Source organism: Enterobacter sp. PP-008-ECC_S150 (assembly GCF_045257065.1).
Taxonomy (GTDB): Bacteria; Pseudomonadota; Gammaproteobacteria; order Enterobacterales; family Enterobacteriaceae; genus Enterobacter; species Enterobacter chengduensis.
Window position 1 is genome coordinate 1 of sequence record NZ_JBJHHG010000012.1, and the last position, 57,671, is coordinate 57,671.

At 51.2% G+C, this 57,671-nt stretch carries 51 protein-coding genes (1 of these 51 running past the window's edge); 32 read left to right on the plus strand and 19 right to left on the minus strand.

The annotated features are described in order from the left end of the window. Positions 1 to 297: 297 nt before the first annotated feature. The 4 genes from ACJBF3_RS14120 to ACJBF3_RS14135 form a co-directional block, all read right to left on the minus strand. Positions 298 to 1,947 (minus strand): alpha,alpha-trehalase, encoded by a 1,650-nt coding sequence (locus ACJBF3_RS14120; protein WP_045327211.1) that lies wholly within the window; start codon positions 1,945 to 1,947, stop codon positions 298 to 300. 199 nt (positions 1,948 to 2,146) lie between these two features. Further along, positions 2,147 to 3,328 (minus strand): glycoside hydrolase family 5 protein, encoded by a 1,182-nt coding sequence (locus ACJBF3_RS14125; RefSeq protein ID WP_045327209.1) that lies wholly within the window; start codon positions 3,326 to 3,328, stop codon positions 2,147 to 2,149. A gap of 135 nt (positions 3,329 to 3,463) precedes the next feature. Then, on the minus strand, positions 3,464 to 4,816 hold the full coding sequence (gene gorA / locus ACJBF3_RS14130) for a glutathione-disulfide reductase (protein ID WP_045327207.1): 1,353 nt from the start codon (positions 4,814 to 4,816) through the stop codon (positions 3,464 to 3,466). Positions 4,817 to 4,887: 71 nt separating this feature from the next. Beyond that, on the minus strand, positions 4,888 to 5,730 hold the full coding sequence (locus ACJBF3_RS14135; RefSeq protein ID WP_045327204.1) for a 23S rRNA (adenine(2030)-N(6))-methyltransferase RlmJ: 843 nt from the start codon (positions 5,728 to 5,730) through the stop codon (positions 4,888 to 4,890). Between the two features lie 207 nt (positions 5,731 to 5,937). Here ACJBF3_RS14135 and prlC point away from each other — a divergent pair, with 207 nt between their 5' ends. Beyond that, positions 5,938 to 7,980, plus strand: coding sequence for an oligopeptidase A (gene prlC / locus ACJBF3_RS14140; protein WP_045327202.1), 2,043 nt, complete (start codon positions 5,938 to 5,940; stop codon positions 7,978 to 7,980). Positions 7,981 to 7,987: 7 nt separating this feature from the next. Beyond that, a complete protein-coding gene (rsmJ, locus tag ACJBF3_RS14145; protein WP_045327199.1) occupies positions 7,988 to 8,740 on the plus strand; it encodes a 16S rRNA (guanine(1516)-N(2))-methyltransferase RsmJ in 753 nt (250 codons plus the stop codon). Positions 8,741 to 8,832: 92 nt separating this feature from the next. Here rsmJ and uspA read toward each other — a convergent pair whose 3' ends face one another. Continuing rightward, positions 8,833 to 9,270 (minus strand): universal stress protein UspA, encoded by a 438-nt coding sequence (gene uspA, locus ACJBF3_RS14150; RefSeq protein ID WP_003861223.1) that lies wholly within the window; start codon positions 9,268 to 9,270, stop codon positions 8,833 to 8,835. Between the two features lie 283 nt (positions 9,271 to 9,553). On the opposite strand from uspA, the gene uspB reads away from it, so the two are divergent. Further along, complete coding sequence (uspB, locus tag ACJBF3_RS14155; protein ID WP_003861224.1) at positions 9,554 to 9,889, plus strand: universal stress protein UspB; 336 nt, start codon at positions 9,554 to 9,556, stop codon at positions 9,887 to 9,889. Positions 9,890 to 9,932: 43 nt separating this feature from the next. Here the strand turns inward: uspB and ACJBF3_RS14160 are convergent, their stop codons facing one another. Both ACJBF3_RS14160 and pitA read right to left on the minus strand, forming a co-directional pair. Then, entirely contained in the window at positions 9,933 to 10,340 is a 408-nt protein-coding gene (locus tag ACJBF3_RS14160) for a hypothetical protein (protein ID WP_045327198.1), read from the minus strand. Between the two features lie 184 nt (positions 10,341 to 10,524). Next, positions 10,525 to 12,024, minus strand: a complete 1,500-nt coding sequence (pitA, locus tag ACJBF3_RS14165; protein WP_045327197.1) for an inorganic phosphate transporter PitA — start codon at positions 12,022 to 12,024, stop codon at positions 10,525 to 10,527. A 228-nt stretch (positions 12,025 to 12,252) separates the two neighbouring features. On the opposite strand from pitA, the gene ACJBF3_RS14170 reads away from it, so the two are divergent. The 8 genes from ACJBF3_RS14170 to ACJBF3_RS14205 all read left to right on the plus strand — a co-directional run bounded on the left by ACJBF3_RS14170 (position 12,253) and on the right by ACJBF3_RS14205 (position 23,575). Further along, complete coding sequence (locus ACJBF3_RS14170) at positions 12,253 to 13,455, plus strand: NAD(P)/FAD-dependent oxidoreductase (RefSeq protein WP_045327438.1); 1,203 nt, start codon at positions 12,253 to 12,255, stop codon at positions 13,453 to 13,455. A 142-nt stretch (positions 13,456 to 13,597) separates the two neighbouring features. Further along, positions 13,598 to 14,440, plus strand: coding sequence for a TnsA endonuclease N-terminal domain-containing protein (locus tag ACJBF3_RS14175; protein ID WP_000090707.1), 843 nt, complete (start codon positions 13,598 to 13,600; stop codon positions 14,438 to 14,440). After that, positions 14,427 to 16,550 carry a transposase gene (locus tag ACJBF3_RS14180; protein ID WP_000351437.1) on the plus strand — a complete coding sequence of 708 codons (2,124 nt, stop codon included), beginning with the start codon at positions 14,427 to 14,429 and terminating at the stop codon, positions 16,548 to 16,550. The genes ACJBF3_RS14175 and ACJBF3_RS14180 overlap by 14 nt, the downstream gene beginning before the upstream one ends. Continuing rightward, a complete protein-coding gene (locus ACJBF3_RS14185; RefSeq protein WP_001049180.1) occupies positions 16,550 to 17,998 on the plus strand; it encodes an ATP-binding protein in 1,449 nt (482 codons plus the stop codon). The genes ACJBF3_RS14180 and ACJBF3_RS14185 overlap by 1 nt, the downstream gene beginning before the upstream one ends. A 40-nt stretch (positions 17,999 to 18,038) precedes the next feature. Further along, positions 18,039 to 19,595: a TnsD family Tn7-like transposition protein gene (locus tag ACJBF3_RS14190; protein ID WP_045327196.1), complete on the plus strand. Its 1,557-nt coding sequence runs from the start codon at positions 18,039 to 18,041 to the stop codon at positions 19,593 to 19,595. A gap of 11 nt (positions 19,596 to 19,606) precedes the next feature. Then, positions 19,607 to 20,533: a hypothetical protein gene (locus ACJBF3_RS14195; protein ID WP_000262423.1), complete on the plus strand. Its 927-nt coding sequence runs from the start codon at positions 19,607 to 19,609 to the stop codon at positions 20,531 to 20,533. Positions 20,534 to 20,885: 352 nt separating this feature from the next. Then, positions 20,886 to 21,185 carry a helix-turn-helix transcriptional regulator gene (locus ACJBF3_RS14200; protein WP_001097216.1) on the plus strand — a complete coding sequence of 100 codons (300 nt, stop codon included), beginning with the start codon at positions 20,886 to 20,888 and terminating at the stop codon, positions 21,183 to 21,185. 563 nt (positions 21,186 to 21,748) lie between these two features. After that, complete coding sequence (locus ACJBF3_RS14205) at positions 21,749 to 23,575, plus strand: AAA family ATPase (RefSeq protein ID WP_001710867.1); 1,827 nt, start codon at positions 21,749 to 21,751, stop codon at positions 23,573 to 23,575. 168 nt (positions 23,576 to 23,743) lie between these two features. On the opposite strand, the gene ACJBF3_RS14210 is transcribed toward ACJBF3_RS14205, so the two are convergent. The 4 genes from ACJBF3_RS14210 to silR form a co-directional block, all read right to left on the minus strand. Then, positions 23,744 to 24,094, minus strand: a complete 351-nt coding sequence (locus ACJBF3_RS14210; RefSeq protein ID WP_000647571.1) for a DUF305 domain-containing protein — start codon at positions 24,092 to 24,094, stop codon at positions 23,744 to 23,746. A gap of 147 nt (positions 24,095 to 24,241) precedes the next feature. Beyond that, positions 24,242 to 24,673 (minus strand): silver-binding protein SilE, encoded by a 432-nt coding sequence (gene silE / locus ACJBF3_RS14215; protein WP_000790485.1) that lies wholly within the window; start codon positions 24,671 to 24,673, stop codon positions 24,242 to 24,244. A gap of 244 nt (positions 24,674 to 24,917) precedes the next feature. After that, positions 24,918 to 26,399, minus strand: a complete 1,482-nt coding sequence (silS, locus tag ACJBF3_RS14220; RefSeq protein ID WP_032980331.1) for a copper/silver sensor histidine kinase SilS — start codon at positions 26,397 to 26,399, stop codon at positions 24,918 to 24,920. Beyond that, complete coding sequence (gene silR / locus ACJBF3_RS14225; RefSeq protein WP_000697968.1) at positions 26,392 to 27,072, minus strand: copper/silver response regulator transcription factor SilR; 681 nt, start codon at positions 27,070 to 27,072, stop codon at positions 26,392 to 26,394. Before silR ends, silS begins: the two co-directional genes overlap by 8 nt. 189 nt (positions 27,073 to 27,261) lie before the next feature. Between silR and silC the strand changes: the two genes are divergently transcribed. The 7 genes from silC to ACJBF3_RS14260 all read left to right on the plus strand — a co-directional run bounded on the left by silC (position 27,262) and on the right by ACJBF3_RS14260 (position 36,929). After that, a complete protein-coding gene (silC, locus tag ACJBF3_RS14230; protein WP_000475506.1) occupies positions 27,262 to 28,647 on the plus strand; it encodes a Cu(+)/Ag(+) efflux RND transporter outer membrane channel SilC in 1,386 nt (461 codons plus the stop codon). Positions 28,648 to 28,674: 27 nt separating this feature from the next. Continuing rightward, positions 28,675 to 29,028: a cation efflux system protein CusF gene (gene cusF / locus ACJBF3_RS14235; RefSeq protein WP_001246155.1), complete on the plus strand. Its 354-nt coding sequence runs from the start codon at positions 28,675 to 28,677 to the stop codon at positions 29,026 to 29,028. A gap of 113 nt (positions 29,029 to 29,141) precedes the next feature. Continuing rightward, on the plus strand, positions 29,142 to 30,434 hold the full coding sequence (gene silB, locus ACJBF3_RS14240) for a Cu(+)/Ag(+) efflux RND transporter periplasmic adaptor subunit SilB (protein WP_000157620.1): 1,293 nt from the start codon (positions 29,142 to 29,144) through the stop codon (positions 30,432 to 30,434). Between the two features lie 10 nt (positions 30,435 to 30,444). Next, positions 30,445 to 33,591, plus strand: coding sequence for a Cu(+)/Ag(+) efflux RND transporter permease subunit SilA (silA, locus tag ACJBF3_RS14245; RefSeq protein WP_000574029.1), 3,147 nt, complete (start codon positions 30,445 to 30,447; stop codon positions 33,589 to 33,591). Between the two features lie 85 nt (positions 33,592 to 33,676). Further along, positions 33,677 to 34,117, plus strand: coding sequence for a DUF411 domain-containing protein (locus ACJBF3_RS14250; RefSeq protein ID WP_000758228.1), 441 nt, complete (start codon positions 33,677 to 33,679; stop codon positions 34,115 to 34,117). A 126-nt stretch (positions 34,118 to 34,243) separates the two neighbouring features. Then, entirely contained in the window at positions 34,244 to 36,691 is a 2,448-nt protein-coding gene (gene silP / locus ACJBF3_RS14255; RefSeq protein WP_001353604.1) for an Ag(+)-translocating P-type ATPase SilP, read from the plus strand. 40 nt (positions 36,692 to 36,731) lie between these two features. After that, on the plus strand, positions 36,732 to 36,929 hold the full coding sequence (locus ACJBF3_RS14260; RefSeq protein ID WP_000843494.1) for a DUF2933 domain-containing protein: 198 nt from the start codon (positions 36,732 to 36,734) through the stop codon (positions 36,927 to 36,929). Between the two features lie 33 nt (positions 36,930 to 36,962). On the opposite strand, the gene ACJBF3_RS14265 is transcribed toward ACJBF3_RS14260, so the two are convergent. Together ACJBF3_RS14265 and ACJBF3_RS14270 are read right to left on the minus strand one after the other, a co-directional pair. Next, positions 36,963 to 37,700 carry a peptidoglycan DD-metalloendopeptidase family protein gene (locus ACJBF3_RS14265; RefSeq protein ID WP_000287501.1) on the minus strand — a complete coding sequence of 246 codons (738 nt, stop codon included), beginning with the start codon at positions 37,698 to 37,700 and terminating at the stop codon, positions 36,963 to 36,965. A gap of 288 nt (positions 37,701 to 37,988) precedes the next feature. Continuing rightward, a complete protein-coding gene (locus tag ACJBF3_RS14270) occupies positions 37,989 to 38,438 on the minus strand; it encodes a copper resistance protein (protein ID WP_001023257.1) in 450 nt (149 codons plus the stop codon). Positions 38,439 to 38,672: 234 nt separating this feature from the next. On the opposite strand from ACJBF3_RS14270, the gene pcoA reads away from it, so the two are divergent. From pcoA to pcoE, 7 genes are all read left to right on the plus strand, one after another. Further along, complete coding sequence (gene pcoA, locus ACJBF3_RS14275) at positions 38,673 to 40,490, plus strand: multicopper oxidase PcoA (protein ID WP_032980332.1); 1,818 nt, start codon at positions 38,673 to 38,675, stop codon at positions 40,488 to 40,490. Positions 40,491 to 40,495: 5 nt separating this feature from the next. Next, a complete protein-coding gene (gene pcoB, locus ACJBF3_RS14280; protein WP_001378118.1) occupies positions 40,496 to 41,386 on the plus strand; it encodes a copper resistance outer membrane transporter PcoB in 891 nt (296 codons plus the stop codon). Positions 41,387 to 41,425: 39 nt separating this feature from the next. Next, positions 41,426 to 41,806: a copper resistance system metallochaperone PcoC gene (gene pcoC / locus ACJBF3_RS14285; protein WP_000025662.1), complete on the plus strand. Its 381-nt coding sequence runs from the start codon at positions 41,426 to 41,428 to the stop codon at positions 41,804 to 41,806. 55 nt (positions 41,807 to 41,861) lie between these two features. Beyond that, positions 41,862 to 42,740 carry a copper resistance inner membrane protein PcoD gene (gene pcoD, locus ACJBF3_RS14290; RefSeq protein ID WP_229692861.1) on the plus strand — a complete coding sequence of 293 codons (879 nt, stop codon included), beginning with the start codon at positions 41,862 to 41,864 and terminating at the stop codon, positions 42,738 to 42,740. Between the two features lie 54 nt (positions 42,741 to 42,794). After that, the gene (gene pcoR, locus ACJBF3_RS14295) at positions 42,795 to 43,475 is read left to right on the plus strand and encodes a copper response regulator transcription factor PcoR (protein WP_045327195.1); all 681 of its coding nucleotides are present in this window, start codon (positions 42,795 to 42,797) and stop codon (positions 43,473 to 43,475) included. Then, a complete protein-coding gene (pcoS, locus tag ACJBF3_RS14300) occupies positions 43,472 to 44,872 on the plus strand; it encodes a copper resistance membrane spanning protein PcoS (protein ID WP_001211180.1) in 1,401 nt (466 codons plus the stop codon). The genes pcoR and pcoS overlap by 4 nt, the downstream gene beginning before the upstream one ends. Positions 44,873 to 45,089: 217 nt before the next feature. Beyond that, on the plus strand, positions 45,090 to 45,524 hold the full coding sequence (gene pcoE, locus ACJBF3_RS14305; RefSeq protein WP_000723069.1) for a copper resistance system metallochaperone PcoE: 435 nt from the start codon (positions 45,090 to 45,092) through the stop codon (positions 45,522 to 45,524). 370 nt (positions 45,525 to 45,894) lie between these two features. On the opposite strand, the gene ACJBF3_RS14310 is transcribed toward pcoE, so the two are convergent. Next, positions 45,895 to 46,833: an NAD(P)-dependent oxidoreductase gene (locus ACJBF3_RS14310; protein ID WP_045327193.1), complete on the minus strand. Its 939-nt coding sequence runs from the start codon at positions 46,831 to 46,833 to the stop codon at positions 45,895 to 45,897. After that, the gene (locus tag ACJBF3_RS14315; RefSeq protein ID WP_045327192.1) at positions 46,833 to 47,525 is read right to left on the minus strand and encodes an RraA family protein; all 693 of its coding nucleotides are present in this window, start codon (positions 47,523 to 47,525) and stop codon (positions 46,833 to 46,835) included. Before ACJBF3_RS14315 ends, ACJBF3_RS14310 begins: the two co-directional genes overlap by 1 nt. Positions 47,526 to 47,694: 169 nt before the next feature. On the opposite strand from ACJBF3_RS14315, the gene ACJBF3_RS14320 reads away from it, so the two are divergent. Further along, a complete protein-coding gene (locus ACJBF3_RS14320) occupies positions 47,695 to 48,432 on the plus strand; it encodes an IclR family transcriptional regulator (protein ID WP_045327191.1) in 738 nt (245 codons plus the stop codon). A gap of 37 nt (positions 48,433 to 48,469) precedes the next feature. On the opposite strand, the gene ACJBF3_RS14325 is transcribed toward ACJBF3_RS14320, so the two are convergent. Continuing rightward, complete coding sequence (locus ACJBF3_RS14325) at positions 48,470 to 49,804, minus strand: MFS transporter (RefSeq protein WP_045327189.1); 1,335 nt, start codon at positions 49,802 to 49,804, stop codon at positions 48,470 to 48,472. A gap of 327 nt (positions 49,805 to 50,131) precedes the next feature. On the opposite strand from ACJBF3_RS14325, the gene ACJBF3_RS14330 reads away from it, so the two are divergent. Beyond that, a complete protein-coding gene (locus tag ACJBF3_RS14330) occupies positions 50,132 to 51,157 on the plus strand; it encodes a TerC/Alx family metal homeostasis membrane protein (protein WP_045327187.1) in 1,026 nt (341 codons plus the stop codon). A gap of 83 nt (positions 51,158 to 51,240) precedes the next feature. On the opposite strand, the gene ACJBF3_RS14335 is transcribed toward ACJBF3_RS14330, so the two are convergent. Beyond that, positions 51,241 to 51,900, minus strand: coding sequence for an HAD family hydrolase (locus ACJBF3_RS14335; protein WP_072265755.1), 660 nt, complete (start codon positions 51,898 to 51,900; stop codon positions 51,241 to 51,243). Between the two features lie 238 nt (positions 51,901 to 52,138). Here ACJBF3_RS14335 and ACJBF3_RS14340 point away from each other — a divergent pair, with 238 nt between their 5' ends. Further along, entirely contained in the window at positions 52,139 to 52,666 is a 528-nt protein-coding gene (locus ACJBF3_RS14340) for an NlpC/P60 family protein (protein WP_045327185.1), read from the plus strand. A 5-nt stretch (positions 52,667 to 52,671) separates the two neighbouring features. Here the strand turns inward: ACJBF3_RS14340 and ACJBF3_RS14345 are convergent, their stop codons facing one another. Then, on the minus strand, positions 52,672 to 53,466 hold the full coding sequence (locus ACJBF3_RS14345; protein WP_045327183.1) for an SDR family NAD(P)-dependent oxidoreductase: 795 nt from the start codon (positions 53,464 to 53,466) through the stop codon (positions 52,672 to 52,674). Between the two features lie 32 nt (positions 53,467 to 53,498). Beyond that, positions 53,499 to 54,380, minus strand: coding sequence for a LysR family transcriptional regulator (locus tag ACJBF3_RS14350; RefSeq protein ID WP_045327180.1), 882 nt, complete (start codon positions 54,378 to 54,380; stop codon positions 53,499 to 53,501). A 99-nt stretch (positions 54,381 to 54,479) separates the two neighbouring features. Here ACJBF3_RS14350 and ACJBF3_RS14355 point away from each other — a divergent pair, with 99 nt between their 5' ends. The 4 genes from ACJBF3_RS14355 to arnA all read left to right on the plus strand — a co-directional run. After that, on the plus strand, positions 54,480 to 54,986 hold the full coding sequence (locus ACJBF3_RS14355) for a phenolic acid decarboxylase (protein ID WP_045327178.1): 507 nt from the start codon (positions 54,480 to 54,482) through the stop codon (positions 54,984 to 54,986). Positions 54,987 to 55,438: 452 nt separating this feature from the next. Continuing rightward, positions 55,439 to 56,578 carry a UDP-4-amino-4-deoxy-L-arabinose aminotransferase gene (arnB, locus tag ACJBF3_RS14360; protein ID WP_045327177.1) on the plus strand — a complete coding sequence of 380 codons (1,140 nt, stop codon included), beginning with the start codon at positions 55,439 to 55,441 and terminating at the stop codon, positions 56,576 to 56,578. 1 nt (position 56,579) lies between these two features. Next, positions 56,580 to 57,563: an undecaprenyl-phosphate 4-deoxy-4-formamido-L-arabinose transferase gene (gene arnC / locus ACJBF3_RS14365; RefSeq protein WP_045327174.1), complete on the plus strand. Its 984-nt coding sequence runs from the start codon at positions 56,580 to 56,582 to the stop codon at positions 57,561 to 57,563. Next, on the plus strand, positions 57,560 to 57,671 hold the 5' end (the start) of the coding sequence (gene arnA / locus ACJBF3_RS14370) for a bifunctional UDP-4-amino-4-deoxy-L-arabinose formyltransferase/UDP-glucuronic acid oxidase ArnA (RefSeq protein WP_045327172.1). It continues 1,871 nt past the right edge of the window; 112 of the gene's 1,983 nt are visible here — the first part of the coding sequence; it begins with the start codon at positions 57,560 to 57,562; its stop codon lies beyond the right edge, outside the window. Before arnC ends, arnA begins: the two co-directional genes overlap by 4 nt.

The following is a 57,671-nucleotide window of genomic DNA, read 5'->3' on the forward strand; positions in this document are numbered from 1 at the left end:
GACCCGATAGCCTGAAGGAATAAGCTGAGGGCACCGCGAAGCGGCGATTTACCGCCGGGAGCCCGGGTTGCCAGGGTGGTGGCGATTGAGCCACCCTGGCACGTTCACCGGTCATTTTGTCACAAAGTAGCAACGAACATGAAGTGAACGGAATGACCACTACAGCCGTATGTTCCCCCCCCTCACCCCAACCCTCTCCCTCAATGGAGAGGGGGCCGACTGTGCTGGCATTATTTTGTGGGGATCCCTCAGCCCTGTGGGAGAGGGCCGGGGTGAGGGCACCAGACCGCACCACACTTAAGGTTCCCCATACAGCCCAATCAGCCGCCGCACCACGCCGTTGGTCCAGCCGAAGCCGTCCTGCAGCGGATATTCCCCCCCGCCCCCTTCGCGCGGCGTACTGCTGGCGATGTGGTACTTCTCAATCAGCTTGTGATGCTTCTGATAAAAATGGTTCACCGTATGCAGCCAGCTCCAGGCGATTTCATCTCCCAGCGAGTCGTTGCCGTACTGCTTGAACCCCTGGATCGCCATCCACTGCAGCGGCGCCCAGCCGTTGGGTTTATCCCACTGCTCGCCGGATTCATACTCGGTCGCCAGAATGCCGCCCGGGGTCAGCAGTCGCGCCTTGACCGCATCAGACAGGCGCTCGGCCTGCTCGTGGGTCGCCATACCCACATACAGCGGCACAATGCTGGCGGCCGAAAACAGCGCCAGCTCTTCGCGTCGCCAGTCGTAATCGCGGTAACAGCCGCTCTCCTCGTCCCACAGGTAGCGGTTCACCGCCGCGCGGCGATCGTTGGCCTTCTGGCGGAACGCCTCTGCCGTTTCTTTATCCCCTTTCGACGCCGAAATGTTGGCGATCGCGCTTTCCAGCTTGAACAGGAAGGCGTTCAGGTCAATAGGGATAAACTGGGTTGTACGGATGCTGGCGAGCCGCGACGGATCGCGCAGCCAGCGGGACGAGTAATCCCAGCCTGACGCCGCACCCGCACGGAGGTCGCGATACACCTCATTCGGCGGACGACCCGAGTGGCGGGCGGTTTCCACATCCTCAATCCACGATTCGTCGCGCGGGGTATCGCGGTCATCCCAGTAGCGGTTGAGCAGTGAACCGTCCGGCATGCGCACGGCGCTGCGGTAGGCCTGGTTAAGCAGCAGCGACTCCGCGCCGTCCATCCAGAAGGCGTACTCCATTTTGAGGTGATCCAGATAGCGTTTCGCCCCGCGCACGCCGTCCTCCTCGAACAGCTCCACCATCAGCGCAAAGACCGGCGGCTGAGAGCGGCTGAGATAGTAGGTACGGTTGCCGTTGGGAATATGCCCGTAGCGTTCAATCAGCCAGGCGAAGTTATCCGCCATACACTTCAGCAGATCGTTACGTCCGCTCTCCGCCAGCCCCAGCATGGAGAAATAGGAATCCCAGTAGTAGGTCTCGCTGAATCGTCCGCCGGGCACGATGTAGGCCTGCGGCAGTGCCAGCAGGGAAGACCAGGGAATATGATCCTGCGGTTCGCGCGTCAGCACCGGCCACAGATTATCAATGTGCTCCTTTAGGGAGAGGCCCGGGTCGGAGACATATTCTGTGCCATACGTTTCCGGCATCCAGAAGTGGTTGTCCACAAACTGGCGCAGGTCGAAATCCCGGTGGCGTCTGACCTTACGATAGCGGATCAGGATATCCAGCGGATCCATCTTCGGCGCGCAGTCGGGGAAGGTTTTACTGTCCGCAAACAGCCGTGACGACTGCACGTGTTCGAACAGTTCAAGGTAGCGGTCTGCGGGCGTCAACGCATCGGAGGCGGGTAGCCCCTCGATCATTTCGGGTTCCGGCTCCGCCTCAATCATTTCATCCAGTTTCAACTCGCAGGGATCGGTCTCGTAGCGCAGCTCTTCTGCAATCTCGAACTCGATGTTCTCGGTAGCCTGTAGTTTCTGGTTGAACATGGTGATAGGGACCTCCGGTTGTGTGTTCAAAAGACAGGTTTATCCGGGCGTCTTATAAGCGTAGACATTCGCTTCGGTAGATGTGGAGGGATATGTGCGGTAGATCACTCTTTTCGGAGCATTCGTTTTGCAACGATTTATGTATGTTAACAGTAGCCTCTTCAAAAAAGGCTACTGAACAAGAGGCCAGCTCCGCGTATCACAGGCCGTGTTTTAGCCGCTTAGCAATCGGTTCAAATTCCTCGGTGGAATGGCGCTTGAGCGTATCCGGTGCGTTATCCTCGATGGCTTTCCAGTAGGCCCACGGCACCGGTTTTTTCCCCAGCTCATAGTCCATGGCGTCCCAGGCATCTTCACGAAAAGCATAGAATGCCCAGTGCGCATGATGCTTGTCGAGGACGGTCAGGACATCATTAAGCCACTGCCTGCAGCCCGGCAGCGTTCTAACACAGCCAAACTCTCCCGCGACAACCCGGCTGGCAGGTATACCGTTCTGCTTCGCCCAGTCAAAGGGCGCGCTCATCCATTTCTCTATGGCCGCAGCGTCCCATTTCACCTTTTTACCGCCGAACGTGACCATGCCGGGATAGTCGAACGGCACCTTGCGGCGCGCATTTGGCGCGCTGGTGAAATCATAGGGCTCGTACATGTGGAAGCTGTACAGCACCCGCTTATCCGCAAGCGCGGATGGCCAGCCGGAAAAACCGCGCGCGGAGGCGTACCAGCCGCCATCGACCATAATCGGCGTGGTGGCATCGACCTCGCGGATGGCGGCAATAATCTGATTGTAGAGTGCGGGGAGGTTACGCGCCGTGTCTTGCTGCTGCTGATACCAGGCTTTTAACGCCTCAGGCGACGCCTGCTCGCTTATGTTGCCTCGTTTTTCAGGTGCGGGTTCATTGATGAGATTCCAGGCGGCGATGCCCGGTTCGTCCTTCAGGGCCTGGGCCAAATCACGCCAGAACCGAGCCGCTTCCTGCCAGTATTTTTTGTCCTGCCAGATGCGGTCATCAAACTGGTTATTGTTATTTTGCGCCCAGCGCATGCCCGGTAGAGAAAGGGGGGCAATGACGACCTTTAGCCCGGCCGCGTGTGCTTTTCTGATGGCGTCTTTGAGCGTCGCGAGGTCTGTGGCCTCGAGCCCGCGGTAGCCGTCGGCGTTACCGAGAAGAAAATCTCTCCCGGCAGGTTTCCATTTGTCATAAGACAGGCGAACCCACGTCGCGCCATAGCCGCGTAGCGCGTCGTAGTATTCCTGCGTAGGCGGCAGGCGGTTAAAGCTGTTTCCGCCGTGCTGAGGGGTATCCCAGAAGGCCATTTGGTCAGACGAGGAGGCGGAAAAGCAAAAAAGAAGCAGGGCCAACCCAATAAGCGCTTTCATCTTAATTCCTTTTTAGCGTGCTGATGGTTTTGTATTCACTGGGATGATGATGCTTTGCCTTTTAATTATCGAGCCATAAAAAAAACTGGCCCGCGAAGGCCAGTTTTTTATGAGGTGCTTTCCTGCGAGAATCCCTTAACGCATGGTCACGAACTCTTCCGCCGCCGTTGGGTGGATGGCCACCGTGTTGTCGAAGTCTTTCTTCGTTGCGCCCATCTTCAGCGCCACGGCGAAGCCCTGCAGGATCTCGTCCATGCCGAAGCCGATGCCGTGGATACCGACAATTTTCTCTTCCGGGCCCACGCAGACCAGCTTCATGCGGCACGGCTGACGGTGAGAGGTGACGGCGGTGTACATCGCGGTGAAGGCCGATTTATACACTTTCACCTGGTCGTCGCCATACTGCTCGCGCGCCTGCGGCTCGGTTAAGCCGACGGTGCCGATGGGCGGGTGGCTGAAGACCACGGTCGGGATGTTGCTGTAGTCCAGATGCTCGTCAGGCTTGTTGTTAAACAGGCGTTCAGAGAGACGACGACCCGCCGCAACCGCCACCGGAGTCAGCTCAACCGCGCCGGTGTTATCGCCGACGGCATAAATGCCCGGTACGCTGGTATTCTGGAATTTATCGACGACGATGTAGCCTTTTTCGTCGGTTTTCACGCCGGTGACGGCCAGGTTGAAGTTGTCGTTCGCCGGCTCACGGCCAATCGCCCAGATCAGGCAATCGACGGTCTGGCTGCGGCCATCCTCCAGCTCGAGCGTGAGGCTGCCGTCCGCATTTTTCACCACCGCTTTTGGCACGGCGTGGGTGTGCAGGGTAGGGCCTTCGGCGTTCATCACTTCAACCAGGGTGTCGACAATCAGCGGGTCAAAGCTGCGCAGCGGCGCGTGTTTACGCACGAACAGGTGCGCTTCTGCGCCCAGGCCGTTAATCACGCCCGCCAGCTCAACCGCGATGTAGCCCGCGCCAACAACGGCAACGCGCTTAGGCAGAGCAGGCAGCTCGAAGAAGCCGTCGGAGTCGATGCCGTATTCCGCGCCCGGGATGTTCGGGTGGCTCGGACGGCCGCCGGTGGCGATCAGGATATGATCGGCGGTGATCGTCTCGCCGTTCACTTCGATCGTTTTCGCATCAACGAAGCGGGCGAAACCGTGGATAACGTCGACGTTGTTCTTGCCCAGCACGTTGTCGTAGGAGGTATGAATGCGGTCGATGTAGGCGGTACGGCTGGCGATCAGCTTGTCCCAGTCAAAGTGATTAAGGGTGGTGTCAAAGCCGTAGTCCGGGCCATACATATGGATCGCTTCGCGGATTTGCGCCGCATGCCACATCACTTTCTTCGGTACACAACCCACGTTCACGCAGGTGCCGCCCAGCGCTTTGGCTTCAATCAGCGCGCACTTCTGGCCGTACATGGCCGCGCGGTTGATGGAGGCGATGCCGCCGCTGCCGCCGCCGATTGCGATGTAGTCATAATGCTTAGTCATAGCTTTTATCCTTAATCGTGAATTGCCGCGATTGTATACCTGAAATCAATAGTTTCCACCGATGGCTGTGATTACTCCGGCACGATCCAACTGACGGTAGCGTGGCCCGTACCGGCCGGCACCAGCGTTTTGTGCAGCCACGGCAGCACGTTGTTCATCTGCGCTTCGAGCTTCCACGGTGGGTTAATGACGATCATGCCCGAGGCGGTCATGCCGCGCTGGTCGCTGTCCGGACGTACCGCCAGTTCGATCTGCAGAATTTTGCGGATGCCGGTGGCTTCCAGGTCTTTGATCATGCGCTTGATTTGCGCGCGCAGCACCACCGGATACCACAGGGCGTACGTTCCGGTGGCGAAGCGTTTGTAGCCTTCGTGAATACCGGTCACCACCGCCTGATAGTCGGTTTTAATTTCGTAAGGCGGGTCGATCAGCACCAGGCCGCGTCGTGAAACCGGCGGTAGCTTAGCCTTCAGCTGCTGATAGCCGTCGGCTTTTTCCACGCGGGCGCGGCTGTCTTTCTGGAATTCAGAACGCAGCAGCGGGAAGTCGCTCGGGTGCAGCTCGGTCAGCTGGATGCTGTCCTGCTCGCGCAGCAGCTGGCGGGCAATCAGCGGCGAGCCCGGGTAATAACGCAGCTGGCCGTTGCGGTTGAAGTGGTTCACCACGCCGATGTACGGCTCCAGCTCGGCAGGCAGATCGTCCTGCTGCCAGATGCAGGCAATCCCTTCCAGATATTCACCGGTACGCTCGGCATGCTCGCCGCTCAGCTGATAACGGCCCGCGCCCGCGTGCGTGTCCAGATAGAGAAACGGCTTCTCTTTCTCTTTGAGCGATTCGATGATCAGGCTCTGAACGGTGTGTTTGAGGACGTCGGCGTGGTTGCCTGCGTGGAAGCTGTGGCGATAACTGAGCATGGGTAATGATATTCCGCTGAATTGACGATTTGCCACAGTTTACAGCAGAACGGCGCAGATTACCCGTAGGCCCGGCAAGCGTCGCGCCGCCGGGCGCTTTTCGACAACGTCCGGCATTGAAATCCTCTACACTTAACCCCATTGTAGATCCCATATGCACAGCGCCGGATGCGCGCTTCATTCACCTATTTCAACAGGACAGCGCTTATGACCAATCCATTACTGACGCCTTTTTCGTTGCCGCCGTTTTCTAAAATCCTCCCCGAGCATGTGGTTCCAGCCGTGACGCAATCGCTGGACAACTGCCGCGCGGCGGTAGAAAGCGTGGTAGCGCAGGGCGCGCCGTACACCTGGGAAAATCTGTGTCAGCCGCTGGCCGAAGTGGACGACGTGCTGGGGCGTATCTTCTCCCCGGTAAGCCACCTGAACTCGGTAAAAAACAGCCCGGAGCTGCGCGAAGCCTATGAGCAAACCCTGCCGCTGCTCTCTGAGTACAGCACCTGGGTCGGCCAGCACGAAGGGCTCTACAAAGCCTACCGCGACCTGCGCGACGGCGACCATTATGCCGAGCTGAATACGGCGCAGAAAAAATCGGTCGATAACGCCCTGCGCGATTTCGAGCTGTCCGGTATTGGTCTGCCAAAAGAGAAGCAGACCCGCTACGGTGAAATCGCCGCGCGCCTGTCCGAGCTGGGCAACCAGTACAGCAACAACGTGCTCGACGCCACCATGGGCTGGACGAAGCTGATTACCGACGAAGCGGAGCTGGCAGGTATGCCGGAAAGCGCGCTGGCGGCGGCAAAAGCCCAGGCCGAGGCGAAAGAGCAGGAGGGCTTCCTGTTAACGCTGGATATCCCGAGCTATCTGCCGGTGATGACCTACTGCGACAACCAGGCCCTGCGCGAAGAGATGTACCGCGCCTACAGCACCCGCGCCTCCGATCAGGGGCCGAATGCCGGTAAGTGGGATAACAGCCCGGTGATGGCGGAAATCCTCGCCCTGCGCCACGAGCTGGCCCAGCTGCTGGGCTTTGAAAACTATGCCGACAAATCCCTCGCCACCAAAATGGCGGAAAACCCGCAGCAGGTGCTCGACTTCCTGACCGATCTGGCGAAACGCGCCCGTCCGCAGGGTGAGAAAGAGCTGGCACAGCTGCGCGCGTTTGCGAAAGCGGAATTCGGCGTGGACGAGCTGCAGCCGTGGGACATTGCTTACTACAGTGAAAAACAGAAGCAGCACCTCTACAGCATCAGCGACGAGCAGCTGCGCCCGTACTTCCCGGAAAACAAAGCCGTTAACGGCCTGTTTGAAGTGGTGAAGCGCATCTACGGCATCACCGCGAAAGAACGTACCGATATCGACGTCTGGCATCCGGACGTGCGCTTCTTCGAGCTGTATGACGAGAAAAACGAGCTGCGCGGCAGCTTCTACCTCGATCTCTACGCGCGTGAGAACAAGCGCGGCGGGGCGTGGATGGACGACTGCGTGGGCCAGATGCGTAAAGCCGACGGTTCCCTGCAGAAGCCGGTCGCTTACCTGACCTGTAACTTCAACCGTCCGGTAAACGGCAAACCTGCGCTGTTCACCCACGACGAAGTGATTACCCTGTTCCACGAGTTCGGTCACGGCCTGCACCACATGCTGACCCGCATCGAAACTGCAGGCGTGGCGGGCATCAGCGGCGTGCCGTGGGATGCGGTCGAGCTGCCAAGCCAGTTTATGGAAAACTGGTGCTGGGAGCCGGACGCGCTGGCGTTTATCTCCGGCCACTATGAGACCGGCGAACCCCTGCCGAAGGAACTGCTGGATAAAATGCTGGCGGCGAAGAACTACCAGGCGGCGATGTTCATCCTGCGTCAGCTGGAGTTCGGCCTGTTCGACTTCCGCCTGCACGCCGAGTTCAGCCCGGAGCAGGGGGCGAAAATCCTTGAAACCCTGGCCGAAATTAAAAAGCAGGTTGCCGTGATCCCTGGACCAACCTGGGGCCGCTTCCCGCATGCGTTCAGCCACATCTTCGCGGGCGGCTACGCGGCGGGTTACTACAGCTACCTGTGGGCCGACGTGCTGGCGGCAGATGCCTTCTCCCGCTTCGAAGAAGAGGGGATCTTCAACCGCGAAACCGGCCAGTCGTTCCTCGATAACATCCTGACCCGCGGGGGTTCCGAAGAGCCTATGGTGCTGTTCAAACGCTTCCGCGGTCGCGAACCTCAGCTGGATGCGATGCTTGAGCATTACGGGATCAAAGGCTGATTGTTACGTGAAGATCTGCTTAGTGGATGAAACAGGCGCCGGAGACGGCGCCTTATCCGTTCTGGCCGCCCGCTGGGGGCTGGAGCACGATGATGAAAACCTGATGGCGCTGGTGATGACGCCAGCGCATCTGGAGCTACGCAAGCGCGACGAGCCGAAGCTCGGCGGTATTTTCGTCGATTTTGTCGGCGGCGCCATGGCGCACCGACGCAAGTTCGGCGGCGGTCGCGGCGAGGCGGTGGCCAAAGCGGTGGGCATCAAAGGGAGCTATCTCCCGGACGTGGTCGACGCCACGGCGGGACTGGGGCGCGATGCGTTTGTGCTGGCGTCAGTCGGCTGTCGCGTGCGGATGCTGGAGCGTAATCCGGCGGTGGCGGCCCTGCTCGACGACGGTCTGAGTCGTGGCTACGCGGACCCGGAGATCGGGCCGTGGCTGCAGGAGCGATTGCAGCTGATCCACGCCTCCAGCCTGACGGCGCTGACCGACATCACCCCGCGCCCGCAGGTGGTCTATCTCGACCCGATGTTCCCGCATAAGCAGAAAAGCGCGCTAGTGAAGAAAGAGATGCGGGTGTTTCAGTCGCTGGTGGGGCCGGATTTGGATGCGGATGGCCTGCTGGAGCCGGCTCGTCAGCTGGCGACGAAGCGGGTGGTGGTAAAGCGCCCGGACTATGCGCCGCCGCTGGCGGACGTGGCGACCACTAACGCGGTGACCACCAAAGGGCACCGGTTTGATATCTACTCCGGCACGCCGGAATAGAAAAAGCCGGGTGGCGGCTTCGCCTTACCCGGCCTACATTTAGTGCCGCTTGTAGGCCCGGTAAGCGTTAGCGCCACCGGGCTTTTTTGCACTTACTCGTCTTCTTCGTCACGCAGCGGAACAATCAGCATATCCACGTGAACGGTGTTGATCAGCTGACGTGCGGAAGACATCAGCTTGCTCCAGAAGTCCTGATGGTGACCGCACACCACCAGGTCCATGTCGTATTTCTTGATCGCATCAACCAGCACCTGGCCGAGGTCGCCGCTGCCGCTCAGCGTTTCGGTAATCGGATAGCCCGCGTTGGTGGACAGCTCGCTCAGGGCGTGGTGCGTCTCTTCGGAGATACGCTTCTGCATATCGCCGAGATTGACGTCGATCAGACCGGTATAGAGGTCGGAGTAATTCACATCAACGTGAATCAGGGAAACTTTCGCGTTGTAGGGACGTGCCATGGATACCGCTTTATCAACCAGCACTTTGCTCTCCGGAGAGAGGTCTACCGCGATGAGAATGTGTTTGTAAGCCATAGTGTTACTCCTTCCTTAAGTTATCGATGACTAAATGAGAATGCCGTCGTCTGATACTTTCATTACGGCCCAGTTAAACATATTTTTCAAGCTTTGGTGTTGATAACGATTAACCTTGTGGCAAAAAAATTAACGGATCTCCTACACTATTAAATGAGCCGTTCGGATATTAAAACGCGAACCGGATCGACTTTTGGTCATTCTTTCACTGAACTGTCTGTCAGGGCATTGGGGTGCGGTAGCTCAGAAGCCTTGCTTCGTGGGCGGACGCCGGGGAGGATGTATGATTAGCACCGTCGCATTGTTTTGGGCGTTATGCGTGGTTTGCATAGTGAATATGGCGCGCTACTTCTCATCGTTACGCGCGCTGTTAGTAGTACTTCGTGGTTGCGATCCGTTGCTTTATCAGTATGTGGACGGTGGAGGGTTCTTCACCTCGCATGGACAGCCCAGCAAACAGATGCGTCTGGTGGGATACATCTACTACCAGCGCTACCGCGATCATCATGACGAAGAATTTATCCGTCGCTGCGAGCGCCTGCGTCGTCAGTTCATTTTGACCAGCGCCCTGTGCGGGCTGGTCGTGGTCAGTATGATTGCATTGATGATTTGGCACTGAGCATCACAGCAGGCGGGGAAAGCCCCGCCTTTTTTCATCTGGCTCAGGGCTTTACTGAGAATTGAAGGCTGGTGACATTGTTCTCAATTGAAATGACCTTACCGCTATAGGCAATTTTCACTTCCCCGCTTGTATCAATACTGGCTGAGGTAATCGTGCCTGTACCTTCGATGACAGGATGCCTCATGGCCAACTGATGGATAATGTCGGTGTCTTTCCCTGTTATCTTTTCCGAGAGATAGTAACGGTAGATTGTAGGTACGGTTGCGCCACCCTGATTGTTCACGGTCATATAGAGCCAGACGCTATCGGATAATTTATAAATGCGCTGTAGCTCATCGCTATTCCGCTGATTTGGCTGATGGTTTAACCAGAGAAATCCAATGACCAGAACCAGAAGCGAAACGGTAACAAGGCGATGAATCCATTTAATAGCCGTTTTGAATGGCATAGTCTATTCCGTCATGGGTGTTGTTTGGACTGATAGCATTCGCGAGGATAATAGTTATTTCCGCAGTACAAATCTGAACAGATAGTGTTCAGATTGTCCTGATTATGGCACTGGGTTGAGTAAAAAACAGCCATAAAAAAAGCGGGTCAGTTTCCTGACCCGCTTTTTTGTCGCCTTCAACCGATTAAATCAGCTTCAGCGAAATCCAGTACAAACCGCCAGACAGCAGGATAGAGGCCGGAAGGGTGAATACCCAGGCCATCAGAATGTTGGTTACGGTTTTGCGCTGCAGGCCGCCACCGTCAACAATCATGGTACCCGCCACGGACGAAGAAAGTACGTGGGTGGTTGAGACAGGCATACCGGTGTAGCTCGCCAGACCGATAGACACTGCCGCCGTCATCTGCGCGGACATACCCTGCGCATAGGTCATGCCTTTCTTACCGATCTTCTCGCCGATGGTGGTCGCCACGCGGCGCCAGCCAATCATCGTACCGATACCGAGCGCCAGCGCGACGGCCATGATGATCCAGATAGGCGCGTACTCAATGGTGTTGAGCATATCGCCTTTCAGTTTCTTCAGGAGACGCTGATCGTCAGCATTCACGTCAGGCAGCTTCGCCACTTTATCCGTTACATCAGAGATGCACAGCATAATGCGACGCAGCTGACCACGCTGCTCAACGGTCAGTTTGTCATAGCTTTCGATATTGCCCAGCATGCCTTTCGCACGTTCCAGCGCGTTGATCGCGTTTGCCGGATGGCAGTGGAACTCGCCAGGGGCTGTCGCGGCACCGGCTTCCGGAGACGGGATCAGCTGGTCAACGCCGGTCGCTTTTTTCAGCAGATCAGGATGCTGCTGGAAATAGGTTTCAACGTTGTTGACCGCATCGCGGGTACGGGTGATTTCGTAGCCGGAGGCATTCATGTTGACCACGAAGCCTGCCGGTGCAACGCCGATCAGTACCAGCATCACCAGACCAATGCCTTTCTGACCATCGTTCGCGCCGTGTGAGAACGCCACGCCGATAGCGGAAATGATCAGGGCAATACGCGTCCAGAATGGCGGCTTTTTCTTGCCGTCTTTCTTTTCACGCTCTGCTGGCGTCAGGTGAATACGGGAGCGTTTTTTGGTATTGCTCCAGTAACGACGCAGGATGAAGATCAGCCCGCCGGCCACCACCAGACCCACGATAGGGGAGACGATGAGAGAGGCAAAAATCCCCAGTACTTTCGGAATATTTAACGCATCAACAACCGACGTACCGGTCATCAGGGCGTTGGTTAACCCGATACCGATAATCGCGCCGATGAGGGTGTGAGAACTGGATGCAGGCAGGCCGAAATACCAGGTACCGAGGTTCCAGATAATTGCAGCAAGCAGCATTGAGAACACCATAGCGAGGCCATGGCCAGAACTTACGTTAAGCAGCAGATCCGTTGGCAGCATATGCACAATGGCATATGCAACGCTCAGTCCGCCCAGGAGGACACCAAAAAAGTTAAATACCGCCGCCATAACAACCGCAAGCTGCGATCGCATTGCGCGAGTGTAGATAACCGTCGCTACTGCGTTTGCAGTGTCGTGGAAGCCGTTGATCGCTTCGTAAAACAGTACAAAAACCAGAGCAAGCAATAATAAAAGCCCGGTATGTAAATCCAGGCCGGCAAACAAATGTAGCATAGGACGTTACGCCATTTTGAGGACATGAACGCGGCGCATTATCCAGGACAAATGCACGGCGGGCAAAGTGAAATATAGACTTTTTTTGACATACCACCTGAATTGAGAAAAGTGCCCGAAAGGATATTCTTTAAATTTCAATGGAATGGCTTTGTAATATCTTTTTACGCTGGTGTGACCACAGAGGAAACTTTACAATCCGCGGCAGTTAACAAAGAGGGTTTTGACGTGGAAAGGTTTGATGCCGTAGTAATTGGCGCCGGTGCGGCGGGTATGTTTTGTGCGGCGATGGCCGGACAGGCGGGTCGTCGCGTGCTGCTGCTGGATAACGGTAAAAAGCCAGGCCGTAAGATCCTCATGTCCGGCGGCGGGCGCTGCAACTTTACTAATCTGTATGTTGAACCCGCGGCCTATTTGAGCCAGAACCGTCATTTTTGTAAATCTGCGCTGGCGCGTTACACCCAGTGGGACTTCATCGACCTGGTGGGTAAACACGGCATCGCGTGGCATGAAAAGACGCTGGGTCAGCTGTTCTGCGACGACTCCGCGCAGCAGATTGTCGATATGCTGGTGGCCGAGTGCGAGAAGGGCGGCGTGGTGATGCGTCTGCGCACGGAGGTGCTGGAGGTTGTCCGCGACGAAAAGGGCTACACGCTGCAGCTGAACGGTGAAACCGTCAGCGCCGATAAACTGGTGATCGCCAGCGGCGGCCTCTCTATGCCGGGTCTGGGCGCTTCCCCGTTCGGCTACAAGATTGCCGAGCAGTTTGGCCTGAAGGTCTTGCCTACGCGTGCTGGCCTGGTGCCGTTCACGCTGCATAAACCGCTTCTGGAACAGCTTCAGACGCTTTCTGGCGTCTCCGTTCCCTCCGTCATTACGGCCGAAGACGGGACGGTATTCCGCGAAAGCCTGCTCTTTACCCATCGCGGCCTCTCCGGCCCGGCGGTACTGCAAATTTCCAGCTACTGGCAGCCCGGGGAGTTTGTTACGGTCAACCTGCTTCCTGACTGCGATCTGGATGCTTTCCTCAACGAGCAGCGCGCGGCGCACCCGAATCAGAGCCTGAAAAACACGCTGGCGATGCAGCTGCCAAAACGTCTGGTGGAATGTTTGCAGGCCCTGGGGCAAATCCCGGACGTGTCGCTCAAGCAGCTGAACAGCCGCGAGCAGGAGGGGCTGGTGGAGACGCTGACAAACTGGCGCGTGCAGCCAAACGGCACCGAAGGCTACCGCACCGCAGAAGTGACGCTGGGCGGGGTCGACACCAATGAACTCTCTTCCCGCACTATGGAAGCGCGCAACGTGCCGGGGCTCTATTTTATCGGCGAAGTGATGGATGTGACCGGCTGGCTTGGCGGGTACAACTTCCAGTGGGCATGGGCAAGTGCCTGGGCGTGTGCTCAGGCGCTGGCAGATGTCCGAGGACAATAAAGTTGTACACAAAGCACTAAAGTTGTAACCATTCTCAAAAAACGACGCTAATGTTGTATACTTACTGAATGTGTGGTTATAGGGTTGGAGACTATAAAATGCACATATAGGTACGTATCAATGTCGTTTTTAGGGTACGATCATGGCTAGGGGTAGGCGTCTCAAATCCTATTTGGATTATGAAAATGCGCTAGGTGACGGCATAGGAGTGGGCTATGGCCAAAGTTATCAGCCCTGGCTTAGAGCTCAGGACGTTAAATCCCGTGGAAACCGTTCGATAGTCTTTGGCCTTAAGACGTTTCGAAACCATCATCTCCTTTCTTCTGTCGAAAGTAACTTTTTCTATCTGGCTGAGTTTAATGACTCGGTGATTGATATCCGGGAACAATTCCCACTCTTTCCTCTCCGGCTTACCCAACAAATAGCAAATCATCTACATTTTCAACATCCTATGGTGAGGGGAGTAAGAGGAGTACCTGTCGAAGTTCTGAATGTTATGACAACCGATTTTTTACTGACCTTGAGAACTCCTGAAGGCGGACTTCGATACAAAGCTATAGCAGTAAAACATAACGAGAGCATACCTGAACGCGAAGCCCAAAAACTTGAAATAGAGAGGATGTTTTGGCAGTTGATTGATGTTGAGTTTCAAATTTATGTTGGCTCGGAACTCAATAACGTCGTCGGTAAAAACATTTGCTGGGCTACTTCTGTATTAAGAGATGGTTCTGAATTTTATGATAAATATCCTCTTGATAAAATCCTATGGAAGCTTAAACCAGATGTTTATCCCATAGTAGGACTACGTGCAATGATTTCATCAATCTTTGGGGTAGATGCACAAGAAGCGATGATGTTATTGCAGGCAATGATTGGATTAAAAATGATAAATGTTGATTTATCATATCCAATACTCGAAACCGGTCTGATAAAGATAATTTCCAATGACCACTATATAGGACTGAACGCAAATGGATATTATTAGGAATTCAGTCTGGCTCTCTCAAGGCACTGATTTGCTTGCAGAGGGACTTTACCGTGTTTTGGATTTTGACAGAAAGGTCGATTTGTTAATTTTGTTTAAAATAAAATCAGAAAGAACGGGTAAGCCAATCCCTTTCTCATTTTCAATGTTTAAATATTATATTGAATCAAATAGCATAACTTGTAAAGATTATATATATCCTTCATATATGTTAGTAGATGAGAAAGAATTAACAGATAAAGACAGAGGAAGGCGAGATGAAAATTACAATATCATTAAAGATCTTGTAGATGACAGAATGTTTCTGTTCGACTATGCATTACATAAAAAGTCGCACCTTTTAATGGATTACTCAAGAAATAAAAAAATATCACAATATACTATCAGAACGCTTCTGGCGTTGTATTGGCGACATGGGCAGGATATTTATGCATTGCTACCCGCATTCTCGAACTGTGGCGCCGCTGGGAAAAGTAGAATCAAACATGAAATTAAACTTGGGAATTCCAAAAAAAACAGAGCATTACCTAATGAACGATCACGTGTTTTCATTCTTAATGAAAGAGATATAAATAATATTAGAAAATCTCTCATTACGTATCATTATAAAGTTAACGGAGATACGATAAAGAAAACATTAGAGAGACATATTGATTTGTATTTTAGGGATGAAATTAAAACAGCAAACCTAGAAAATAGAGCTCCATATGTTCCTTCTTTAAAACAATTTTCATACTGGAATAAAAAACTCTTCACTAAAGATTTCTCGATAAATAAGAAGAACACGAAAAAAGAAATAGACCTCAAAATGCGGGCGCTTTTAGGTAGTGTGGCTAATACAACTGTTTTGCCGGGTGATGTTTTCGAAATAGACTCAACTGTCGCTGATGTACATCTTATTTCGAGTTTAAACAGACGAAAAGTCATTGGGCGTCCTACTATTTATACAGTGGTGGATCGTGCAACAAGAATGATTGTTGGCCTTCATGTTTCTTTATACCATGCTTCATGGCGAGCCGCCCGACAAGCGTTAGCAAATTGCTTTATGCCAAAAAAAGAATATTGTAGATTATTTGGAATCTCTATTACTGATGATGATTGGCCTTGTTCTCACATTCCATTAACATTGATGTGTGACAACGGGGAGATGATTGGTCTTAAACCTCAGGAAGAGATGACCCCCCTGACAAAACTTGAGTTTGCGCCAGTCGGTAGAGGCGACAGAAAAAGCATTGTTGAACGCTGTTTCGGCATTCTGAATGATGAGGTTATTCATAGGCTTATTGGAACAACACGAAGGGGAAAGATTGTTAAAGGAGAGCCAACACCGCAATCCAGGGCTTGTTTAACGATTCAGGAGGTCACGTCTTTACTGATTCGGGAGATACTTGCACATAATCAGAGAACGTATGAGGAACTGGCTTATATCAATCCCTTACTGATTGAAAATGATCTCGTAATATCACCAAAAAATAGTTGGATGATAAGCTTAAAGCACGGGAGATTCAGCGCAAGAGCCGTTGGGGCCGACGAAGTGATCGCACGATTGTTAATCCCTGTGAACGCTAACATTACCGCCGGTGGGATTCAGTACAATAATCTTTTTTATGAATGTGATCCTGAAATTGCATCAGGTGTCAGAGTATTTGGAAGAACCACTTGTGAAGCAAGAATAGATGACAATTGCGTAGATTATATATATGTAAGATTTGACAAAAATAGCATTTTCAAAAAACATTACCTACTTAAGAAAAGAGATGTATTTAAAGGGAAAGCTCATCTTGATACAGATGTAATGGCTGATTGGGTAGATACTCAAAAAGAAATTAATTTATTTACTCTGGATTCGCTCAGCAATATCAATAATAAAGATGAATTTAACAGGAAAGGTAACGAAAGATTAAATGAAATATACGAATCTCGCCGGGTACATGGTAAAGATATTAAAAAGAACAGGAAAAATGAACTTGATTCATTAGGGCGAACTCATGTTGCTAATGGAAGATCTGAACCCCTACTTCCTTCATCCAGTAATGTTCTGCTTTTGCCTGGCCGGGAGGAGAAACAAAGATGGTTAAAAGGTAAGAAGAAGACTGAGGACGCAGAATAATGAATCTTATACGGCGCGTTTCAGCGATATATAAAGAACAGGAGTTACCTGAGTATCGTGGCAATCCCTTAATTGAAGCACTTCCTGAAGCGCTTACGGAAGATGAAGTACTTCTGGAAATGAGTTATTTCCCCGAAATTGACGAAAAAATCCGCTGGACTGCCCCGGCGAATGTTAGAGAGCAGTATGTCGAACGTATAAAGAAATTCCGTTGCCCTCAAACCAATCTTATCCAGGCTTATAAGATGATCTTACGGGCACTTAGGGAAAGCTATGCAGCTCGTAATCCTTTAAAAAGCGGAACAATTCAATATCTTCATTACTATGGAAATGAGCGTCCTGATATTGAGCCAGAAAGTGGATATTTTAAATCCCAGGCTGAAACTATTACGATAGTTGGAATGAGTGGTTCTGGAAAAACTACCATGATTGAGCAAGTCATGGATCATTTCCCTCAGATTATAGAACACAGCAGCTATAAAGGAGTTTTTCCCGGCTTCAGTAAGCAAATTGTATGGGTAAAGATTAATTGTCCATACAATTCAAGTGTGAGAGACCTTTGTGAAGAGATTTTACAAAAATTAGATGATGCAATTGGTATTGAACGAACTACACCTGAGATTAGAAATGGTGCTCTGGCTCGCCAGATTGCACAAAGAATTAAATCATCATTTTTGGGTATCCTTGTTATTGATGAAATGCAGAGGCTTAAATTTTCAAGAACCGGGGGTGAGAGTAAGTTGATTGATTTTTTACATGAAATTGTAGATTCCATGGGGGTATCTATGGTTTTTTGTGGAAATCATCCTTTTGACGAGACGCTGACAAAGAAAATGAGAATTGCCAGGCGGGCAGAGTCTGGTGGTTACATGAAAATTAAGAATGTTAGATACGATTCACAAGACTGGCAATCGTTTATTCATTATTTATGGCCATTACAATGGACAAATGTTGAAACTCCATTAAATGATGAGTTAAACGAAAAATTATTCATTTTATCTAAAGGCAATATTGGATTGGCTCAGATGATTTATCGGGGGGCACAATTAAAGGTTATCGGTAGCGGCAATGAAATCATCACTGGCGCAGTCTTGTCGGCCTCTGTACCGGTACTCGTGAGTCATACGGAGGAATATAAGGATACTCCACTCCCGGGGGCCGCGACTGAAGATGAGGAAGCTAAATGGCTCTCTGCATCTAATGAGGGTGATGCTTCGGCTAAAATCATGGCAGAGAAGTCCCTAAAGTCTTTGATCCCTGGGGATATAGACAGGCCACAGCACAAGGAATTCGTAGGAAAAATAGACGAGGTTTTGCGCAATTTCGACGAGAAAATACTGTCTCTTGACCACGATCTTGTTATCAACAGAACAGCTGAAAAGAAAAATACCTACGATGCTCTTCAGCGTTGCGGGCTTATAAATATAGATCCACTTAATAAATTGTAATGAGGTAACAGTTCGTAACGGTCAAAGAGAGGTGTGGGAAATGAGAATGTTGCCTGTTTTGCCTGATGAATCCTTGTTCAGCCGGTTTTGTCGGACAACTACCGTGTACGGTATGTCCCCATCTTCTCTGTTAACGATCATTTTCAACAAACCTGATATGAACGTCCATCCAATTCTCAATTCAGGATTAAAGGCTATTTCTCTTCATACATCCGAAAGGGCAGATCAGCTCTGGCATGAACAGACTTTACTCCCTCTTTTTGCCTGGGCACTACCAATCAGTCGTAATGAAATTATGGATTTCAACACGACCCCTGCCAGGCTTAATCGATTGTGCCGCCTTAGTAATTTTTCACTAGGGCAGCGCACACTATTGAAGTTTTGCCCGGTTTGCGCTCGTGAAGATACTTTTCATTATGGTGTTACTTATTGGCATCTGGCGCATCAGCTTCATGGGGTTACAACCTGCCATCGGCATCCGGTAGCGCTTGAAAGCATCCATGTCCCTTCTTCACCGCACATACGTATTGGACTGATGCCTCCTGTTTCGTATACAGAACAACTTAGCAATGAGATAGACTTCGATTTTGCTAAGTTTTGTTATAAGTCCCTAAATATAATCAGAAGAAAAGATATTACACACCCCAATTACATGGATGTACTTAAAAAGTTGAATTTATTATCATTGGATGGAAATTTAAAGAAAAATGTATTCTACGCACATGTTTATGCTAAGTGCCAGTTATTTGGGGAGGGTTCATCGGGACTTATACCAACATCCCTAACTGATTATCATTACTGGGAGCCTATACTCAAAGACAAATGTTGTCAGCATCCCACAAAGCATCTTTTGCTTTGTTATTGTTTGTTAAATACTTGCTGGCCAACGTATGCAGGAAGTCGTACTAATAAAAAGAAAGAAATCTTTAAAAGTCATAAGAAATACAGTTTTCATATAGTTGAAAATAATACTAGTGTTAGCAACTTTGGGAAGGAATTTAGTCGCAGCAGATGTTACATTAAAACACTTATTTATAAAAAATACCTGAGGGCGTTTAAGCGAAACACAAAAATTAATATATTCACTGAATTGCTTATCAAGTCTATGGCTGTAAGGGGGTTTAGTCTGGCATCCATAGCTGAGAAAAACTCATTATCGGAAGGAGCTGTATCCTCTGTAATTTCATCTTGTTACGGTTTATGCTCATGGCGTAAAAAATGTAAAAAAGATTCTTTAAGACGGCGTCATAAGCAGAAAATATTAAGATTTATACATAATCAATCCGTTTCTATAACACGAAAGTTAGTCAAAGAAAGTTGTTATGCAAGTTTCTATTGGCTAAATAAACATGAATGTGACTGGCTTAATTCCTGTCTTCCTAAAACAATACGATGCTATAAAAATAAAAGAGTAGACTGGAGCGAGAGAGATATTATCTCATCATCATTAATAAATGATGTTTTATCTCAGGGGCAGTACTCGATGTCACTTACAAGTCTAGATGCTTTACTGGGAGGGCATGGCTGGCTTTTGAAATACAGAGATAAACTACCAATGACAATGATACTTCTCAGAAAAATGGAACTAATTAAATAAGAGGGAGTTATATGGTTTACGAAAATGAATTGTGGCACAGTTTTCTTCTGCGTTCACAGATAATGTATAACTTATCCAATTGCAGGAACATAATATCAAAGCATGGCGCACTAAGGTACGATGCCTTTCCTCGTTTCGAACTGATTGATATGTACAAATTGCATAGCTTGCAGGATATATATGACATTCTTGCCACTAGAAATGGTTATATACTAACTTCCAATATAGTGTCGTTATCTTCTGGTGTTTACGGGTATTTTAACGCTGTTGAAGATGCCTGTCGGAAAAATTTTCACATAACTAATTCATATCCATTGGTAAACATCTCAAACATTCGTTACTGTCACAAATGTATTGTTGAAGATATACACTCTAAAGGCATTGGTTATCTGCGTCATAGATGGTTGTTTGAATCTAAATGTGCAGTTCATAGTACCAGTTTATATGAGGTTTGTTTTGATAACTATTTGAATGCAGTGAAAGGACTTAGTGACTTAATTATAAGTGGAATAAATCCTCATGGTTATTGTTCCCTTGTGGTTGACGTTTCAAACCCTTTCAAAAATCCAGTGTATATATTACCATGTGCACGTAATAAAATTTTAAAATGGATTTCGGACAATAAAAATATGCTGATTTACTTTCTCTTTGATCTCTTCAAATGTAAGTCGCATTCAAGTTTATCTAAGGTTATCGAAGTCAAGATAATGCATGATAGATATATTTCTGCGGTGTTCAAGATGTTAAGTGAAGTTAATTTTTGTAATTTCAACTCATTTATTTCTGATATTTTTGAGGACGTAAGTTATGCCTCTATCGGACTTGATGATTATTCTGTTAATGTGCATTTTCTCAGGCTAAGGGCTGCAGATTGTAAATTTTGCCAGTTGAATGGTAAATATTTTTGCTCACTTTACAATGTAAAACTTCTTCGCTAATTTCACTTCATTTATAAAATACTAAGAAAGCTAGTTAGATAAGGTTTTATATTTTGACTGGGGCAGGAATAAATTATCACTCATAGAGTTTCCCTGGGGGTTACCACCTGTGTATGATGCCGGTTAGCAACAACGTCTAAAAGACCTGCGATCACGTGGGTCCCTCTCCAGCAAAGGGGCAAGGGGTGCTATATAACGGTGTACTGCTTACCCAATACGGCCTTGTATTTGAAAGATGCCGCATCTTGGCAGGATTCGTATTACAGCCTATAGTCTGTTAATGAGCATTACAGCCTATATGCTGTAAATCCCTGCGTTATGCTTGTTAACTCGTCGATACGGAAGGTCACTTATGAACACTCAATACGCTTTGAAGACTTTGAATCAGTTACGTCCTGTTTTAATCGGCTTTCGCAAAGCCAATGGACTGACGCAAAAAGATGTTTCTGAACGTTTGGGTATAACACAGCAAACTTATGCCCGACTAGAGGCCAACCCTGCAAGTGCGGGTTTTGAGCGTTTGTTTAGGGTGTTCAGCGTCCTTGGAGTGGAGATCGTACTTTCATCCAGGGAACCATTGTCAGATGCAAAGCCCGAATACGGAGCTATGCACAATTATTCTTCACTTCCAGCCAGGCGGGAGAAATGGTGACGCCTGGCGCTTCCCGGTCTAATTTTTCTTCAACAAGATTAACCCCTTAGCGGCCTGAAGTATCAGGTTGCGATAGAGCCTTTCATTTCTTCTGTTATGTTAAATACACCATTTTGAGCTATTTCGCTCGGCCTTAAATTATCTCTTCATTCTTCAGTGAAAATTTTATGTCGATCACATTATCGATGAATTTAGGAAATAATCCGTAAATGAAAATCTATCTTCTTTTAAATTCATCAGTGTCAGTAGCAAATATTACGCATAAAAGAATGGTTATTATTATCATTTAAATTATAAAGCTCATGAGTCAATTCCAAAAAATATAATAAGCATTGAAATCATTACCCGTGATTCTGGAGTTTTAACTTTGCCATGTAACCAACCACAAGTTAGTTTCCGGTGTTTTGAGGGGCAGTAAAGTTCTGAAAGCGCGACCAGATCATAATCCCGAAATGTCGTTAAGATATTCTGAATAACGGTTATCCCTGCTTGTTGGCAGGCATTTGAAAATATATTTTGTATTCAGGTTGCAGCAAAACGCTTTCTTACACACAGGACTTCATATGCGGCTCAGAAAATTAAAACTGAAAAACTTCAGAGGCTACAGAAACTCTACTGAAATCATTATTGATGAAAGCATGACGGGTATTATCGGTCGTAATGACTTTGGGAAATCAACGCTTCTGGAAGCGCTGGCTATTTTTTTTGAAACAGAAGGAATGAAGGCTGACAAGAATGACATGAACTGTTTCAGCCTAAGAGAAGGGGACGGCCGTTTTGAAATAGCCTGTGAATTTGATGACCTGCCCGATTTTATCATGATCGACGACAGGGTGCAGACCACGCTCGCCTCAGAACATCTGCTGAATGAGGACGGCAATTTTGAAATCGTCAAAACGTTTAAAGCAACGACCTCAGGAAAACCGGAGCAGACCTGCATCCGCTGCATCCACCCGGATGAGGAGCCCCTGAGAAATTTACTGGGCATGAAAATTTCTGAGCTCAAGGCGGTGGGAAAAGAAGTTGAAAAAAATGTGGCGGATAAACGCACTGCATCGTTATGGCGTCAGGCCATCAGGGAAGCCGCAGCCCCCTATACCTGTTCGGAAATTATGCTGGATGTCGATAAAGAGTTCGGAACCGACACAAAATCATTATGGGGTAAGATCCTCGATTTGCTGCCCACGTATGCGATTTTCAAAGCCGACAGGGAAAGCAGCGACGGGGATTCCGAAGCTAAAAACCCCTTACAGCAGGCCGTAAAAGACGCTCAGGCTGCGCTGCAGGACAAAATTACAGCGCTGGAAAATGAGATTCAGGACAGCGTCCTGGATGTCGCACAGAGAACGCTGGATAAATTACGTGAAATGGCCCCCGAACTCGCCAGTGAACTGACTCCACGATTTAAGGAGAAACCCAAGTGGACCTTCAATTTCACCCTGGACGGGGAAAATGGCATCCCCATCAATAAGCGCGGCAGCGGGATAAGGAGGCTTATCCTGTTGAATTTTTTTCGGGCTGAGGCTGAAAAGAATGTCGCGGGGACGCCCAGAAATGTGATTTATGCCATAGAGGAGCCTGAAACGTCACAGCATCCGAACTATCAGATGATGCTGATGAAAGCGTTACTGGCACTGGCAGGCCAGCCGCACCGTCAGATTATCGTCACCACCCATGTCCCGGCGCTGGCCGGATTAATCCCTGTCGAAGGCGTACGTTATGTTACCCGAAATGAGGCGGGTGAACCCGTAGTAAAAATGCCGGATGACGCAGTGCTGAAGGAAGCCACTGAAAGCCTGGGGGTGCTGCCAGAGACCGGTATGGAAAGGGCGCAGGGGATTGTTCTGGTAGAGGGAAAGTCGGATGTTACTTTCCTGAGGCATGCGGCCAGTTCATTAAAACAGTCAGGTGCGCTGCCAGCCTCTCTGGAGGACGTGAAAATAGTGCCAGTCCTCATAGGAGGGTGTGGTAGCGTCAAACACTGGGTTACATTGAATCTGGCCAAAGATCTGGGGCTTCCCTGGTGCGTATTTCTGGACTCCGATATTGGGGGAGACCCTGCACAGGTTCTGTCCATCCAGAAGCGTAAAAAAGAAGTAGAGGAGGCCGGTAAGGTATTTTTCGCTACGCGCAAACGTGAGATAGAAAACTATCTGTGCCCGGATCTTATCGAGGAAATTACTGGTGTAGCCGTCACGTTTACGGACACCTGTGACGCTAAAAAAATAATCGGCCGGGCTGTGGGAATGAAACCCGATAATGTACTAGATAAATTCTGGCCTCAGATGACATCAGAAAGAATCATCTCAAGATCAACCTATCATGACGGAACGCAGGAGAGAAGCGAGCTGGTTGAGATCCTGAGCGACATTGTATCCATGACGAGATAATGTATTAAATAAGCATCTCAGGTGCATATATTCCGGTCCTCAACAAAGGACCGGAGTACAGAGTAGTAAAAACCCGAAATTAATCGGGTTTGAATTATATAAAGATTAACCGACTCCCGCGCCCAGGAACGATGTAAAATCACGCTTGTCGTGACATTTCTACAATGTTTACTTTTGACTATCAAGCCATTTATTCATCTGCTCAATTTCACCTTTTTGAGCTTTAATGATGTCCTGCGCGAGCTTTCTCATTTTCGGATCTTTTCCGTATTTGAGCTCGGTCTCAGCCATTGCTATTGCCCCTTCATGGTGCGCTACCATGCCTTTCGCAAAAGCCTTGTCGGGATCGGACTCATTTACGGCAGCCATCATTTTGTCATGCATGTCTTTCATGCCAGCCATATATTCCTGTGACGAAGCCGAGGTAGACATATCAGTCATTTTCATTTCTGAATGTTCTGCTGAAATCGCTGGCAGGGATAACATTAATACTGCAAATAAAGTGTTTCTGGCTTTCATAAAAAATATCCTTTTAGCGTTGATGCCCGTTAACTGTAGCAGAATCTGATAAAAATGCCCCCTGTAGGGGGCAAAGATGTTGCCATATATCCGGTTACGGAAAAATCTATCAAGGAAATAAGGACAGCACAGATACTTCCCTCGCCGTCAGCCTGCACTGAGCATGCGACGATGCGCTTCGGCCATGGCCTGATGTGGGCCAGACTGACCGTTATTCATAAATTCATGGGCAACTGCAGCTCTTTCATGCTCATTCATTGCCGCTAATGACTTCGACGGCCCGGTAGGGGAAACGGTCTGACTTCCCATCATCCTCTGATGACTTTCCACCATTTTCTGGTGCGCATCCGCCGACCCGTTCGTCATGGTTTCATGAGCAATAATGGCCTGTTCATGCTGGTCCATACCGGCCATACGAGGTGCAGTCCCCTGGATCCCGACAGGAGCCGCAGCAGACTGCATCTGGTGAGCAGGTGCCTGTGCATTGTTGACCCGCTCATGGATATTCACGGTTTCAGTGGCCCAGGCCGAAGAAATTAAGCCAAAGCCCAGCAAGGATGCTAATACGATATTTTTCATGATAACTCTCCATTTCTTAATTAGTGATGTCCGGGGGAGTACAACCGGTGTTTTCAGTTCCATAACTGAAACAGGTTCGGAAGTGTTTATTTCTCCGGGAGGGGACTGGATATTCATTTCCTGGCGTCCACTGACGCCGGATATTGATAAAGCAATCCAGCCTTCCTGATAAGTTGCACTAATTATATCGAATGGCTTCTGTTTGCTGCATGACAGGCTAATGACATCTTTGTCATTTAAATCTTTATTCCCAGCACTGGGTGTCCGGAATCATTTTCTCCAGTCTGGGCACGGATAAGATAAAACGCGTTGAGTGTACGTCCGATTCCACCTGCACTCTTCCGTGATGTGCTTCCACGATTGACTTCACAATCGCAAGGCCGATGCCGCTGCCTTCTCCTTTTCGTTGTCTGGACGGATCCACCCGATAAAAACGGTCAAACAACCTTGATAAATGCTCTTCAGGGATTGGTTTCCCCGGATTTTCAATCACAAGGTCAAAAAAGCTCTCCTGCTCTCTTATTGAGACGGTGATTGCCTGTCCCTCCGGGGTATAACGCAGGGCATTGGATAACAGATTATTGATCGCCCTTCTGAACATTTGTGGATCTCCCTCAACCAGGCAGGGCATCCCGTTAAATTTGAGCGTGATATTGCGTTCTTCGGCCCAGGCTTCGAAAAACTCGAAGACTTTCATGACTTCCGCTCTGAGGTCAAACATGACCCTGTCAGGTATCAGCTGATTATTATCTGCCTGTGCCAGGAACAGCATATCGCTGACCATTTTGGTCATCCGGTTATACTCTTCAAGACTGGAATAGAGGACATCCTCAAGTTCCCTCTGTGTTCGATCCTGACTCAGTGCGATTTCAGTCTGCGTCACCAGATTGGTGATGGGCGTTCTGATCTCATGCGCGATATCGGCAGAGAAATTGGCCTGGCGGGTAAAGACATCCTCAATCTTTCCAATCATATGATTGAACGAGATAACCAGTTGCTCCAGCTCAATGGGAACGCGTGTCGGTTCCAGTCGCGCATCAAGATTCTCGGAGGTGATGTTTTTAATGGCATTGCTGACATTACGAAGGGGCAGGTGCCCCTGACGGACAGCGATTCGAATGATCAGAACAATCAACAGGCTTATCACGACGGCAATCGCAATCAGGTTCTTTTTCAGCGCATCGAGGTAATGGAGATGGAAATTAATGGATAGGCCAGTCAGCATGACATAGTTCTGCTGTTTGCCCTGAAATATCGCCTGACCAGAGGAGGCGATAATCCTGTATGTTTCCATCTTCATTTCGGACCCGGTATCCATCGGTCCCGCAGGCTCCTCCACCGTCCAGAGAAAGACATCCCGTGCGCGGCTGTGCTCGCTAAAATCTGCTGAATTCACTGCCGGGCGTAGTGCCGCCCCCTGAGCTGAGCTAAAGAGCACTTCCCCCCTGGGATTGAGGAGCAAAAGGGCAACGTTGCGGTAGCTGGCAATTGATTCCTTTATTTTGCTTATTTTTTTATCATCCGGATCCACCGGGGACTGCAGTATACGGTTCAGTGTGGTGCTGATTTGTTGAAGATCGCTGACATCCTGCTCGGCAAAATGATTTTCAACAGAATGCAGCATAAACCAGGTGAATGCGATAAAAGCCAGTATCGTGGACAGGCTGATAAAAAAGGTCAGCCGCAGAGCGAGTGAGAAAGGGCGTCTGGAAGGTTTGCTATGCATCCGGGACCTCCAGCATGTAGCCCACGCCCCGGACTGTCTGGATCAGCTTTGTCTCGTAATCGTTGTCTATTTTAGCGCGGAGTCGCTTTACTGCGACATCGATCGCATTAGTGTCGCTGTCAAAATTCATGTCCCAGACCTGAGAGGCAATCAGGGAGCGGGGAAGAACCTCTCCCTGATGGCGAATGAAGAATTCCAGCAGGCTGAACTCTTTACTGGTGAGCACAATGCGGTTTCCGGCGCGACTGACTTTTCTGGATACGAGATCAATCGAGAGGTCAGCCACCTTAAACTGGCTTTCCGTGATCATCGTGTTTCCCCGCCTCAGAAGGGTTCTCACCCGGGCGAGCAGTTCGGCAAACGCAAAGGGTTTAACCAGATAATCGTCCGCACCCAGTTCCAGTCCTTTGACCCTATGTTCGATCGTGCCGAGGGCTGTCAGCAGTAAGACCGGCATACCCTTTCCGGCAGTGCGCAGCATGCGGATGATATCCCAGCCGTTCACATCAGGTAGCATGATATCCAGAATGACTAAATCATACTCGGCTGTCATGGCGAGATGATATCCGGTAAGACCATTATCAGCGTGATCCACTACGAACCCTGCCTCTGTAAGCCCTTTGCTGAGATATTCACCTGTTTTAATTTCGTCTTCGACGATCAATATTTTCATCTTGCTCCCCGGCTGGCTGCTAATGTCATTCTATTGCGCCCACGATCGTTATCAACGGATTACAGCAAAAATGACAACATTGTCATTATCCTGTCACCCGGCAAACAGAGAGCGTTAGGTAAAGTACCCCTATCAATACTCTGGACTTCATTTGAACCATTTACCAGGTCTGCCTGGACGAGAAGCGTTATGTTCAAATTAAAATTACTCAGCATTAGCACGATATTCATCCTGGCAGGCTGCGTGTCGCTTGCGCCTGAATATCAGCGGCCCGCAGCACCGGTACCCCAGCAGTTTTCACTGTCCCATAACAGCCTGACGCCAGCGGTAAATGGCTATCAGGATACGGGCTGGCGTAACTTTTTTGTCGATCCCCAGGTTACCCGGTTGATCGGTGAAGCTCTGACTAATAACCGTGATTTGAGAATGGCTGCCCTGAAGGTTGAAGAGGCCCGAGCCCAGTTCAACGTCACGGATGCAGATCGTTATCCCCAGCTGAATGCCTCATCCGGGATAACATACAGCGGTGGTCTGAAAGGTGACAAGCCGACCACACAGGAGTACGACGCGAGACTGGAGCTCAGCTATGAGCTCGATTTTTTCGGCAAACTTAAGAACATGAGTGATGCTGATCGCCAGAACTACTTTGCCAGCGAAGAAGCCCGTCGGGCCGTACACATCCTGCTGGTATCCAACGTTTCACAAAGCTATTTCAGCCAGCAACTGGCGTACGAACAACTTCGTATTGCGCGGGAAACGCTGAAAAATTATCAACAGTCCTATGCTTTCGTTGAGCAGCAGCTCGTGACCGGGAGTACGAACGTTCTGGCACTTGAACAGGCGCGAGGACAAATCGAAAGTACCCGCGCCGAAATAGCCAAACGAGAAGGCGATCTGGCTCAGGCAAACAATGCCCTGCAACTGGTGCTGGGAACGTACCGCGCACTTCCGTCAGAAAAAGGGATGAAAGGCGGGGAGATAGCCCCAGTAAAATTGCCACCAAATCTGTCTTCACAAATTTTGCTGCAGCGACCGGATATTATGGAAGCGGAATATCAGCTGAAAGCGGCTGATGCCAATATTGGCGCAGCGCGAGCGGCCTTTTTCCCCTCAATTACCCTGACCAGTGGTCTTTCCGCAAGCAGTACGGAGCTGTCCAGCCTGTTTACGTCAGGAAGTGGAATGTGGAATTTTATCCCTAAAATTGAAATTCCTATATTTAATGCTGGCAGGAATAAAGCCAATCTGAAGCTGGCTGAAATTCGCCAGCAACAGTCGGTGGTTAATTACGAACAAAAAATTCAGTCAGCCTTTAAGGATGTTTCCGACACGCTTGCGCTGCGCGACAGCCTTAGCCAGCAACTTGAGTCACAGCAGCGTTATCTTGATTCACTTCAGATAACTCTCCAGCGTGCCAGAGGATTGTATGCAAGTGGTGCTGTCAGTTACATCGAAGTGCTGGATGCAGAACGTTCCCTCTTCGCTACCCAGCAAACCATTCTCGATCTTACCTATTCCCGGCAGGTTAACGAAATTAATCTGTTTACCGCGCTGGGTGGCGGTTGGGTAGAGTAAATTTATTTAATTAATCAGGAAATTAAAATGCGTAATTCACTTAAAGCCGTTTTATTTGGTGCCTTCTCTGTCATGTTTTCTGCCGGTCTTCATGCTGAAACACATCAGCATGGCGATATGAATACTGCCAGTGATGCTTCGGTACAGCAAGTTATCAAGGGCACCGGTGTCGTTAAAGACATTGATATGAATACTAAGAAAATCACCATTTCGCATGAAGCAATTCCAGCGGTGGGCTGGCCTGCAATGACCATGCGCTTTACTTTTGTTAATGCAGACGATGCTATTAATGCCCTGAAAACAGGCAACCATGTCGATTTCTCGTTTATTCAGCAGGGCAATATCTCCTTACTCAAAAGCATTAACGTGACGCAGTCCTGATTGGCTGTCCGGAGCGATTACATCCTGTGCGCCTGTACATTCACATAGGTATATGTGTGAGTTAACCGTCAGGCGCATATGCCAGGTGTTTTGATTTTTTAGCGGAAAATTGTATGGCTTCTTTAAAGATAAAATATGCTGCAATAATTATCAGCAGCCTCATAGCAGGGGGGCTGATATCGGTTACTGCCTGGCAGTATGTAAACTCAGCACAAAAGACTGAAAAAACAGAACAAAAGGCACCGGAACGAAAGGTGCTTTTCTGGTATGACCCAATGAAACCGGATACCAAATTTGATAAACCCGGAAAATCGCCCTTTATGGATATGGACCTGGTGCCAAAATATGCTGATGACAGTGGCGATAAAAGCAGTGGCGGGATCCGTATCGACCCAACCCAGGTTCAGAATCTGGGATTAAAAACGCAAAAAGTCACGCGAGGAATGCTGAATTATTCTCAGACAATCCCGGCTAATGTCAGCTATAACGAGTATCAGTTTGTTATTGTGCAGGCGCGTTCTGACGGGTTTGTCGAAAAAGTCTACCCCATGACGATTGGCGATCATGTGAAGAAGGGGACGCCACTTATCGATATTACCATTCCGGACTGGGTGGAAGCACAGAGTGAATTCCTTCTGTTATCCAGCACCGGTGGTACTTCCACGCAAATTAAAGGCGTTCTGGAACGGCTTCGCCTGGCAGGTATGCCGGAAGAGGATATTCAGAGACTGCGTTCTACCCGGAGCATTCAGACCCGTTTTACCATTAAAGCACCTATTGATGGTGTCATTACTGCATTTGACCTGCGCACCGGCATGAATATTTCGAAAGATAAGGTGGTGGCTCAGATTCAGGGAATGGACCCGGTCTGGATCAGCGCTGCAGTGCCAGAATCTATCGCCTATCTGCTGAAAGATACGTCGCAGTTTGAAATTTCGGTACCGGCTTATCCGGATAAAACATTCCATGTCGAAAAATGGAATATTCTTCCCAGCGTGGATCAGACAACCCGTACGCTTCAGGTCCGTCTCCAGGTTTCTAATAAGGATGAGTTTCTCAAGCCGGGCATGAATGCCTATCTGAAACTGAATACCAGAAGCCAGGAGATGCTGCTGATACCAAGCCAGGCCGTTATCGATACCGGCAAAGAACAGCGCGTGATTACTGTTGATGATGAAGGCAAGTTTGTGCCGAAACAGATCCACGTTCTGCATGAGTCACAGCAACAGTCCGGCATCGGCTCCGGCCTGAATGAAGGCGATACCGTGGTGGTCAGTGGCCTGTTCCTCATTGACTCTGAAGCCAATATTACGGGCGCACTGGAACGTATGCGCCACCCTGAAAAAACAGAAAGCAGTATGCCAGCAATGTCTGACCAGCCTGTAAATATGCATTCAGGGCACTGAGGAGACGACGATGATTGAATGGATTATCCGGCGCTCTGTCGCCAACCGTTTCCTGGTCATGATGGGGGCCCTGTTTCTCAGCATCTGGGGCACATGGACGATTATTAACACGCCTGTCGATGCCTTGCCTGACCTGTCAGATGTGCAGGTCATTATCAAAACCAGCTATCCCGGCCAGGCCCCGCAGATTGTAGAAAACCAGGTCACCTATCCACTTACCACCACCATGCTGTCCGTGCCTGGCGCAAAAACCGTGCGTGGTTTTTCACAGTTCGGTGATTCGTATGTGTATGTCATTTTTGAAGACGGCACCGATCTGTACTGGGCCCGTTCCCGCGTGCTGGAGTACCTGAACCAGGTACAGGGAAAACTGCCCGCCGGTGTGAGTTCTGAAATCGGTCCGGACGCCACGGGGGTGGGCTGGATATTTGAATATGCCCTTGTCGATCGCAGCGGAAAACACGACCTTTCAGAACTGCGTTCTCTGCAGGACTGGTTCCTGAAATTTGAGCTGAAAACCATCCCGAACGTGGCTGAGGTCGCTTCGGTTGGCGGCGTGGTGAAACAGTACCAGATTCAGGTCAATCCGGTAAAATTGTCTCAGTATGGTATCAGCCTGCCCGAAGTGAAACAGGCCCTTGAATCGTCTAACCAGGAGGCCGGTGGCTCATCCGTTGAAATGGCCGAAGCTGAGTATATGGTCCGTGCCAGCGGTTATCTTCAGAGCATTGATGATTTTAATAACATCGTCCTGAAAACAGGCGAGAACGGCGTGCCGGTTTATCTGCGGGATGTTGCCCGCGTGCAGACCGGGCCTGAAATGCGGCGTGGTATTGCCGAGCTGAACGGCCAGGGCGAAGTCGCTGGCGGCGTGGTGATCCTGCGGTCGGGTAAAAATGCACGCGACGTTATCACGGCAGTGAGGGATAAACTTGAGACGCTGAAGGCCAGCCTGCCGGAAGGCGTTGAAATCGTGACCACCTACGATCGCAGCCAGCTCATCGACCGGGCGATTGATAACCTCAGTTCCAAACTTCTGGAAGAGTTTATCGTGGTGGCCATCGTCTGTGCCCTGTTCCTGTGGCACGTACGTTCTGCCCTGGTGGCGATTATCTCTCTGCCGCTTGGTCTGTGTATCGCCTTTATCGTCATGCACTTCCAGGGACTGAACGCCAATATCATGTCGCTGGGAGGGATAGCGATTGCCGTCGGTGCGATGGTGGATGCCGCCATTGTGATGATTGAGAATGCGCATAAGCGGCTTGAGGAGTGGGATCATCAGCATCCGGGTGAGCAGATTGACAACGCCACCCGCTGGAAGGTGATTACCGATGCCTCCGTTGAAGTGGGACCCGCACTGTTTATCAGCCTGCTGATCATCACCCTGTCCTTTATTCCTATCTTTACCCTGGAAGGTCAGGAAGGACGTCTGTTTGGCCCGCTGGCATTCACGAAAACGTACTCCATGGCGGGCGCGGCCGCGCTGGCCATCATCGTCATTCCGATTCTGATGGGATTCTGGATCCGGGGGAAAATTCCTGCAGAGACCAGTAACCCCCTGAACCGGGTACTGATCAAAGCGTATCATCCATTGCTGTTGCGGGTTCTCCACTGGCCAAAAACAACCCTGCTGGTTGCGGCCTTGTCCATTTTCACCGTTATCTGGCCGCTGAGCCAGGTGGGCGGTGAGTTTCTGCCGAAGATTAACGAGGGCGACCTGTTGTATATGCCGTCGACCCTGCCGGGTGTCTCTCCGGCTGAAGCTGCAGCGCTCCTGCAGACGACGGACAAGTTAATCAAAAGCGTTCCTGAAGTGGCCTCTGTATTTGGCAAGACCGGTAAAGCAGAGACCGCCACGGATTCCGCACCGCTCGAAATGGTTGAAACCACGATCCAGCTCAAACCTGAGGATCAGTGGCGTCCAGGCATGACGATTGACAAGATTATTGAAGAACTCGACAGGACCGTCCGTTTACCGGGGCTGGCAAACCTCTGGGTGCCGCCAATCCGTAACCGTATTGATATGCTCTCAACCGGGATCAAAAGCCCGATAGGTATCAAGGTGTCCGGAACGGTTCTGTCCGATATCGATGCAACGGCGCAGAGTATCGAAGCGGTCGCCAAAACCGTACCCGGCGTAGTGTCTGCTCTCGCAGAGCGACTGGAAGGCGGGCGCTACATTGATGTGGATATCAACCGGGAAAAAGCCTCCCGCTACGGAATGACGGTGGGCGATGTGCAGCTGTTCATCTCATCAGCCATCGGCGGCGCGACGGTAGGGGAAACGGTTGAAGGCGTGGCCCGGTACCCGATTAATATCCGCTATCCGCAGGATTACCGGAACAGCCCGCAGGCCCTGAAACAGATGCCGATCCTGACCCCGATGAAGCAGCAGATCACGCTGGGCGATGTTGCGGATATTAAGGTCGTTTCCGGGCCGACTATGCTGAAAACGGAAAATGCCCGTCCAGCCAGCTGGATTTACATTGACGCGCGCGGCAGGGATATGGTGTCGGTGGTTAATGACATTAAAACGGCGATCAGTCAGAAAGTGAAACTGAGACCGGGTACCAGCGTGTCATTCTCCGGACAGTTTGAACTGCTTGAGCATGCCAACAAGAAACTGAAGCTGATGGTGCCGATGACGGTGATGATCATCTTCATCCTGTTGTATCTGGCATTCCGCCGGGTTGATGAAGCCCTGCTGATCCTGATGAGCCTGCCGTTCGCCCTGGTTGGCGGGATATGGTTCCTGTACTGGCAGGGCTTCCATATGTCTGTCGCAACCGGAACGGGGTTTATCGCTCTGGCCGGGGTGGCAGCAGAGTTTGGCGTGGTCATGCTGATGTATCTGCGTCATGCCATTGAAGCGCACCCGGAATTGTCCCGTAAAGAGACGTTCACACCGGAAGGCCTTGATGAAGCCCTCTATCATGGTGCCGTACTGCGTGTCCGGCCGAAAGCCATGACCGTGGCGGTGATCATTGCGGGTCTGCTGCCAATACTCTGGGGAACCGGTGCAGGTTCAGAAGTCATGAGCCGTATCGCGGCACCCATGATTGGTGGGATGATCACGGCTCCGCTGCTGTCCCTGTTCATTATTCCTGCCGCCTACAAATTAATCTGGCTGCGCAGACATAAAAAAAGCGTGTCCTGAACCTGAAAGGGCACCCCTGTGGGTGTCCTTCTTTACTGATTCACCCTGACGTCAGGGTTTAAATCGATAATATACAGAGGTGAGTATGAAAAAAGTGGTTCTGATGGCGCTGGCTCTCGGCCTTTCACTGCCCGCGATGGCGAGTGAAAAAGTGATTGATATGTACAAATCTGAAAACTGTGGCTGTTGTTCCCTGTGGGGCAAAGCGATGGAAAAAGACGGGTTTGAAGTACGAACTCACGTCATGAATGATCAGGCGCTGTCAGCCCTGAAAGAAAAGCATGCTATTCCTGCAGGACTGCGAAGTTGTCATACCGCGGTTGCCGGTAATTTGATCATTGAAGGCCATGTGCCTGCGACAACGATACATAAGGCAATGCAGTCTGGTTCAGGTATATACGGTCTCGCCACCCCCGGTATGCCAGCAGGAAGTCCTGGAATGGAGATGGGAGCCCGAAAAGAGGCTTACGATGTTATCGCATTCTCACCGGATGGAAGTAAAAAAGTCTTCCAGCGAATCGAATAGTCAGCGGAACGGCTGATAACGGGACGCCGGTAGCAGGCACTCCTGTGCCGGCGATATTCGTGGTAATCGCATCCATGACATACCCTGAAGACAGAAGATGCTTCGGTATGCATAAGGAGAGTTACTGTGAAAAATGACAATGCAGTGCAACACAACAACCAGACTGCTTCTGAGCAGACATTATCCCCGGACGAGGGCCACGTATTGCATAAGGTGAGAGATCCCGTGTGCGGGATGGCCATCCTGCCCGACAGGGCGCACAGCAGCATTCGATACCAGGACCACCAACTTTATTTCTGCTCCGCCAGCTGTGAGAGTAAATTTAAAGCCCATCCCGATCGTTATCTTACCGAAGATGCCAGTGAACATTCCCATCACCATCACCACGATCATCACGAAGTCAGCCCTGATCAGATAAAACAGCCTCACCACCAGGCGGAAAAAGAGAATTCTGAAGGTGTGTGGACATGTCCGATGCACCCGGAGATACGCCGCAGTGGTCCCGGAAGCTGTCCTGTCTGTGGAATGGCACTGGAGCCGCTCGTAGCTACGGCATCCACGGGGCCGAGTGATGAACTTCACGACATGACAAGACGCTTCTGGCTGGGGTTGTTGCTGGCGTTTCCGGTTCTGGTACTCGAAATGGGATCTCATCTGTTTCCCGAGTTGAGGAATACAGTACCGCCACAGTACAACACATGGCTGCAGCTGCTTCTGGCCTCCCCTGTCGTGTTGTGGTGTGGCTGGCCATTCTTCGCCCGGGCCGGAATGTCGTTACGTAACCGCTCCCTGAATATGTTTACCCTTGTTGCAATGGGGACCGGCGTAGCCTGGGTTTACAGCGTCATTGCAACCGTCTTCCCCTCCTGGTTTCCTGCATCGTTCAGAAACATGGATGGCCTGGTGGCCGTTTATTTTGAAGCCGCAGCAGTTATTACGGTGCTTGTTCTGCTGGGACAGGTTCTTGAGCTGCGGGCACGGGAACAAACCTCAGGCGCCATTACTGCGCTTCTGAACCTTGCCCCCAAAACCGCCAGACGGCTGGATCATGACGGTCATGAAACGGATATTAATGCGGAAGATGTCCTGCCTGGCGATAAGCTCCGCATCAGACCTGGAGAGAGTATTCCGGTCGACGGTATCGTGATCGAAGGCAAAACAACCGTTGATGAATCGATGGTGACCGGGGAATCTATGCCGGTTACCAAAACGGAGGGTGACCCTGTCATCGGGGGGACCATTAATCAGACAGGGAGTCTCATCATCCGTGCAGAGAAAGTCGGTGATGAAACAATGCTCTCACGAATTGTTCAGATGGTCGCTGATGCACAGCGTTCGCGTGCCCCCATCCAGAGAATGGCTGACAGCGTTTCAGGCTGGTTTGTTCCTCTGGTGATACTTATCGCGGTTGTTGCTTTCGTGATCTGGTCTGTCTGGGGGCCCGAGCCCAGGATGGCGCACGGTCTCATTGCGGCTGTGTCGGTCCTGATTATTGCCTGTCCCTGCGCGCTGGGGCTGGCCACGCCGATGTCGATAATGGTGGGGGTGGGCAAAGGAGCCCAGGCCGGGGTGTTAATCAGGAATGCCGAAGCCCTTGAGCGTCTTGAAAAAGTGGACACGCTGGTTGTCGACAAAACAGGCACGCTCACGGAAGGTTCGCCTACGGTGACAGGGATTATCAGTCTCAATCCGGGTGGGGAAACATCTCTTTTGCGTGTAACAGCCGCAGTGGAAAAAGGCTCGCAGCATCCGCTGGGTATGGCAGTAGTTAAAGCAGCACAGGAAAAGGGGATCGCAATACCCGCAGTCACTCATTTCGATGCACCGTCGGGTAAAGGTGTCTCAGGCGATGTCGAAGGTCAACGGGTTGTTATTGGTAATGAACTGGCTATGCAGGAAAACAGTATAGTTATTGATAATCAAAAGGCCGTTGCGGATACGTTGCGGATGGAAGGCGCTACCGTTATCTATGTGGCCACAGACGGGGACCTTGCAGGCCTGATAGCTATCTCGGATCCCGTGAAAACAACCACGCCGGATGCGCTTAAAGCTTTGCGTCAGGCGGGGATCCGCATCGTTATGCTCACCGGGGATAACCAGCTTACTGCTGAAGCAGTCGCACGGAAACTGGGAATAGATGAGGTTGAAGCCGGAATTCTGCCGGATGGCAAAAAAGCAGTGATAACCCGACTGAAAGAGTCTGGCCATGTGGTTGCGATGGCCGGAGACGGTGTGAATGATGCCCCGGCGCTGGCAGCGGCTGACGTGGGTATAGCCATGGGAACGGGTACAGATGTGGCAATTGAAAGTGCCGGAGTCACCCTTCTCAAAGGCGACTTGATGATACTGAACAGGGCCCGTCATCTGTCAGAGATCACCATGAAAAATATCCGTCAGAATCTGTTTTTTGCATTTATCTACAACGCACTTGGCGTGCCTGTGGCTGCAGGTCTGCTTTATCCTGTGTATGGAATACTGCTGTCGCCAGTTATTGCGGCGGCGGCCATGGCTCTTTCCTCCGTCAGCGTCATTGTGAATGCGTTGCGTCTGAAAAGTGTCAGGCTCGGGAAATAACACTGAGTGAAGGGTCAGTTACGAACAGAAGGAGTCCAGTATGAAAAGTACCACCTATGCGCTTATTGCTGTCGCCGCGATCGCGGCATTTGCCCTCCTGCGCGAACACTGGTCACATGTGGCAGGTTACTGGCCATATCTGTTATTGCTGGTCTGCCCGCTAATGCATCTTTTCCACGGCCACGGAGGGCATGGAGATCATCAACATCACGGAAGTGAAAACGATAAAAAAAATTAATCCGGCAGACGGGGCCGCGTCGCGGTCCCGTTATCAGTCCAGGTATCGTTCGTAGTCTCTGGCATGCGCAAAGGCATGCTGTTCGAGTTTGTTATCAGCGGGTGCCGCTGCCCGGAACGCCAGAGAGTTAACAGGGTTGTTATTGATGACCAGCTCGTAATGCAGATGAGGACCGGATGAACGTCCGCTGTTACCGGATAACGCAATAGCACCTCCCCGTGTAACCCTGGCCCCTTTAGTAACGAGTATTTTATTGAGGTGGAGATAGCGAGTTTTAACACCGGCTTTTCCCGTTACTTCAACAAAATATCCCATGGTACTGTTGTATTCGGCCCGGGTGATTTTTCCGTCGATGACGCTGACTATTTTCGTGTTCATGGGCATGGAATAATCAATGCCATTATGGGGACTCACTTTTCCCGATACCGGGTTAAGTCTTGCAGGATTGAAAGGCGAACTGAGTCTTGCTGTGGCCGGTAACGGATAATCGAGACTGCCTTTCCCGGAAGTATCGGAAAGGTTATAGAACTTTTTATCTGATATACGATACGCCGTGTAATTAAATGAACCGGACGTAAATTTATAGGCCACGACACGTGATTTTCCCGCTTTCTTTTGCAGTACGAGTTTTAATGATTCATTTTTTTTCAAATGCCGCAGATTAAACCGGGAAGGCAAGGAGCGCTGAAGAGTAGCGATCTCGTTCGATTCCAGCCCCGAGCGGGTGGCTGAAAGGTAGGCATTTTCTTTTACGACATCGGTAGAATACATTTACTGGAATTCGCCGTTAGCATGAACACTGCGGCGTATGCTAGGGGTTTTCAGGAGGCGTGTCATCTGTCAGTTAATCGGGAGCACCGTTGATGGTCGTCATTTTTGTAACATATCTTGTTTCCCGTTTGCTCCTGAAGCTCTGGGAACTGTATGACCAGCCCGACGGTGATGATTAACGGGACTGAAACAGGTTACGGCAGAGCAATATGGGGCTCATGTCCTGCTACGTAACCCGTCAGTAAAGCCCTGCTGCGCACCTGACGCTAAGCACTAACCCGCCTGCAGTTACCTGGTCGAATACAGCCCGCGAAGCTTTCTTGCCTGCGTCTGATGTGCTTCCGCACCGGCATTATTGACCTGCTCATGCACGAGAGCGGCTTTTTCTCCGGCATTCAGTTCGTTAAAAGAAGAAGACGAGGTCTTTGAATTTGCATCACTGCCGGACAGCATTTTTTTATGTTCCTCAATCATTTTCTGATGCGCATAGGACGCGCTGTTGTTCATAAATGAATGAGCAACAATGGCCCTTTCATGTTCATTCATTTCAGAGAATGAGGGCGTGTTGTTTTTATTAACCCTGTCCGGTAAGTTTTCATGCGTCGAGGAATTCACATGACTGACGGCTGAGGCATTATTAACAAATCGATGTGCTTCATGGGCAATATCACTGGACTGAGCAAAAGCTGCCCCACAAAATAAAGCTGTAAACGCAGTGGTCGTGATTAATATATTCATGTGTAATTACCTTCTGAGGTACATAAAAGATGTCCTTATGATCATATATAAAAATAATCAACCTGTGGGGAAGATGACGTAAATGTAATACAGCTATGTACATTACACGATTGTAATGAATTTGTTTCTTAAGGTGTGCTAGATTCATTTCATTGTAAGTGGATGAACCAGTAATTTAATTTAAATCGGTTCTCGAATTCTGTCAGTAACCATACTTTAAATAAGGGAATGCGCATGCTGTTGAAAACGTCTCGACGAACTTTCCTGAAGGGGTTAACCCTCTCTGGCGTAGCCGGAAGTCTTGGCGTATGGAGTTTCAATGCGCGTTCCAGTCTGAGCCTGCCAGTTGCCGCATCCCTGCAGGGTACTCAGTTTGACCTGACCATTGGTGAAACGGCCGTCAATATCACGGGCAGTGAGCGTCAGGCCAAAACAATCAATGGAGGCCTGCCGGGGCCCGTTCTTCGCTGGAAAGAAGGTGACACCATTACCCTGAAGGTCAAAAACCGTCTTAATGAACAGACGTCCATTCACTGGCACGGCATTATTCTTCCGGCCAATATGGATGGTGTTCCGGGGCTGAGTTTTATGGGCATAGAGCCTGATGATACCTACGTTTACACCTTTAAGGTTAAGCAGAACGGGACTTACTGGTACCACAGCCATTCCGGTCTGCAGGAACAGGAGGGGGTATACGGTGCCATTATCATCGATGCCGGGGAGCCAGAACCGTTTACTTACGATCGTGAGCATGTGGTCATGTTGTCTGACTGGACCGATGAAAATCCTCACAGCCTGCTGAAAAAATTAAAAAAACAGTCGGATTACTACAATTTCAATAAACCAACCGTTGGCTCTTTTTTCCGCGACGTGAATACCAGGGGGCTGTCAGCCACCATTGCCGATCGGAAAATGTGGGCTGAAATGAAAATGAATCCGACTGACCTCGCGGATGTCAGTGGCTACACCTACACCTATCTCATGAACGGGCAGGCCCCGCTGAAAAACTGGACCGGACTGTTCCGTCCCGGTGAAAAGATACGCTTACGGTTTATCAACGGCTCGGCAATGACCTATTTCGATATCCGTATCCCCGGGCTGAAAATGACGGTCGTGGCTGCAGATGGCCAGTATGTAAACCCGGTTACCGTTGACGAATTCAGGATTGCCGTTGCCGAAACCTATGATGTCATTGTGGAGCCTCAGGGTGAGGCCTATACCATCTTCGCACAATCCATGGACAGGACCGGTTACGCTCGAGGGACACTGGCCACGAGAGAGGGGTTAAGTGCTGCCGTTCCCCCCCTCGATCCCCGTCCTCTGTTGACCATGGAAGATATGGGTATGGGGGGAATGGGACATGATATGGCAGGAATGGACCACAGCCAGATGGGAGGCATGGGTAACAGCGGAGAGATGATGTCTATGGACGGTGCTGACCTTCCGGATAGCGGGACATCCTCCGCGCCCATGGATCACAGCAGCATGGCCGGTATGGATCATTCCCGGATGGCCGGAATGCCGGGTATGCAAAGTCATCCTGCGTCAGAAACGGATAACCCACTGGTTGATATGCAGGCGATGAGCGTCTCTCCGAAATTAAATGATCCGGGTATTGGTCTTCGAAATAACGGAAGAAAGGTTCTCACGTACGCGGATTTGAAAAGCCGCTTTGAGGATCCTGACGGACGTGAACCTGGCCGTACCATAGAACTGCATTTAACCGGCCACATGGAAAAGTTTGCCTGGTCATTTAACGGAATCAAGTTTTCAGATGCCGCACCGGTGCTGCTGAAATACGGTGAGCGGCTCAGGATCACGCTGATCAACGATACCATGATGACTCACCCCATTCACCTGCATGGTATGTGGAGCGATCTGGAAGATGAAAACGGTAATTTCATGGTTCGTAAACACACAATAGATGTTCCCCCTGGTACAAAACGCAGTTACAGAGTGACAGCAGATGCGCTTGGCCGCTGGGCGTATCACTGCCATTTGCTCTATCACATGGAAATGGGAATGTTTCGTGAAGTCCGGGTGGAGGAATGATGCGAATGAAGAGAAATTTGAAGGCCATACCTGTTCTGGTCGCCGGTTTGTTTACCTCACAGCTTTCTATTGCGGCGGGCTCCGTCTCTGCAGATCCCCACGCCGGGCACGACATGTCTGCCATGCAGATGCCAGCAGATGAGAATTTCACTGAGATGACGTCAATGGAGCCCATTGTAACTGAGAGCAGAACGCCAATTCCGCCTGTTACCGATGCCGACCGGAAGGCTGCATTCGGCAATTTACAGGGGCATGCGATTCACGACAGTGCGATTAATTATCTGGTTCTGCTGGATCAACTGGAATGGCAACGGTCGGATAACACCAACAATTTCAGCTGGAGTGTTAACAGCTGGATTGGAGGCGACACAGATCGGATTTGGCTAAAGAGTGAAGGTGAACGAAGCAATGGGGAAACGGAGGCGGCTGAAGCGCAGTTACTCTGGGGACATGCGGTTGGCCCATGGTGGGATTTGGTTGCGGGTGTCAGGCAGGATTTCAGACCTGCTTCTGCCCGGACCTGGGCTGCTGTCGGTTTTCAGGGGCTGGCACTCTATAATTTTGAGTCTGAAATTACGGGTTTTGTCAGTAATGGCGGAAAAGCAGCCCTTCGTCTGGGAGGAGAATACGACGTTTTACTGACTAACCGGCTCATACTCCAGCCATCCTATGAGGTGAATTTCTACAGTCAGGATGATGAATCGCGGGGTCGCGGCAGGGGACTGACTGACACAGAGCTGGGGCTCCGGCTGCGCTATGAAATACGCCGTGAGTTTGCACCCTATATAGGCGTTTCCTGGAATCAACTTTACGGGAAAACATCCGATATGGCGAAAAGAGAAGGTGAGAAAGACCATCAGGTAGTATTCCTGGCGGGAGCCAGAATCTGGTTTTAACGCACTGATATAAAACACTCAACTAAACAGGTAAATAAAATGTCGATTTTAAATAAAGCCATTCTTACAGGTGGCCTCGTTATGGGCGTTGCTTTCTCTGCTATGGCCCATCCGGAATTAAAAAGCTCTGTGCCACAGGCTGATTCAGCCGTAGCGGCCCCGGAAAAGATTCAGCTTAATTTCTCGGAAAATCTGACCGTGAAATTCTCAGGTGCAAAATTAACGATGACGGGTATGAAAGGCATGTCATCACATTCTCCGATGCCGGTCGCGGCAAAAGTGGCGCCAGGCGCTGACCCTAAATCGATGGTCATTATTCCGCGAGAGCCTTTACCCGCTGGCACTTATCGTGTTGACTGGCGCGCGGTTTCTTCAGATACGCACCCTATTACCGGTAATTACACCTTTACAGTGAAGTAATATTATGAACGACCTGATTATGATTGTTATTCGTTTTCTTCTTTATCTGGATTTGATGGTAATATTTGGATTGCCATTTTTTCAGATATATGGAATAAGCGGTGTCAGACATGAAACCTATAACCTGACTAATTTCAGGTCGTTTATAACTTTTGCTGTTGTTACAGGCATCATTCTTACTGGCATTAATATGCTCCTGGTATCTAATGCCATGAGTGGAGTAACTGACCTCAGAGAATTATCCATCCATGTTATCGAGATGGTGATAGAAGAAACTGATGTGGGTATTAGCTGGATTGTCAGGCTCTGTGCCCTGTTTACCACACTCGGTGCTTTGTTCCTTTACACTAATAAGAGAGTATTGTCCTGCCTGCTGATGACGATGAGTGGGGGCGTGGCGCTGGCTACACTTGCCTGGGGAGGACACGCCGTTATGCATGACGGTCTGCATTACTATCTCCATTTACTGAGCGATCTGACCCATCTCGGCGCTGCAGGTGCCTGGACAGGTGCTCTGGTTGCATTTGCTATCCTGCTGATGCGCAGAAACGAGCATAATGCACAGAGCGTCATTGTGATATCTGACTCCCTGGCAAAATTTGCCACGGCAGGAACGGTGATTGTTGTAGCCCTGATCCTGAGTGCGCTGGTCAACTATCTGTATATTGCTGAGGGTAACTTAACTCCCTTATTCAACAGTTCCTGGGGGAGGATATTGCTTGCCAAGACGGCTCTGTTTGTTCTGATGCTTCTTCTGGCTGCAGCAAACCGGTTTCACCTGGGTCCCCGGCTTGAAGTTATGGTCAGGGAAGGGAATTATGATCGCAGCGTTGCCCTGATGCGAAACAGCATCCTGACAGAATTCGTTGTTGCGATTATCATTCTGGGCGCCGTAGCGTGGCTCGGAATGCTTGCTCCGTCTCAGGTCAGCTAGGGGACAGCCAAAGCTCATGCGTGAGATTTTTACTTTCATATCAGCGAGTTGACCATGCAGCGTATTTTAATCGTTGAAGACGAACAAAAAACAGGTCGTTACCTGCAGCAGGGACTGGTTGAGGAAGGCTATCAGGCCGATCTCTTTAATAATGGCCGCGATGGTCTCGGGGCCGCGTCGAAGGGACAGTATGATTTGATAATACTGGACGTGATGCTGCCTTTCCTCGACGGGTGGCAAATCATCAGCGCACTGAGGGAGTCCGGGCACGAAGAACCGGTCCTGTTTTTAACCGCAAAGGACAACGTGCGGGACAAAGTGAAAGGACTGGAGCTTGGCGCAGATGACTACCTGATTAAGCCCTTTGATTTTACGGAGCTGGTTGCACGTGTAAGAACCCTACTGCGCCGGGCACGCTCGCAGGCCGCAACAGTCTGCACCATCGCCGATATGACCGTTGATATGGTGCGCCGGACCGTGATCCGTTCGGGGAAGGAGATCCATCTCACCGGTAAAGAATACGTTCTGCTTGAGTTGCTGCTGCAACGCACCGGAGAAGTGTTACCCAGGAGTCTTATCTCGTCCCTGGTCTGGAACATGAATTTTGACAGTGATACGAATGTGATTGATGTCGCCGTGAGACGTCTGAGAAGTAAAATTGATGATGACTTTGAGCCAAAACTGATCCATACCGTTCGCGGTGCCGGATATGTCCTGGAGATCAGAGAAGAGTGAGGTTCAAAATTTCCCTGACCACACGCCTGAGCCTGATTTTTTCTGCGGTGATGCTTACGGTATGGTGGTTATCAAGTTTTATCCTGATTAGCACCCTTAATGGCTATTTCGATAATCAGGACCGCGATTTTCTGACAGGTAAACTTCAGCTCACCGAAGAGTTTCTTAAAACAGAGACGTTCAGGAACAAAACGGATATTAAGTCATTATCAGAAAAAATAAACGATGCGATGGTGGGGCACAATGGCTTATTCATTTCTATAAAAAACATGGAAAATGAAAAAATTGTTGAACTCTATGCCAAAAATTCTGTTGTTCCAGCGGTCCTGCTTAATAAGTCGGGTGATATTCTCGACTATATGATCCAGACGGAAGAAAATAACACCGTGTACCGCAGTATCTCGCGGCGGGTTGCCGTGACGCCGGAACAGGGTAAAAGCAAACATGTCATCATTACGGTTGCCACGGATACTGGGTATCACACCCTGTTTATGGACAAACTCAGTACCTGGCTGTTCTGGTTCAATATCGGTCTGGTCTTTATTTCTGTTTTTCTGGGCTGGCTGACCACACGTATTGGTCTGAAACCGCTACGGGAAATGACCAGTCTGGCTTCCTCCATGACCGTACACAGCCTGGATCAGCGTCTAAATCCCGATCTGGCTCCGCCGGAAATCTCTGAGACCATGCAGGAGTTCAATAATATGTTTGATCGCCTGGAGGGGGCATTCCGGAAACTGTCAGATTTCTCGTCTGACATCGCGCATGAGCTGCGCACACCAGTCAGTAATCTGATGATGCAGACGCAGTTTGCACTGGCTAAGGAAAGGGATGTTTCGCATTACCGCGAAATTTTATTCGCTAACCTGGAAGAACTGAAAAGGTTGTCACGAATGACCAGTGACATGCTTTTTCTGGCACGTTCAGAGCATGGTCTGCTGCGGCTGGATAAACATGATGTGGATCTGGCAGCCGAACTGAATGAATTACGTGAGTTGTTCGAGCCCCTGGCAGACGAAACAGGAAAGACAATCACGGTTGAAGGAGAGGGCGTTGTTGCCGGAGACAGCGATATGCTCCGACGTGCTTTCAGTAACCTGCTTTCCAATGCAATCAAGTATTCTCCCGATAACACCTGTACAGCGATACACCTTGAGCGTGACAGTGACTGTGTGAACGTGATGATTACGAATACGATGTCCGGCCAGGTTCCCGCTAATCTGGAACGTTTGTTTGACCGGTTCTATCGCGCAGACTCATCAAGGTTCTACAACACGGAAGGCGCGGGGCTGGGATTATCAATTACAAGGTCGATCATTCATGCTCACGGCGGCGAGCTGTCAGCAGAACAGCAGGGGCGTGAAATTGTGTTCAAAGTGCGCCTGTTAATGGATTAATCCCGTTGTTCAGGAGAAACCTGGAAGGTGACAAAATTGTCATCATTCAGTCACGCGATAAACAGAGGCGGTTTTTTATAATTATTCATAAATCAGGAGCAGCGTGATAACACAATCACCTGGTTCCTGGAGTGATGATTAACCCGCCCTGAGATCAACTGCTTTCTCTGTTATAAGCCATTGATTGTTTGGGTATGTAAACACCGGAGACCCAACCATGAAAAAGATTCTCGTATCATTTGTTGCCATTATGGCTGCCGCTTCATCTGCCATGGCTGCAGAGACAATGAACATGCATGACCAGGTAAATAATGCACAGGCACCTGCCCACCAGATGCAGTCATCTGCTGAAAAAAGTGCAATTCAGGGAGACAGCATGACAATGATGGATATGAGCAGTCACGATCAGGCCGCAATGTCCCATGACATGATGCAAAACAGCAATTCTGCTGCCCACCAGGACATGGCTGAAATGCATAAAAAAATGATGAAAGCTAAACCCGGAGCTACCAACGAAACAGCAAAGTCATTTTCTGAAATGAGCGAGCATGAGAAGGCCGCAGCTGTACATGAGAAGGCGAATAATGGTCAGTCTTCCGTTGTTCACCAGCAGCAGGCTGATAAGCATCGCAGTCAGATCACCCAGAATTAACCCGCAGCTCCACTTGTTAGACCCTCATTTGACGCCGAAGTCACTGGCTTACGCTCCCGTCCGGGAGCGTTTTTTTTCCCATATATCAAACTTTAACTCTGAAGAGGTGGAAGTATCTGACCAACACTGTCACGTAACGCCAGATAACTACAAAAACACCTTTTTCCTCCTGTAAATTGCAGTTCCTGCAAGAACATCAAGGCATAATGTTGGAACAGCGTGTGATACACACTTAGCATCATGTTTTGTATGTGTTTTTTTAAAACTTTACAACTTTAAAGTCTTTTTCATGTTAAAGGAGACAACTTTAATGTCTCTACACAGCAGAAGACAAGTGACCTAAGCGCGCTGCCACCCGTCGCGGTTGGTTTTACGGGGTGACGGTGGTGGCGTCCGTCACGGCCAGAATATTGCTCGCGGCCACGGTTCCCATCTTGATATATGACGCTGCGCTAACGCCGCCAATATGAGGTGAAATAACCACGTTTTCTACGGACTGCCAGACGTGCGGCGCCGTTAGCGGCTCATGGGTAAAGCTGTCCAGCGCCGCGCTGTGCAGCGTGCCGTCCCGGAGCGCCGCCAGTAACGATTCATCGTGGATCAGTCCGCCGCGTGCCGTATTCACCAGAATGGCATTCCGCCTGCAGTGGGCGAGCGTCTGGCTATTGATCATCCCCCGATTCTCATCGGTCAGCGGGCAGTGCAGCGAGATGACATCGGCACGGGAAAGCAGCCCGGTCAGCGTTTCGGCGCGTTCGCACACGGCAGGCATGGATTTAGCATAGGGATCGTAAGCCAGCACCTTCATGCCGAAGGCGTGACCAATATTCGCCACGCGCGAGCCGATGGCACCCAACCCGATCAGCCCTAACGTGAGGCCCTCCAGTTCAATGGATTTATGCGTTGCCTTATCCCAGTGCCCGTCGCGCAGCCGCTTGTCCATAGGCACCACGGACTTTGCGCAGGCGAGGATCAGCGCCCAGGTGTGTTCAGCCACGGCCGCCGCGTTTGCGCCCGGCGCAGCGCGAACGGCGATGTTGCGCTCGGCCGCTGCCGCCTGGTCTATCACATCGATCCCGCTTCCGTGCTTGGAAATCACCTGCAGAGCCGGGGCGGCATCCATGACGTTCGCGGTGATCCTGCCGTAACGCACCAGAATCGCCACGGGATTATGTTGTTTACACAGCGCGATCAGATCATCTTCCGTGGGCTGGCGACCTGCAAACACCACCTCAAAGCCCTGTAACATCTCCATCGCCTGCTCCGCCAGGTCGCTTCCGGTAACCAGAATAACGTCTTTGCCCCCCATCACAGCGCCTCCCCGTCAGCTAACATCCCCGCCTGGCGAAGCGCGTCATCAAGCCAGTGCGGACGCAAATCGCCTTCACGGATGGCGACAAGACGCCGGGTCTCCATCTCCAGCTTTCCTTTTGCCCGCGCGATAACCTCCTGAACCTCACCGCGCGGGATGACGACCACGCCGTCGATATCCGCAACGACCAGATCCCCGGCCTGAACCGTCGCCCCGGCGACCGAAATGGGATGATTAACCCGGCCAGAAATTAACTTTGTCGGGCCGCAGGGGTTCAGGCCGGCAGAGAAGACGGGGTAGTCACCTTTGCTCAGGGTATCGGCATCACGTACAGCGCCGTCAATAATGATGCCCGCAATGCCGCTCGCCCGGGCCTGAGTGGCCATGATTTCGCCAAGCAGCGCGCAGCTCAGGTCACCTTTGCCATCGACGACCAGGACATCGCCGGGCTGTGCAACCGCCATCGCGGCATGAATCGCCAGGTTATCACCCGGGCGAACTTCAACGGTGATGGCCGGACCCGCAACCTTCATGTGGGGTGCAAGCGGTTTGATACGGCCATGAAGCGTACCGCGGCGACCGGCCACGTCGGCCAGAATCGCTGCCTGATAATCGGCAGCCCGACGAACATCCTCAGCAGAGACGCGTTCGAACTGGCGGTTAATCGGTTGTTTTTCAGAAACGGACATGAATGCCTCCATATTGTTTTACTGTGTACAATGCAGGTGTACAATACAAAACAACTATAGCGGTGTTGCTTTCCTTTTAGCCAGACCCGAGGCAGCGTTTGTGATGTAAACACGAAGTGACTCACAAAATTTGAGGTACACTCACTGCCGGGCTAACAAGGAGATAATGATGGGGAATGAAGGCGTTGTAGCGGTTGAAAAAGCGCTGGCTTTACTGGATTGCTTCCGTCCAGGTGAAGAGAGCCTGACGCTGACCGCGCTGGCACAGCTGTCGGGTTATCACAAAACCACGGTTTACCGCTTGATGAATTCTCTGGAACGGATGAATTACGTCGTCAGGCATGAAGACGGCAATTATGCGCTTGGCCCACGTCTGCTATACCTCGGCAAGCTGTACGAACAGTCCTTCCATCTTTCCCGTGTGGTGCAGCCAGAGCTTCAGGCCTTATCCCTGGCGTCTGAGGAGAGTGCCAGCTGGTATGTGCTGGAAGGAGGGCAGCGTCTTTGCCTGTTTCGCGCTGAAGCGTCGCATGGCCTGCGACACAGCAATCTTCCCGGCAGCCAGTTTCCACTCGATGATTCGGCCATCAGTAAGGTATTGCGTCATTGGGGGCTGAACGAGAGCCTGCCGGAAGGCGATGCTGAACTTCCTCTCTACACGTCAGGCGCGCGCGATCCCCATACCGCGGCGTTCGCGTTGCCTGTCTTTGGCGTTCACGACAAGCTGGTCGCGGCGTTAGCCCTGACCGGCCCCATCTCACGGCTGACGGAAGATCGCCGTGAGAAGGAGATAGGCCAGTTGATGAATGCGGCTGCCAGCCGTCTGTCGCAGAAAATGGGGGCGAGTAAAGCCTTCTGCACGCAGTTTTATGGTGAAACGAGCGATACGACGGAAGAGAACGCCTGACGGGCAAAGCGGGACAGGCGTCCCGCTCTGGTTTTGACTAGTTTGTGACCTGCTTTTTATGCACGCCTGCGTTGCGCGCCTGACGCCCCATCACCAGCACCGCGATACCACCCGCTACGCACAGCCCAGCCAGAGGAAGCATGGCAAGGGTACTGCTGCCCGTATGCTCATTAATAATGCCGTAAGCATTGACCATCACCGCACCGCCAATAAGGTTGGCGATGGCCCCAATCGCGGCGAGGCCTGCGGCGGCTGAGGTGCTGCTCATCCAGCCAGATGCCAGCGCCCAGAACGGTCCCTTCATGGAATAAGCACCGATCAAGATGATACTGAGTATCACAATCGTGGCAAACAGTGATGCATTCATGAACGCGGCAATGACGCCCGCTGCAATCATGAAGAGCGTCAGCGCGGTATGCCAGCGGCGTTCGTTGGTCCGGTCAGAACTTCGTCCCCAGACAATCATCAGGACGGACGCCAGACCGTAGGGGATGGCGTTGAACAGACCCGTCTCCAGATTATCGAGATGAAACGTTTTGAGCAGCTGAGGGGACCAGACGCTGATCGTTGTGCCCGCTGAAGATGCGCCCGCGTAAATCAGCGCCATCAGCCAGATTTGGCGATGCTTCAGCAGCTGCCATGTTGTCTGATGGCCGATATTTTTTTGCTGCTGACGTTCACTCTCGAGCGTGGTTTCCAGCCATTGTTTCTGTTCACTGCTAAGCCAGTTCGCCTGATGAGGGCGATCGCGAAGAATAAACCAGGCGACAATGCCCAGCATGACGGCCGGTAAGCCTTCAATAATAAACAGCAGATGCCAGCCGCGAAGGCCCAGCCAGCCATCAAGGGACAAAATCAACCCGGAGAGCGGGGAGCCGATGAAGTTGGCGAGCGGGATGGCGACCATAAAGGACGCAATAATGCGTGCGCGGTAGCGGGAAGGGATCCACCAGGTCAGATACAGCACGACGCCCGGAAAGAAGCCCGCCTCTGCAGCCCCGAGAAGAAAGCGGACGATATAAAGCGAAGTTGTGTTTTGCACCAGGGACATACACATGGAGACGATGCCCCAGCTGATCATAATGCGCGGGATCCACAGCCGTGCCCCCACTTTCTGCATGGCCAGGTTGCTGGGCACCTCAAACAAAAAATAGGCCACAAAGTAAAGACTGCTCGCGAAGCCAAACGCCGCTTTGCTGAGGCCAAGGTCCTCATTCATCTGCAGCGAAGCCATGCCGATATTCCCGCGATCGATAATGGAAACCAGGTAACTGACAATCAGAAACGGGAGAATACGCCAGATCACCTTCCGCATCGTCTCTCGTTCTATGTCCTCATTGGCGGTGGCGCCATTACGTAAATGTTCTGTCATTGTGTCCTCGCAGGGTTTCTTATTGGTTTTATCAGGTACAACTAAGTTTTATTTAACAAAACCACTATAGCGGCGGTGCATTCTTTTTATCCAGTTAATGGCAGGTTTAAATGATGTAAATAAGAGGTAACTCACAGATAGAACGGGTTACGCAAAGCGTCCAAACGACAGATGCGCCACCCCACGTTGTGAGGTAAAGTACACACCTTGCGCGGCCCTGGCGCTGCGGTTTTGAGGGGGGATGTGAAGAAACAGCCCACCCTTTTTCTCTGCTGGTTGACGCCAGCCTGCATGGTGTTGTTCTTTGCCTCTATAAAAGGGTTATGTATGTCTGCTGCTCATCTCGGTTTCCCCACGGAAACCGTTGTTGTCTTTGTGGTGATGGCCGCTGGGGCGATGTTTATCGACCTCTTTATGCACCGTCACGACAAGCCCATCTCGCTGAAAAGCGCCGCCATGTGGTCTCTGTTCTGGGTCATGATGGCGATGGCGTTCGCCGGGTTCCTGTATGTCCACCACGGTGCCGAGATGGCAAGCCTGTTCCTCACCGGCTATGCGCTGGAAGAGGTGCTTTCCGTTGATAACCTGTTCGTCATGATGGCGATCTTCGCCTGGTTCGGCGTGCCGGATAAGTACCGCCACCGCGTCCTCTACTGGGGCGTGCTGGGGGCGATTGTCTTCCGCGGCATCTTTGTGGCTATCGGCACCAGCCTGTTAAGCCTGGGGCCGTACGTTGAGGTAATTTTCGCGCTGGTCGTCGGCTGGACGGCGGTGATGATGCTCAGACGCAATGAAGAGAGTGACGAAGTCGAAGATTACTCCGGTCATCTCGCCTATCGCCTGGTGAAGCGCTTCTATCCGGTGTGGCCGAAAATCAGCAGCAACGCCTTTCTTCTGACGCAGAAAGAGGTGGATGCGGAGCTTGAGAAGCCGGAAAACCAGGACGTGATGGTGGGGCGCGTGAAGAAGGCGAAGCGCTATGCGACGCCGCTGCTGCTGTGCGTGGCCGTTGTCGAGCTCTCTGACGTGATGTTTGCCTTTGACTCCGTGCCGGCCATTATTGCCGTGAGCCGCGAGCCGCTGATTATCTACAGCGCCATGATGTTCGCCATCCTCGGCCTGCGTACGCTCTACTTCGTGCTGGAAGCGCTGAAGCAGTATCTGGTGCACCTCGAAAAAGCCGTGGTGCTGCTGCTGTTCTTTGTGGCGTTCAAGCTGGGGCTAAATGCCACCGATCACTTCTGGCATCACGGTTACAGCATAGGCGCGACGGCCAGCCTGTTTGTGGTGTTGGGCGTGCTGGCGCTGGGGATTATCGCGAGCGTGATGTTCCCGGGAAAACGTACTGCCTGATGTCTCGTCCGGTGGCGCTTCGCTTACCGGGCCTACGGATCGAATGTAGGCCGGGTAAGGCGCAGCCGCCATCCGGCAAAAGGCTACTTAATCGGTGAATTACGGCGCTTGCGCGGGTGATGGAAGTGCCGCCAGTGCGGATCCTGCGCCGCCGCCAGCAGCTCGTGGTCGCCGCGGGTATCCCCCCAGGCGCGCAGATGATAGGCGTTCAGGTCGCCATACACTTTTTCCAGCCTTGCCACCTTCTGGGCACAGCGGCAGTTATTGCCCGTGATACGTCCCGTCAGCTTGCCGTCTTTGACTTCCAGCTGCGTGCCAATCAGCTTAATGCCCAGCTTATCCGCCCAAGGCTGGAGCACCAGCGCCGGGGAGGCGGAACAGATGGTCACCTCCGCACCGGAATTTACCTCCGCCGCCACCGCCAGCACCCCTTCGGGGCGCATCAGCTTGTTCCAGTATTTTTCGCAAAAGGCTTCCGCCTGCTGGCGCAGCCAGTGCTCGTCGACGCCCGTCAGGAACGTTTTGATCAGCACTTCCTTCAGCTCGTCGCGCGTCAGCTTGCGACGCACGCAGTGGAGCGTGGGGAGCGCCATACGCACCAGGCGGCCCGCGAAGTAACGTTTCCCGAAGGCAAAACGCAGGAAAGGAATAAAGCTGTCGTGGTGCGTTAACGTCCCATCAAAGTCAAAGACAGAGAGCACGTTGGATTTTGCCACCGTCTCGTCGGCAATCATATTGGTCATAAATACGTCTTAGCTGAAATACACATTCTGGGGATCAGTTTACCTGCTTTACCTGGACAGTCCTTATATCACCACCATTTTTTTCGCGATCTTGCGATCTCAAAGTGAGTCCAATTTTGGTCTCGATAATAATTGGTGAAAAAACGAGCTGTCTATATTATCGCCACATCGCACGATTTTAGGGGAACCATTGGCCCCCACAGGTAAGGAAAAACTCACTCACTACTTCTTTCTTAATATGACTCTGAGATCGCTTATTTCAATCCTCACGTTAAGTTTTGCTTCGTTTTCTGCGTTCAGCTTTCAATTACCCGCGTCGATGTTATCGATGAACAGTGAACTGGCAGCATCGCCGGCGAAGTCTGCACTGCTGCATCAGGAATCCGGCCCGCTGCGCGCGCGTATTCTCGATCAATACCAGAAATGGAAAGGCACCCAGTATCGGTGGGGCGGAACCACGCATCGCGGGGTCGATTGCTCCGCGCTGATGCAGCACCTGTTCAGCGATGCGGCGCACCTTGATTTGCCGCGCACCACGCGCGAGCAGATCCATCGGGGCGTGCAGGTGGCGCAGTACCGTCTGAAAGCCGGCGATCTGATCTTCTTCCAGACGGGCCCAAACCGCCAGCACGTCGGCGTTTACATAGGCAATAGCCAGTTTATTCACGCCTCAAGCAGCCAGGGGGTAACGGTCTCAACCCTGACGGATGATTACTGGCAAGCGCACTACATTACCGCTCGTCGCGTCGCGGGCAGTGCGGCCTGACAGCATCAGATGATGTCATCTACCACGCCACCGTCGACGCGCAGCGCCGCGCCCGAGGTGGCGGAGGCCTGAGGCGAACAGACATAAATCACCATATTGGCGACCTCTTCCACCGTGGCCGCGCGCTGGATAACCGAGCTTGGGCGGTTGGCCATTACAAACTCTTTCGCCAGCTGATCCAGCGATTTGCCGGTTTTCTCGATTTCATCTTTCATCATCTCAGCGAAACCGTCAGACATCGTCGGGCCCGGCAATACGCTGTTGACCGTTACGCCGCTTCCGGCCACGAATTTCGCCAGGCCGCGCGCCAGCGAGAGCTGCGCCGTTTTGGTCACGCCGTAGTGGATCATGTCCGCCGGAATATTGCAGGCCGACTCGGAGGAGATAAACACCACGCGCCCCCAGCCTTTCTGCACCATGCCCGGCAGCAGGGCGCGGGAAAGACGCACGCCGGACATCACGTTGGTTTGCCAGTATCGTTCCCAGGTCTCATCGTCGGTGGCATAGAAATCCTGAGGACCGTAAATCCCGGCATTGTTAACCAGGATATCGACGTTGTTCGCCACCTTCAGAAGCGACTCAACCCCTTCAGGGGTGCTGAGATCGGCAATCGCGGCCCGCACCTGCACGCCCGGCACCACCTGCTGTAGCTGCTGAATCCCTTTATTCACCGATTCCGTGCTGCGGCCATTGACGATCACTTCCGCACCGCTTTCTGCCAGCCCTCTGGCAATGGCGAACCCGATCCCGCCGGTTGAGGCGGTGACCAGCGCCACTTTCCCCGCAAAGTCGATTTTCATCATCTGCTCCCTATCGTTTTAACGTTCGGACATTAAAGCGTAGCAGGTGAGGATGGCGGCTCCTGGCTAAAAAGGCGCAGCAGCGTCTCAACCTGCTCATCAAGCGGGGCGAGGGTACGCTTAACGATCAGGTGTAGCGGCGTTGCCCTGCGTGCGCCGTGGCTCAGCGGCAGGCGTTTCAGAACGCCCTGATCCAGCAGAGTCTGGATGCGTTCCTCTGGCAGCCAGCCGTAGCCAACCTGAGAGACGACGGCCTCGATGGCGGCGTCGATGGTGGAGAAGGTCCACGACTCGCCGGCAGCAGGCGCGGCGGGCTGGCTGTCCGCAATCTGGATGAGCGGCCACGGGCGAAGCATCTCATCATTTAGCGGCGCGTCGAGGTGAAAGAGGGGATGCTGGTGATGGGCCACGGCAACAAAGTCGATATTCATCAGCCATTCGCCAAGCCCGGTCATGTCCTGGCGGCGGGTTAAGATCATCACGTCCGCTTCGTCGTTCAGGGTGTCCACGCGGCTATTTTCCAGCACCTCGGTGAGATGCACCTGGGTTTGCGGATACCGCTGCTGGAATTGTCTTAAAATCGCAAACAGCCTGCGGCGGGGAAAAATACTGTCTACGATCAGATCGATTCGGGTTCGCATACCGCTGCGCAGCGTCGCGGCGCGCGTCTCAACGTAAGAGAACGCCTTAAGCAGCGGTTTCACCTGATTCAGCAAGAATTCTCCAGCGGGCGTGAGGACGGCCCGTCTCCCTTCCACTACCAGCAGCGCAACGCCCAGGCGCTCCTGCAGCAAAGAGAGGTTGTAACTGACGGAAGACTGGCTGCGGTGCGTCTGTTCTGCCGCTTTGGCAAAACTCCCGGCCTCGACCACTTTTTCAAGTAATGACCACTGTTCAAGGGTTGTTTTATGCATGACATATCTAATTTTTGAATTAATTTGATTCAAACATAGCGTTATTAATTCATTTTTTGAAGGGGTACGATACGTTCATCAAAACAAAGGAGACACATTATGAGCAACTTCGACAAACATGACTTAAGCGGCTTCGTCGGCAAACATCTGGTTTATACCTACGATAACGGCTGGAACTACGAAATTTACGTCAAAAATGAGAACACCCTCGACTACCGTATCCACAGCGGCCTTGTGGCAAACCGTTGGGTGAAAGATCAGCAGGCGTACATCGTCCGCGTTGGGGAGAATATCTATAAAATTTCCTGGACCGAGCCAACCGGCACCGACGTGAGCCTGATTGCGAACCTGGGCGACAAACTGTTCCACGGCACCATCTTCTTCCCGCGCTGGGTCATGAACAATCCGGAGAAAACCGTCTGCTTCCAGAACGATCATATTCCGCTGATGAACAGCTATCGCGATGCGGGCCCGGCATATCCAACGGAAGTGATTGATGAATTTGCCACCATCACCTTTGTACGCGACTGCGGTGCAAATAACGAAAGCGTGATTGCCTGCGCCGCCAGCGAACTGCCGGATAATTTCCCTGCTAATCTTAACTAAGCGCGACAGTTGAATCCGCGACAATTCAAATTAATAAAAAGTTCCCGGAGGAGGACGGAATTCCCGCCCAAACTTCCGGGATTTTTATTTTGGTTGAGTATCCATTTACTTTTCTTATAATTTTAATGTAAACGAAATGAAATAATAGATTTACTGCTGTGAGTCACCCCACAAAAAATAAAAAAAATAGCAAAATTCACTATCATACTGTTGTAAAACGACTTCTTATTCTTTTTCCTGTGCTGTTACTCCCCTGCTTATCCCCTGTCTTAATTTTTTCCTAAGAAAACGACGCTACTTTTGCTTCAGTTGATGGTTTGTTGACATAACTGTTATAGCGACTTAATTTTATTTGGTCTTTATTTAATAACCATCTTGCATGATCCCATTGAGCTGCCCATTACGACAGCGCAGTAAAAGATGACGCCTTTAATACAGCAAGGAAATTAATAATGAGTGATTTTCTGCCTTTTTCGCGACCGTCGATGGGCGCTGAGGAAATTGCGGCGCTTCAGGACGTTTTGATGTCGGGCTGGATCACCACTGGGCCTAAGAATCAGGAACTCGAAGAGGCATTCTGTCAGCTTACCGGGAATCAACACGCGATTGCCGTCTGTTCAGCCACCGCAGGCATGCACGTCACGCTGATGGCGCTGGATATTGGCCCGGGCGATGAAGTCATAACCCCTTCCCAGACTTGGGTCTCCACGCTGAATATGATCGTGTTGCTGGGTGCCACGCCGGTCATGATTGATGTGGACAAAGACACATTAATGGTGACGCCAGAAGCCGTTGAAGCCGCTATTACCCCGCGTACCAAAGCCATTATCCCCGTTCATTATGCCGGTGCGCCGTGTGACATCGACGCTATTCATGCCATTGGTGAACGTCACGGTATTCCGGTGATTGAAGATGCGGCCCACGCCGCCGGAACGTACTACAAGAACCGCCATGTGGGCTGGAAAGGGACAGCGATTTTCTCCTTCCACGCCATTAAAAATATGACCTGCGCGGAAGGCGGCCTGGTGGTCACCGATAACGCGCAGCTGGCACAGCGGATCCGCAGTCTGAAATTCCATGGCCTGGGCGTAGACGCCTATGATCGCCAGACGCACGGCCGCGCGCCGCAGGCGGAAGTGATCGCGCCGGGCTATAAATACAACCTGGCAGACATCAACGCCGCGCTGGCGCTGGTGCAGTTAGGCAAACTGAAAGAGGCCAACAGGCGCCGTGAGGAAATAGCTCAACGCTATCTGCGGGAGCTTGCCGATACGCCGTTCCAGCCGCTCACCATTCCGTCATGGCCGCACGTGCACGCCTGGCACCTGTTTATTATTCGCGTTGACGAAGCGCGCTGCGGGATTTCACGCGACAACCTGATGGCGGCGCTGAAAGAGAAAGGCATTGGTACCGGTCTCCACTTCCGCGCGGCCCACACCCAAAAATACTACCGCGAGCGTTTTCCTGATGTATCGCTCCCGAATTCTGAATGGAATAGCGCGCGTATTTGTTCTCTCCCTCTTTTCCCGGACATGACTCATGACGACACAACCCGCGTCATTACCGCACTCCATCAGCTCGCAGGACATTGATATGTTCAGTGCACCGCCTGTACAAAAAGTTTCCGTGGTAATCCCGGTTTATAACGAGCAGGAGAGCCTGCCCGAACTGATCCGCCGCACAACGGCCGCCTGCGACACGATGGGCAAGGCTTACGAAATTCTGCTGGTGGATGATGGCAGTAGCGATAATTCCGCTCAGATGCTGACAGAGGCCGCGCAGGCTGAAGGCAGCCATGTCGTTGCCGTGCTGCTCAACCGCAACTACGGCCAGCACTCGGCAATTATGGCGGGGTTCAGCCACGTCACGGGCGATCTCATCATCACCCTGGACGCTGACCTGCAAAACCCGCCAGAAGAGATCCCGCGCCTGGTGGCCAAAGCCGACGAAGGCTATGACGTGGTCGGCACGGTCCGTCAGAACCGTCAGGACAGCCTGTTCCGCAAGCTGGCCTCGCGTACCATCAACCGTCTGATCCAGCGCACGACCGGTAAAGCGATGGGCGACTACGGCTGCATGCTGCGCGCCTACCGCCGCCATATTGTCGATGCCATGCTGCATTGCCACGAGCGCAGCACCTTTATTCCGATTCTGGCGAATACCTTTGCCCGTAAGGCAACGGAAATTCCGGTTCTGCACGCCGAGCGCGAGCACGGGGAATCGAAGTACAGCTTTATGCGTCTCATCAATCTGATGTATGACCTCATCACCTGCCTGACCACCACGCCGCTGCGTCTGCTGAGCGTTTTCGGCAGCATTATCGCGCTGGCGGGCTTTGCGATTTCTGTCCTGCTGGTGGTACTGCGCCTGGTCTTTGGCCCTCAGTGGGCGGCGGAAGGGGTCTTCATGCTCTTTGCCGTGCTGTTTATGTTCATCGGCGCCCAGTTTGTCGGAATGGGCCTTCTCGGTGAATACATTGGCCGTATCTATAACGATGTTCGCGCGCGTCCGCGCTACTTTATTCAACGTGTTGTCCGTCAGGAACACAAAGCATCTCAAGAGGAAATTCACCCATGAAAGCTGTTGTATTTGCGTATCACGATATGGGGTGCACGGGCACGCTGGCCCTGCTGGAAGCGGGCTATGACATTGCGGCAATCTTTACCCATCCGGACACGGCCGGAG

Excerpts from the sequence above, each read along its gene's own strand:
- ACJBF3_RS14190 (WP_045327196.1), top strand. The coding sequence starts at position 18,039 with ATGAGAATGTTGCCTGTTTTGCCTGATGAATCCTTGTTCAGCCGGTTT.
- silA (WP_000574029.1), top strand. The coding sequence starts at position 30,445 with ATGATTGAATGGATTATCCGGCGCTCTGTCGCCAACCGTTTCCTGGTC.
- ACJBF3_RS14330 (WP_045327187.1), top strand. The coding sequence starts at position 50,132 with ATGTCTGCTGCTCATCTCGGTTTCCCCACGGAAACCGTTGTTGTCTTT.
- pcoA (WP_032980332.1), top strand. The coding sequence starts at position 38,673 with ATGCTGTTGAAAACGTCTCGACGAACTTTCCTGAAGGGGTTAACCCTC.
- ACJBF3_RS14315 (WP_045327192.1), bottom strand. The coding sequence starts at position 47,525 with ATGTCCGTTTCTGAAAAACAACCGATTAACCGCCAGTTCGAACGCGTC.
- ACJBF3_RS14180 (WP_000351437.1), top strand. The coding sequence starts at position 14,427 with ATGGATATTATTAGGAATTCAGTCTGGCTCTCTCAAGGCACTGATTTG.
- cusF (WP_001246155.1), top strand. The coding sequence starts at position 28,675 with ATGCGTAATTCACTTAAAGCCGTTTTATTTGGTGCCTTCTCTGTCATG.
- silS (WP_032980331.1), bottom strand. The coding sequence starts at position 26,399 with ATGCATAGCAAACCTTCCAGACGCCCTTTCTCACTCGCTCTGCGGCTG.
- silE (WP_000790485.1), bottom strand. The coding sequence starts at position 24,673 with ATGAAAAATATCGTATTAGCATCCTTGCTGGGCTTTGGCTTAATTTCT.
- silB (WP_000157620.1), top strand. The coding sequence starts at position 29,142 with ATGGCTTCTTTAAAGATAAAATATGCTGCAATAATTATCAGCAGCCTC.
- ACJBF3_RS14125 (WP_045327209.1), bottom strand. The coding sequence starts at position 3,328 with ATGAAAGCGCTTATTGGGTTGGCCCTGCTTCTTTTTTGCTTTTCCGCC.
- ACJBF3_RS14355 (WP_045327178.1), top strand. The coding sequence starts at position 54,480 with ATGAGCAACTTCGACAAACATGACTTAAGCGGCTTCGTCGGCAAACAT.
- ACJBF3_RS14335 (WP_072265755.1), bottom strand. The coding sequence starts at position 51,900 with ATGACCAATATGATTGCCGACGAGACGGTGGCAAAATCCAACGTGCTC.
- ACJBF3_RS14265 (WP_000287501.1), bottom strand. The coding sequence starts at position 37,700 with ATGTATTCTACCGATGTCGTAAAAGAAAATGCCTACCTTTCAGCCACC.
- ACJBF3_RS14175 (WP_000090707.1), top strand. The coding sequence starts at position 13,598 with ATGGCTAGGGGTAGGCGTCTCAAATCCTATTTGGATTATGAAAATGCG.
- ACJBF3_RS14345 (WP_045327183.1), bottom strand. The coding sequence starts at position 53,466 with ATGAAAATCGACTTTGCGGGGAAAGTGGCGCTGGTCACCGCCTCAACC.
- pitA (WP_045327197.1), bottom strand. The coding sequence starts at position 12,024 with ATGCTACATTTGTTTGCCGGCCTGGATTTACATACCGGGCTTTTATTA.
- ACJBF3_RS14160 (WP_045327198.1), bottom strand. The coding sequence starts at position 10,340 with ATGCCATTCAAAACGGCTATTAAATGGATTCATCGCCTTGTTACCGTT.
- ACJBF3_RS14270 (WP_001023257.1), bottom strand. The coding sequence starts at position 38,438 with ATGAATATATTAATCACGACCACTGCGTTTACAGCTTTATTTTGTGGG.
- ACJBF3_RS14325 (WP_045327189.1), bottom strand. The coding sequence starts at position 49,804 with ATGACAGAACATTTACGTAATGGCGCCACCGCCAATGAGGACATAGAA.
- silR (WP_000697968.1), bottom strand. The coding sequence starts at position 27,072 with ATGAAAATATTGATCGTCGAAGACGAAATTAAAACAGGTGAATATCTC.
- ACJBF3_RS14350 (WP_045327180.1), bottom strand. The coding sequence starts at position 54,380 with ATGCATAAAACAACCCTTGAACAGTGGTCATTACTTGAAAAAGTGGTC.
- ACJBF3_RS14320 (WP_045327191.1), top strand. The coding sequence starts at position 47,695 with ATGGGGAATGAAGGCGTTGTAGCGGTTGAAAAAGCGCTGGCTTTACTG.
- gorA (WP_045327207.1), bottom strand. The coding sequence starts at position 4,816 with ATGACTAAGCATTATGACTACATCGCAATCGGCGGCGGCAGCGGCGGC.
- ACJBF3_RS14260 (WP_000843494.1), top strand. The coding sequence starts at position 36,732 with ATGAAAAGTACCACCTATGCGCTTATTGCTGTCGCCGCGATCGCGGCA.
- ACJBF3_RS14210 (WP_000647571.1), bottom strand. The coding sequence starts at position 24,094 with ATGAAAGCCAGAAACACTTTATTTGCAGTATTAATGTTATCCCTGCCA.
- pcoB (WP_001378118.1), top strand. The coding sequence starts at position 40,496 with ATGAAGAGAAATTTGAAGGCCATACCTGTTCTGGTCGCCGGTTTGTTT.
- uspA (WP_003861223.1), bottom strand. The coding sequence starts at position 9,270 with ATGGCTTACAAACACATTCTCATCGCGGTAGACCTCTCTCCGGAGAGC.
- ACJBF3_RS14340 (WP_045327185.1), top strand. The coding sequence starts at position 52,139 with ATGACTCTGAGATCGCTTATTTCAATCCTCACGTTAAGTTTTGCTTCG.
- ACJBF3_RS14185 (WP_001049180.1), top strand. The coding sequence starts at position 16,550 with ATGAATCTTATACGGCGCGTTTCAGCGATATATAAAGAACAGGAGTTA.
- uspB (WP_003861224.1), top strand. The coding sequence starts at position 9,554 with ATGATTAGCACCGTCGCATTGTTTTGGGCGTTATGCGTGGTTTGCATA.
- pcoR (WP_045327195.1), top strand. The coding sequence starts at position 42,795 with ATGCAGCGTATTTTAATCGTTGAAGACGAACAAAAAACAGGTCGTTAC.
- ACJBF3_RS14310 (WP_045327193.1), bottom strand. The coding sequence starts at position 46,833 with ATGGGGGGCAAAGACGTTATTCTGGTTACCGGAAGCGACCTGGCGGAG.
- arnC (WP_045327174.1), top strand. The coding sequence starts at position 56,580 with ATGTTCAGTGCACCGCCTGTACAAAAAGTTTCCGTGGTAATCCCGGTT.
- pcoE (WP_000723069.1), top strand. The coding sequence starts at position 45,090 with ATGAAAAAGATTCTCGTATCATTTGTTGCCATTATGGCTGCCGCTTCA.
- ACJBF3_RS14135 (WP_045327204.1), bottom strand. The coding sequence starts at position 5,730 with ATGCTCAGTTATCGCCACAGCTTCCACGCAGGCAACCACGCCGACGTC.
- ACJBF3_RS14120 (WP_045327211.1), bottom strand. The coding sequence starts at position 1,947 with ATGTTCAACCAGAAACTACAGGCTACCGAGAACATCGAGTTCGAGATT.
- pcoC (WP_000025662.1), top strand. The coding sequence starts at position 41,426 with ATGTCGATTTTAAATAAAGCCATTCTTACAGGTGGCCTCGTTATGGGC.
- ACJBF3_RS14205 (WP_001710867.1), top strand. The coding sequence starts at position 21,749 with ATGCGGCTCAGAAAATTAAAACTGAAAAACTTCAGAGGCTACAGAAAC.
- prlC (WP_045327202.1), top strand. The coding sequence starts at position 5,938 with ATGACCAATCCATTACTGACGCCTTTTTCGTTGCCGCCGTTTTCTAAA.
- ACJBF3_RS14195 (WP_000262423.1), top strand. The coding sequence starts at position 19,607 with ATGGTTTACGAAAATGAATTGTGGCACAGTTTTCTTCTGCGTTCACAG.
- ACJBF3_RS14250 (WP_000758228.1), top strand. The coding sequence starts at position 33,677 with ATGAAAAAAGTGGTTCTGATGGCGCTGGCTCTCGGCCTTTCACTGCCC.
- ACJBF3_RS14200 (WP_001097216.1), top strand. The coding sequence starts at position 20,886 with ATGAACACTCAATACGCTTTGAAGACTTTGAATCAGTTACGTCCTGTT.
- pcoD (WP_229692861.1), top strand. The coding sequence starts at position 41,862 with ATGGTAATATTTGGATTGCCATTTTTTCAGATATATGGAATAAGCGGT.
- arnB (WP_045327177.1), top strand. The coding sequence starts at position 55,439 with ATGAGTGATTTTCTGCCTTTTTCGCGACCGTCGATGGGCGCTGAGGAA.
- silC (WP_000475506.1), top strand. The coding sequence starts at position 27,262 with ATGTTCAAATTAAAATTACTCAGCATTAGCACGATATTCATCCTGGCA.